At 58.0% G+C, this 52,730-nt stretch carries 66 protein-coding genes and 1 other RNA gene; 8 read left to right on the forward strand and 59 right to left on the reverse strand.

Annotated features, from left to right (window positions below; all coding sequences use genetic code 11):
• From EAY64_RS07180 to EAY64_RS07190, 4 genes are all read right to left on the reverse strand, one after another.
• Positions 1 to 370, reverse strand: a 370-nt coding sequence (locus EAY64_RS07180) for a hypothetical protein (RefSeq protein ID WP_199734405.1), incomplete at its 3' end; no start/stop codon positions are given.
• A 3-nt stretch (positions 371 to 373) separates the two neighbouring features.
• The gene (locus tag EAY64_RS07185) at positions 374 to 862 is read right to left on the reverse strand and encodes a hypothetical protein (protein WP_103524100.1); all 489 of its coding nucleotides are present in this window, start codon (positions 860 to 862) and stop codon (positions 374 to 376) included.
• 8 nt (positions 863 to 870) lie between these two features.
• Positions 871 to 1,041, reverse strand: coding sequence for a hypothetical protein (locus EAY64_RS20370; RefSeq protein WP_158604632.1), 171 nt, complete (start codon positions 1,039 to 1,041; stop codon positions 871 to 873).
• On the reverse strand, positions 1,038 to 1,394 hold the full coding sequence (locus tag EAY64_RS07190; protein WP_103524101.1) for a hypothetical protein: 357 nt from the start codon (positions 1,392 to 1,394) through the stop codon (positions 1,038 to 1,040). Before EAY64_RS07190 ends, EAY64_RS20370 begins: the two co-directional genes overlap by 4 nt.
• A 156-nt stretch (positions 1,395 to 1,550) precedes the next feature.
• On the opposite strand from EAY64_RS07190, the gene EAY64_RS07195 reads away from it, so the two are divergent.
• Positions 1,551 to 1,886, forward strand: a complete 336-nt coding sequence (locus EAY64_RS07195; RefSeq protein WP_103524102.1) for a hypothetical protein — start codon at positions 1,551 to 1,553, stop codon at positions 1,884 to 1,886.
• A gap of 100 nt (positions 1,887 to 1,986) precedes the next feature.
• Here the strand turns inward: EAY64_RS07195 and EAY64_RS07200 are convergent, their stop codons facing one another.
• The 47 genes from EAY64_RS07200 to EAY64_RS07440 form a co-directional block, all read right to left on the reverse strand.
• The gene (locus tag EAY64_RS07200; protein WP_103524103.1) at positions 1,987 to 3,408 is read right to left on the reverse strand and encodes a hypothetical protein; all 1,422 of its coding nucleotides are present in this window, start codon (positions 3,406 to 3,408) and stop codon (positions 1,987 to 1,989) included.
• Positions 3,405 to 4,127, reverse strand: a complete 723-nt coding sequence (locus EAY64_RS07205) for a hypothetical protein (protein WP_103524104.1) — start codon at positions 4,125 to 4,127, stop codon at positions 3,405 to 3,407. The genes EAY64_RS07200 and EAY64_RS07205 overlap by 4 nt, the downstream gene beginning before the upstream one ends.
• Complete coding sequence (locus EAY64_RS07210) at positions 4,124 to 4,444, reverse strand: hypothetical protein (RefSeq protein ID WP_103524105.1); 321 nt, start codon at positions 4,442 to 4,444, stop codon at positions 4,124 to 4,126. The genes EAY64_RS07205 and EAY64_RS07210 overlap by 4 nt, the downstream gene beginning before the upstream one ends.
• 5 nt (positions 4,445 to 4,449) lie before the next feature.
• Positions 4,450 to 4,839, reverse strand: a complete 390-nt coding sequence (locus tag EAY64_RS07215; RefSeq protein ID WP_103524106.1) for a hypothetical protein — start codon at positions 4,837 to 4,839, stop codon at positions 4,450 to 4,452.
• A 2-nt stretch (positions 4,840 to 4,841) separates the two neighbouring features.
• Positions 4,842 to 7,073 carry an Ig-like domain-containing protein gene (locus EAY64_RS07220; RefSeq protein ID WP_103524107.1) on the reverse strand — a complete coding sequence of 744 codons (2,232 nt, stop codon included), beginning with the start codon at positions 7,071 to 7,073 and terminating at the stop codon, positions 4,842 to 4,844.
• Position 7,074: 1 nt separating this feature from the next.
• Complete coding sequence (locus EAY64_RS07225) at positions 7,075 to 7,596, reverse strand: hypothetical protein (protein WP_103524108.1); 522 nt, start codon at positions 7,594 to 7,596, stop codon at positions 7,075 to 7,077.
• Between the two features lie 3 nt (positions 7,597 to 7,599).
• Entirely contained in the window at positions 7,600 to 11,811 is a 4,212-nt protein-coding gene (locus EAY64_RS07230) for a tape measure protein (RefSeq protein WP_103524109.1), read from the reverse strand.
• Positions 11,812 to 11,926: 115 nt separating this feature from the next.
• A complete protein-coding gene (locus tag EAY64_RS07235; protein WP_103524110.1) occupies positions 11,927 to 12,286 on the reverse strand; it encodes a hypothetical protein in 360 nt (119 codons plus the stop codon).
• A 49-nt stretch (positions 12,287 to 12,335) separates the two neighbouring features.
• A complete protein-coding gene (locus EAY64_RS07240; RefSeq protein WP_103524111.1) occupies positions 12,336 to 13,088 on the reverse strand; it encodes a phage tail tube protein in 753 nt (250 codons plus the stop codon).
• Complete coding sequence (locus EAY64_RS07245) at positions 13,085 to 13,270, reverse strand: DUF7210 family protein (protein WP_103524112.1); 186 nt, start codon at positions 13,268 to 13,270, stop codon at positions 13,085 to 13,087. The genes EAY64_RS07240 and EAY64_RS07245 overlap by 4 nt, the downstream gene beginning before the upstream one ends.
• An 11-nt stretch (positions 13,271 to 13,281) precedes the next feature.
• A complete protein-coding gene (locus tag EAY64_RS07250) occupies positions 13,282 to 13,701 on the reverse strand; it encodes a phage tail terminator protein (RefSeq protein ID WP_103524113.1) in 420 nt (139 codons plus the stop codon).
• Positions 13,701 to 14,132: a gp436 family protein gene (locus EAY64_RS07255; RefSeq protein ID WP_103524114.1), complete on the reverse strand. Its 432-nt coding sequence runs from the start codon at positions 14,130 to 14,132 to the stop codon at positions 13,701 to 13,703. Before EAY64_RS07255 ends, EAY64_RS07250 begins: the two co-directional genes overlap by 1 nt.
• Before the next feature lie 58 nt (positions 14,133 to 14,190).
• On the reverse strand, positions 14,191 to 14,424 hold the full coding sequence (locus tag EAY64_RS07260; RefSeq protein ID WP_103524115.1) for a hypothetical protein: 234 nt from the start codon (positions 14,422 to 14,424) through the stop codon (positions 14,191 to 14,193).
• A gap of 133 nt (positions 14,425 to 14,557) precedes the next feature.
• Positions 14,558 to 15,055, reverse strand: a complete 498-nt coding sequence (locus EAY64_RS20260; protein ID WP_147456194.1) for a hypothetical protein — start codon at positions 15,053 to 15,055, stop codon at positions 14,558 to 14,560.
• Positions 15,052 to 16,290, reverse strand: coding sequence for a PAAR domain-containing protein (locus EAY64_RS07265; RefSeq protein WP_103524160.1), 1,239 nt, complete (start codon positions 16,288 to 16,290; stop codon positions 15,052 to 15,054). Before EAY64_RS07265 ends, EAY64_RS20260 begins: the two co-directional genes overlap by 4 nt.
• Before the next feature lie 82 nt (positions 16,291 to 16,372).
• Positions 16,373 to 17,140 (reverse strand): DNA adenine methylase, encoded by a 768-nt coding sequence (locus EAY64_RS07270; protein WP_103524116.1) that lies wholly within the window; start codon positions 17,138 to 17,140, stop codon positions 16,373 to 16,375.
• Complete coding sequence (locus EAY64_RS07275; RefSeq protein WP_103524117.1) at positions 17,103 to 17,300, reverse strand: Com family DNA-binding transcriptional regulator; 198 nt, start codon at positions 17,298 to 17,300, stop codon at positions 17,103 to 17,105. Before EAY64_RS07275 ends, EAY64_RS07270 begins: the two co-directional genes overlap by 38 nt.
• A gap of 159 nt (positions 17,301 to 17,459) precedes the next feature.
• Positions 17,460 to 18,488, reverse strand: a complete 1,029-nt coding sequence (locus EAY64_RS07280) for a major capsid protein (protein WP_103524118.1) — start codon at positions 18,486 to 18,488, stop codon at positions 17,460 to 17,462.
• A gap of 43 nt (positions 18,489 to 18,531) precedes the next feature.
• On the reverse strand, positions 18,532 to 18,927 hold the full coding sequence (locus EAY64_RS07285) for a hypothetical protein (RefSeq protein ID WP_103524119.1): 396 nt from the start codon (positions 18,925 to 18,927) through the stop codon (positions 18,532 to 18,534).
• 33 nt (positions 18,928 to 18,960) lie between these two features.
• Positions 18,961 to 20,019, reverse strand: a complete 1,059-nt coding sequence (locus EAY64_RS07290) for a phage protease (protein WP_103524161.1) — start codon at positions 20,017 to 20,019, stop codon at positions 18,961 to 18,963.
• Positions 20,020 to 20,227: 208 nt separating this feature from the next.
• Positions 20,228 to 20,779, reverse strand: coding sequence for a phage virion morphogenesis protein (locus EAY64_RS07295; RefSeq protein ID WP_103524120.1), 552 nt, complete (start codon positions 20,777 to 20,779; stop codon positions 20,228 to 20,230).
• Positions 20,780 to 20,905: 126 nt separating this feature from the next.
• Positions 20,906 to 22,090: a phage head morphogenesis protein gene (locus EAY64_RS07300; RefSeq protein WP_233566473.1), complete on the reverse strand. Its 1,185-nt coding sequence runs from the start codon at positions 22,088 to 22,090 to the stop codon at positions 20,906 to 20,908.
• A gap of 100 nt (positions 22,091 to 22,190) precedes the next feature.
• Positions 22,191 to 23,735, reverse strand: coding sequence for a DUF935 domain-containing protein (locus tag EAY64_RS07305; protein WP_103524122.1), 1,545 nt, complete (start codon positions 23,733 to 23,735; stop codon positions 22,191 to 22,193).
• A gap of 18 nt (positions 23,736 to 23,753) precedes the next feature.
• Positions 23,754 to 25,388 carry a hypothetical protein gene (locus EAY64_RS07310; RefSeq protein ID WP_103524123.1) on the reverse strand — a complete coding sequence of 545 codons (1,635 nt, stop codon included), beginning with the start codon at positions 25,386 to 25,388 and terminating at the stop codon, positions 23,754 to 23,756.
• A complete protein-coding gene (locus EAY64_RS07315; RefSeq protein WP_103524124.1) occupies positions 25,388 to 25,957 on the reverse strand; it encodes a DUF3486 family protein in 570 nt (189 codons plus the stop codon). Before EAY64_RS07315 ends, EAY64_RS07310 begins: the two co-directional genes overlap by 1 nt.
• Before the next feature lies 1 nt (position 25,958).
• Positions 25,959 to 26,273 (reverse strand): hypothetical protein, encoded by a 315-nt coding sequence (locus tag EAY64_RS07320; RefSeq protein ID WP_089084331.1) that lies wholly within the window; start codon positions 26,271 to 26,273, stop codon positions 25,959 to 25,961.
• Positions 26,270 to 26,698: a hypothetical protein gene (locus EAY64_RS07325; protein WP_103524125.1), complete on the reverse strand. Its 429-nt coding sequence runs from the start codon at positions 26,696 to 26,698 to the stop codon at positions 26,270 to 26,272. Before EAY64_RS07325 ends, EAY64_RS07320 begins: the two co-directional genes overlap by 4 nt.
• A 192-nt stretch (positions 26,699 to 26,890) precedes the next feature.
• Positions 26,891 to 27,091: a hypothetical protein gene (locus EAY64_RS07335; protein WP_103524127.1), complete on the reverse strand. Its 201-nt coding sequence runs from the start codon at positions 27,089 to 27,091 to the stop codon at positions 26,891 to 26,893.
• Positions 27,091 to 27,249, reverse strand: coding sequence for a hypothetical protein (locus EAY64_RS20515; RefSeq protein ID WP_199052400.1), 159 nt, complete (start codon positions 27,247 to 27,249; stop codon positions 27,091 to 27,093). The genes EAY64_RS07335 and EAY64_RS20515 overlap by 1 nt, the downstream gene beginning before the upstream one ends.
• A complete protein-coding gene (locus tag EAY64_RS07340) occupies positions 27,246 to 27,854 on the reverse strand; it encodes a hypothetical protein (RefSeq protein WP_103524128.1) in 609 nt (202 codons plus the stop codon). Before EAY64_RS07340 ends, EAY64_RS20515 begins: the two co-directional genes overlap by 4 nt.
• Positions 27,851 to 28,093 (reverse strand): DUF2644 domain-containing protein, encoded by a 243-nt coding sequence (locus EAY64_RS07345; RefSeq protein WP_103524129.1) that lies wholly within the window; start codon positions 28,091 to 28,093, stop codon positions 27,851 to 27,853. The genes EAY64_RS07340 and EAY64_RS07345 overlap by 4 nt, the downstream gene beginning before the upstream one ends.
• 165 nt (positions 28,094 to 28,258) lie before the next feature.
• On the reverse strand, positions 28,259 to 28,780 hold the full coding sequence (locus EAY64_RS07350; protein WP_103524130.1) for an N-acetylmuramoyl-L-alanine amidase: 522 nt from the start codon (positions 28,778 to 28,780) through the stop codon (positions 28,259 to 28,261).
• Positions 28,781 to 29,237: 457 nt separating this feature from the next.
• On the reverse strand, positions 29,238 to 29,744 hold the full coding sequence (locus tag EAY64_RS07360; RefSeq protein WP_103524132.1) for an ImmA/IrrE family metallo-endopeptidase: 507 nt from the start codon (positions 29,742 to 29,744) through the stop codon (positions 29,238 to 29,240).
• Between the two features lie 12 nt (positions 29,745 to 29,756).
• Complete coding sequence (locus tag EAY64_RS07365) at positions 29,757 to 30,113, reverse strand: helix-turn-helix domain-containing protein (RefSeq protein ID WP_103524162.1); 357 nt, start codon at positions 30,111 to 30,113, stop codon at positions 29,757 to 29,759.
• A 273-nt stretch (positions 30,114 to 30,386) separates the two neighbouring features.
• Positions 30,387 to 30,842, reverse strand: a complete 456-nt coding sequence (locus tag EAY64_RS07370) for a Mor transcription activator family protein (RefSeq protein ID WP_103524133.1) — start codon at positions 30,840 to 30,842, stop codon at positions 30,387 to 30,389.
• Positions 30,839 to 31,255, reverse strand: coding sequence for a gp16 family protein (locus EAY64_RS07375; protein ID WP_103524134.1), 417 nt, complete (start codon positions 31,253 to 31,255; stop codon positions 30,839 to 30,841). The genes EAY64_RS07370 and EAY64_RS07375 overlap by 4 nt, the downstream gene beginning before the upstream one ends.
• A gap of 156 nt (positions 31,256 to 31,411) precedes the next feature.
• Positions 31,412 to 31,858, reverse strand: a complete 447-nt coding sequence (locus EAY64_RS07380) for a hypothetical protein (protein WP_103524135.1) — start codon at positions 31,856 to 31,858, stop codon at positions 31,412 to 31,414.
• The gene (locus tag EAY64_RS07385; protein WP_103524136.1) at positions 31,858 to 32,106 is read right to left on the reverse strand and encodes a hypothetical protein; all 249 of its coding nucleotides are present in this window, start codon (positions 32,104 to 32,106) and stop codon (positions 31,858 to 31,860) included. Before EAY64_RS07385 ends, EAY64_RS07380 begins: the two co-directional genes overlap by 1 nt.
• A gap of 7 nt (positions 32,107 to 32,113) precedes the next feature.
• An RNA gene (locus EAY64_RS07390) (hammerhead ribozyme type II) lies at positions 32,114 to 32,178 on the reverse strand.
• Between the two features lie 205 nt (positions 32,179 to 32,383).
• Positions 32,384 to 33,007: a DUF3164 family protein gene (locus tag EAY64_RS07400; RefSeq protein WP_103524138.1), complete on the reverse strand. Its 624-nt coding sequence runs from the start codon at positions 33,005 to 33,007 to the stop codon at positions 32,384 to 32,386.
• Positions 33,008 to 33,368: 361 nt separating this feature from the next.
• Positions 33,369 to 34,106 (reverse strand): hypothetical protein, encoded by a 738-nt coding sequence (locus EAY64_RS07410; protein WP_103524140.1) that lies wholly within the window; start codon positions 34,104 to 34,106, stop codon positions 33,369 to 33,371.
• On the reverse strand, positions 34,093 to 34,482 hold the full coding sequence (locus EAY64_RS20520; protein ID WP_199734406.1) for a helix-turn-helix domain-containing protein: 390 nt from the start codon (positions 34,480 to 34,482) through the stop codon (positions 34,093 to 34,095). The genes EAY64_RS07410 and EAY64_RS20520 overlap by 14 nt, the downstream gene beginning before the upstream one ends.
• Positions 34,483 to 34,502: 20 nt before the next feature.
• Positions 34,503 to 34,817, reverse strand: coding sequence for an HI_1482 family protein (locus EAY64_RS07420; protein WP_103524141.1), 315 nt, complete (start codon positions 34,815 to 34,817; stop codon positions 34,503 to 34,505).
• Between the two features lies 1 nt (position 34,818).
• Positions 34,819 to 35,133: a helix-turn-helix domain-containing protein gene (locus EAY64_RS07425; protein WP_103524142.1), complete on the reverse strand. Its 315-nt coding sequence runs from the start codon at positions 35,131 to 35,133 to the stop codon at positions 34,819 to 34,821.
• Positions 35,126 to 35,788: a hypothetical protein gene (locus tag EAY64_RS07430; protein ID WP_103524143.1), complete on the reverse strand. Its 663-nt coding sequence runs from the start codon at positions 35,786 to 35,788 to the stop codon at positions 35,126 to 35,128. Before EAY64_RS07430 ends, EAY64_RS07425 begins: the two co-directional genes overlap by 8 nt.
• The gene (locus EAY64_RS07435) at positions 35,788 to 36,522 is read right to left on the reverse strand and encodes an AAA family ATPase (RefSeq protein ID WP_103524144.1); all 735 of its coding nucleotides are present in this window, start codon (positions 36,520 to 36,522) and stop codon (positions 35,788 to 35,790) included. The genes EAY64_RS07430 and EAY64_RS07435 overlap by 1 nt, the downstream gene beginning before the upstream one ends.
• A gap of 15 nt (positions 36,523 to 36,537) precedes the next feature.
• On the reverse strand, positions 36,538 to 38,778 hold the full coding sequence (locus EAY64_RS07440) for a Mu transposase C-terminal domain-containing protein (RefSeq protein ID WP_158604633.1): 2,241 nt from the start codon (positions 38,776 to 38,778) through the stop codon (positions 36,538 to 36,540).
• A gap of 98 nt (positions 38,779 to 38,876) precedes the next feature.
• Between EAY64_RS07440 and EAY64_RS07445 the strand changes: the two genes are divergently transcribed.
• Positions 38,877 to 39,092 carry a hypothetical protein gene (locus EAY64_RS07445; protein ID WP_103524146.1) on the forward strand — a complete coding sequence of 72 codons (216 nt, stop codon included), beginning with the start codon at positions 38,877 to 38,879 and terminating at the stop codon, positions 39,090 to 39,092.
• A gap of 229 nt (positions 39,093 to 39,321) precedes the next feature.
• Here the strand turns inward: EAY64_RS07445 and EAY64_RS07450 are convergent, their stop codons facing one another.
• Both EAY64_RS07450 and EAY64_RS07455 read right to left on the reverse strand, forming a co-directional pair.
• On the reverse strand, positions 39,322 to 39,795 hold the full coding sequence (locus tag EAY64_RS07450; RefSeq protein ID WP_103524147.1) for a hypothetical protein: 474 nt from the start codon (positions 39,793 to 39,795) through the stop codon (positions 39,322 to 39,324).
• Between the two features lie 61 nt (positions 39,796 to 39,856).
• A complete protein-coding gene (locus EAY64_RS07455) occupies positions 39,857 to 40,174 on the reverse strand; it encodes a helix-turn-helix domain-containing protein (protein ID WP_103524148.1) in 318 nt (105 codons plus the stop codon).
• 226 nt (positions 40,175 to 40,400) lie between these two features.
• Between EAY64_RS07455 and EAY64_RS07460 the strand changes: the two genes are divergently transcribed.
• Positions 40,401 to 41,072, forward strand: a complete 672-nt coding sequence (locus EAY64_RS07460) for a S24 family peptidase (RefSeq protein WP_411267230.1) — start codon at positions 40,401 to 40,403, stop codon at positions 41,070 to 41,072.
• A 392-nt stretch (positions 41,073 to 41,464) separates the two neighbouring features.
• Here the strand turns inward: EAY64_RS07460 and EAY64_RS07465 are convergent, their stop codons facing one another.
• Positions 41,465 to 42,409: an AraC family transcriptional regulator gene (locus EAY64_RS07465; RefSeq protein ID WP_103524150.1), complete on the reverse strand. Its 945-nt coding sequence runs from the start codon at positions 42,407 to 42,409 to the stop codon at positions 41,465 to 41,467.
• 273 nt (positions 42,410 to 42,682) lie between these two features.
• Between EAY64_RS07465 and EAY64_RS07470 the strand changes: the two genes are divergently transcribed.
• Positions 42,683 to 43,792 carry an alpha/beta hydrolase gene (locus EAY64_RS07470; protein ID WP_103524151.1) on the forward strand — a complete coding sequence of 370 codons (1,110 nt, stop codon included), beginning with the start codon at positions 42,683 to 42,685 and terminating at the stop codon, positions 43,790 to 43,792.
• Positions 43,793 to 43,990: 198 nt separating this feature from the next.
• A complete protein-coding gene (locus tag EAY64_RS07475) occupies positions 43,991 to 45,205 on the forward strand; it encodes an MFS transporter (RefSeq protein ID WP_103524152.1) in 1,215 nt (404 codons plus the stop codon).
• 239 nt (positions 45,206 to 45,444) lie between these two features.
• On the opposite strand, the gene EAY64_RS07480 is transcribed toward EAY64_RS07475, so the two are convergent.
• From EAY64_RS07480 to EAY64_RS07495, 4 genes are all read right to left on the reverse strand, one after another.
• Positions 45,445 to 46,227 (reverse strand): bestrophin-like domain, encoded by a 783-nt coding sequence (locus EAY64_RS07480; protein WP_103524153.1) that lies wholly within the window; start codon positions 46,225 to 46,227, stop codon positions 45,445 to 45,447.
• A 330-nt stretch (positions 46,228 to 46,557) separates the two neighbouring features.
• Positions 46,558 to 47,064 carry a DinB family protein gene (locus tag EAY64_RS07485; RefSeq protein ID WP_103524163.1) on the reverse strand — a complete coding sequence of 169 codons (507 nt, stop codon included), beginning with the start codon at positions 47,062 to 47,064 and terminating at the stop codon, positions 46,558 to 46,560.
• 123 nt (positions 47,065 to 47,187) lie between these two features.
• Positions 47,188 to 47,820, reverse strand: a complete 633-nt coding sequence (locus EAY64_RS07490; protein ID WP_103524154.1) for a LysE family translocator — start codon at positions 47,818 to 47,820, stop codon at positions 47,188 to 47,190.
• Positions 47,821 to 47,973: 153 nt separating this feature from the next.
• Positions 47,974 to 48,723 carry a class I SAM-dependent methyltransferase gene (locus EAY64_RS07495; protein ID WP_103524155.1) on the reverse strand — a complete coding sequence of 250 codons (750 nt, stop codon included), beginning with the start codon at positions 48,721 to 48,723 and terminating at the stop codon, positions 47,974 to 47,976.
• Between the two features lie 602 nt (positions 48,724 to 49,325).
• On the opposite strand from EAY64_RS07495, the gene EAY64_RS07500 reads away from it, so the two are divergent.
• Complete coding sequence (locus tag EAY64_RS07500; protein ID WP_103524156.1) at positions 49,326 to 50,159, forward strand: shikimate dehydrogenase family protein; 834 nt, start codon at positions 49,326 to 49,328, stop codon at positions 50,157 to 50,159.
• A gap of 10 nt (positions 50,160 to 50,169) precedes the next feature.
• The gene (aroQ, locus tag EAY64_RS07505) at positions 50,170 to 50,613 is read left to right on the forward strand and encodes a type II 3-dehydroquinate dehydratase (RefSeq protein ID WP_103524157.1); all 444 of its coding nucleotides are present in this window, start codon (positions 50,170 to 50,172) and stop codon (positions 50,611 to 50,613) included.
• 68 nt (positions 50,614 to 50,681) lie between these two features.
• On the opposite strand, the gene EAY64_RS07510 is transcribed toward aroQ, so the two are convergent.
• A complete protein-coding gene (locus tag EAY64_RS07510) occupies positions 50,682 to 51,335 on the reverse strand; it encodes an HAD family hydrolase (RefSeq protein ID WP_158604634.1) in 654 nt (217 codons plus the stop codon).
• Positions 51,336 to 51,510: 175 nt separating this feature from the next.
• On the opposite strand from EAY64_RS07510, the gene EAY64_RS07515 reads away from it, so the two are divergent.
• The coding region (locus EAY64_RS07515) for a methyl-accepting chemotaxis protein (protein WP_103524159.1) at positions 51,511 to 52,730 on the forward strand (1,220 nt) is incomplete at its 3' end.

Consider the following 52,730-nt stretch of genomic DNA (forward strand, 5'->3'; position numbering starts at 1 on the left):
TCATCACGCTGATGGTGTCGTAGTCGGATAGTGAAGTTACGCCGCCAGGGCCAGTAACAATCTCCACATAGTCCACAGTCATCCCCCCTCCACGTGCCCGCACGATGCCGTTGGCGTCGGTCAACCCGGCACTCGTCGGTGAGCCAGCCACCACATAGTTTATATTGGCCATCTGGGTCGTAAAATTAACCCGGTAACGTCCAGTGGAGACTTTGGTAATGCTGGCAACGTTATACCCCCAGCGGATAGTCGGGGTACTGCCAGAGCCGTTGAAGTTGACCAGGCAGGTTGGCGCTATCTGGCGCAATGACTTGATATCGGCGGCGACGGACTGAAACGCCGCAATGATTCTGCCGACCACACTAGACATCGATCAGCTCTTCGCCGCAGTGTACGCAGCCAAGAAGTCGGTGGTCGGATCACCGATCCCCAGATTAGTGCACGCCTGCAGCTGCTGCGCCGCCGTCAACGACTGGGCATCGGCAAAGCTGATCCGGTTACCGACCGCCGTCAGCAGGTTGGCCAGGGCTGTATCGTCACTCCCCAGCTTGGCCTCAATTTCCTGCAGCGTGTCATAGGCGGCCGAAGCACCACCCAGGATCTGGTTCTTTAGCTCCGCGAGTAAAGTGGTGATCTTGCTGGATGAGAACGTCGAACCTGCACTGGTTTCCGCATCATTGATCGTTGCGCCAGACGAAGAGCCTGCCGCCTGAGCCAACTGCAGTACCTCGTTGATCGCTGCAACTAGGCTAGCTTTTGCCGTGGTATTGAGAGCATTCAGATTGCCCTGGGCAGCCTTCAGCGACTTGATGTCTGCTGCGATGCCTTGGGCCAGTTCGGTAATACGTGTTTGCAGAGACATTTGCACTCCTAGAGTTTAGCGATCTGATAGATCAGGTCGAGGTCTACATCGAATCCAGCATCACCAGGTGGCCCTGGTGGTCCCTGCCGGGCAATCTCGACGATGGTTTCACGCTCGGTAACAACCACCTCCAGCACCTCTCTTGCCGGGGATGGAATCAGTTCAATCACCTCGTTCATGCCAGCACTCCGGGGCGTACTTCGAAGCGGCCAGTCATGAACGGATCAACCCGGCGCGGCTCTGCGCCTGGCCACTTCACCCGCAGATCAAAAACGGCATTACGCCAGATATAGGCGCGGGTAATGTCCTCCTCGATACGGAGGCTAATGGCATTGCCGCTCACCGTGATGCCGGCATTGGAGGTCGTGAGATGGATCAGGGGGGCGCTACTATCTGCACTAGCCTTGGCGACCAGCTCGAATTCAGCCCCAGTCAGATCGACAGGCTGGCCACCCGCAATCCATTCCCAGGTATGGATGAAGGTGCAGCCCTGGACGATGGTAAGCGGGTCTTTACGGACATAGGGGAGCAAGGTGGCCTCTCAAAACAAAACACCGGACATTGAGTGCCAAGTGTCCGGTGTTTTGCTGTAAGTGAAAGGGAGGAAGGGATTCGTCAGAATGTATTAATATTGAATTGGCATCTTTGAAGTGAGCAGTCCTACATCAGACCATATGGGGGTCACCAAATGTATCAACGCATTGTTCACACTATCCACTCCGTGATGCCTGAAGGGGCTGACATTACTGAATACGGGGAGGGCCATCGAGACTGGATATTTTCTGTCTTCTGGCTGTTGGGTAATGATCCCATCAGACCGAATAAACGATCCAGAACAATCCTCATCCAGATTGACCATGCGGTAATTGACGATATTAGAGAGGCCGATCCCGATCACATCACTCTACATCTAGAGCATTACCTCAGGCAGAAACTTGCCCAATTTAATCCAGATCATGCAGCACTGCGGCATCAGATTCCGCCTGTTGATGAATGGACTTTGCTGACGGAACACTTGATGTGACAGAAAGGGTCCACGGTTTTCCAGGAGTTGGATGTTGTCGAAGTCTATTCCAGCAACCCCGCGCCACTTTGCGCGGGGTTTTGTATTGTGAGGCGGCAGCCTACACCCATCGCAAGGCCTGGCCATTCTTGACCGCCACCTCACCACTGACGGGATGCACCGTGCCGGCCATCATAGGATGAAACAGCATGAACACCGTGCCCACATTCTCAAGGTAAGGCTGATAGGTGGCTGTCTGATGCATCACACCATCATCAATCGTGAAGAACTGGAACGCGGTGGTACCCCTGGTGGCGGCAGTCGGCAGGGTTTTAATTAGCGATATAACCCACAGCCTGTTAGAGCAACGCACATAACCAGGCCGGCACTTGAGCGCCTCTTGAGCATCCAGCTTGATAATCGTCCCGGAGTACATGCCCAACAGATCCTCACCCAGATTGACCCAGTCCCAGATCGTTTGCCGGATGTCTGAACGGGCAACCATGGCCCCTGCATACTCCAGCGCGGCCTTTGTGTGCCGTTGGTAGGTAATACGGCAGCCATCTCCCCACATGCTGCCATATGGCACCAGGTCGGTTACATCAACAATGGCGGTCGTGGCGGTAATGTCGTCATCAATACTGAGGTTGATTGGCTGGGCTATCCCAGCCTTATCGTATTTGTAGCCGATAGTTCGCTTGATGAGCCTGTGCTGGGGCGCGACATAGATACTGGCCTTGATCATGTCGATTTCGAACCGCGTAGCGTAAAGCGGATCGCCATCTGATCCGGTCAGAGTGACGCTTTCCCAAGTATGACTAGCACCATCTTCACTACCAACACGGTGACTCGGCGAAACAGTCCCCCATGTGCGGCTAAAGTCATCCGTTACCGCCAGTTTGCTCATGGCAAATGAAGGGGCGGCTTGTTCAACTGGCCAATCACATCGCAGCTCGTACCAGTACGGCTGCGGCTGCTCCAGGAACAGCCCGGTCTGGCTCACCGAGTTCACCCGATATTCAGCCTGCTGGTTTCCCGTCACCACGCCAGTGCGGATAATGGCCCGCTGCCCGTAGATGTCCTCAAAGTACATCACAGTGCCTGCTGGGCGATCTGGAAAAAACTGACTGACCACATGCACCGGCTTGTCCGCATAGCCCGCGTTTTCACACCACAGCAGGTCATTGCCCTGAATGGTGGCAATCACGTTGCGGTTGGTGCCAAAGCAAAATGCCACGCTGAAATCGTAGCCACCCCAGCCCGTTGGCAGTTTGCCGAAGTCTCGACCACTCGTGATGACATAGGGCAGGAAGTACCGGCCAGCAGCCTCATTGGCAGCGGTGACGGCGGCGGGATAACTGGGCGGTACAAAGCCTGGTACGTCCAGCCGGTAACATGAGCCATCCCCGACATAGACCGGATAAGGGCAGCTCACTGTCTTGCCATCGCTTGTCTGCAGGCTGGCTCCGGTGGCAAGTCCATGCAAATAGAACCCGCTAGGGGCATCCGAGGCAGGGGACTGCAGCAAGGTGCTGATGGTCATGCGGCAATCCGGGTATCACGGGTGATGGTTGCGGTCGTCGTGGCAAGGTCAACCACACCCTCGATTTCCCACAATTTGAGACCACCCGCACCGAAGGTCGGGAAGCTGACAGCAGCACCCGTGCCATCCACAAACTGGCCCGAGTTGATTAATTGGGTTGTACCATTCGGCGGAATGCCATCGGCTCGGAAACGGAAGGATGCCGGGCATGCCCCGTCACTGCGCAGGCTTACTGTTATTGAGGTCTCATCGCTACCAGACGAGACATCCAGTCGCATGGCAGGCAAATACAGATCAAAGGTGCCACCGTCACGATTCCGATGCACATAGCCATGGCTGGCCATTTCCAGCAACTCTGCGGGCATAGTGCTGAACACCCGGCAGGGAATCCCAGACCAATCAAAACGATCCGGCCAGGACAAGAGATCGCTCGTATTATTGACTGAGTCAAACAGCGGCACATCCTGAAACTCAAGTCGTTTGCGGCCCAGGTCAATATAAAAGATTTCCCGGTACATGCCATCTAGCGACTCGATACAAAAGGGAGCCAGCCCACGCGAATACAGCCCGGACCAACTGTCAAAGAGGTAGGCATCGTCATTGGGGAAATACAGCCCTAGCAGCGCTAATAGCGGGTTGGCATCGACTCGCGACAGGCTATCAATGCCGGTTAAACCGGACGCAAAAGTACGGGACAGGTTGTTGAACAGCTTGATCATGCTGCTGGCTCCTGGTAGTTAAAAATCACGGTACGGTTGGCCGCATCTTTCATCGTCAGCTGCTTGACTGCAGTGAAGGCGATGGAGAACAGACCGTCTGATGTCGTCACATAGGTGGTGCCGTAGTTGGTTCGGCTGGACTCTGTCAGCGGCGAGTCAATCCCGCTGCCTGTCGCGGTAATAGCCGGCTGAGCTGCATTGCCCTTTGCGGTGGAGCTGGGAATCCCACCCCGTGCCGGCAGTGCTGGCAACCGCTTGGCCAAGGACGCCGGCTGCTGCAGCGCCTTGCCGATAATGTCGGCATCCTGCTTGCTCATTCCGCTCATAGCGCGACCTCTTTCACTTCGCTACTGCTGATCGTCAAACCGGTATGCGCGCCTGTGCTGAGACCAGCACAATCCACCTGTAGCCAGATCGCGACCAGGTCATCCAGCTGTGCAGCCAATGCCAGGTCGGCACCTGGCACCACGCTGCCGAGATCCGCCTGGGTCAGTGCCAGCCGAAACGCGGCAGGCTGGACATCGCCAGTCGAGACAACGGACAAGCGGATCGGCTGGCCATCCGTGGACATCGTCCGCATGCCGGCAGCCGGGCCGGCATACAGCCGCTGCTGTATCGGGCTGACCAGGGCATCATTAATGCCGGCCAGCGCGAGCTGGGTCACCGGCTGGGTTCGGGCGGCGTCGTAATACAGTGCAAAAGTGATCGCCATGGCTACCTCAGTTCAAAGGGGTCTACCGGGATCGCCACGGTGACGGCGTAGGACATCGGGCGATCAATCGGGTCGGTCATATAGGGGTGGATGGCCTGGGTGGTCAGCGCCACCGAGCGCGGGTATTGCGAGGTGGTGTCACCAGTGGCTCCAGTCGTCCAGGACGTGCCATCCACCAGGTCGCCCAGGCCTTCCCAGGCACTAGGCACCGGCACGGTGGCCGACTGCGACAGATTGGCCGCACCGGTAATGACCGGACTCTGCAGCGGGTCATCCTGGGCCGTGCCGACCCCCACCAGCGCACTGATGGCCAGCTCAATGTCCGTCTCGGCCCTGCCGCTGTCGATGGCGTAGCGCTCGACAAACCGGGCGACTTTGCCGATAGCGTGCAGGTCGGCAGAGTCAACCTGCAGGCGCTGTGATAGATCCAGCGTTGCGCTGGCCACGGTGGTGAAGGTCACCCGACTGGCGCGGTGACTGGCCAGGATCTGGCGACGGGCCTTTGCCGCCAGGCAGACCAGGGCGGCGTCGATATCGGCGCGTGAAACCGTCGGCAGACTGGTGTAATCGGTGCTGGCTTTGATGACTGGCTCGACCTTCAAATCCTTTTCCCAGGCATCGGCATTAAAGCTGCTGGTGGCATCAATCGCTGCCGTCGCCCCCTGGGCCTTGCGGGTACCAAGTGCGCTCACCGAGTCAGGCGCGGACACCGTGACACGCCAGCGCTCGGTCACCGGCTGAGCGATGCGCCGATGCAGCCACAGCGTTGCCGTCTCGCAGCGCGGGTCCAGCGCGGCAGCACCGGTGTACTCGTTCTTGAAGATCAGCATTTCAATGACGTCGGCAGCCGGGCCTGGGGCACCGTTGATGATATTGCCGTTGCGGTCGATATAGCCGACGACAGAAGTACCTTGCTTGGGGGAGGTATAGGCCGTCTTGTCCACGATCCAGCCAGACTGGCTGGCGGCCGATTCGAACAGCGAGCGCTCCGGGAGAATAAAAGCATGGCCATTGCGGCCGAGCACCAGCTCCGGGTAGGAAATGCCCATCGTCCACTGGTAAACCGTTTCTGCCAGGTGCAAGCGCGGGTAGCGGTATTCCAGCGTGCAATCGGTGCTGGCCACTTTTTCGCTGGCGGCCGACGAGACTGCGCCTTCATTCGCCTCGGCCGCAGTGGCAACGGTGAATGAGGTGCCCCATGCTTCCCACGTCCAGCTGCTTGTCACCGTGATATGTGGGGTGTGGATGCCTGCTGCCAGGGCATAGGGCGGCCGTACCGCAAAATAGCCTGTACCGGATGCCGTGGTGACCACAGACTGCCCGCCGATAGTCAGGGTCACCGTTGCACCTGGTTCAACCGTGCCGCCAATCAGCGGGCGGGTATTCGCAGTCAGGTTATCGGTTACAGACTTGCCGGTATCGTTGGCGCTGTCGTGAATCAGGCCGCAAATGCTGGTCGTGGATACAGCCCCCAGGCCAACAGTGTCATTGGTGACCAGGTTGGTGACATCGCTCAGGGCCACCGGCCTGACCTCGAGCGAACCATCCTTGATATCGTCGTCAGTCACCGTCGCAGTCTGGCCAGCCATGGCCCAGTCTGTCAGGCGCGGATTGCCGTAGGCATCCAGATCAAAGCTGCCGGCAACGGTTTCTAGCCGGCCTTCGGCGTACTGCAGGCTGTTGGCAGCTTCACCGCCCACATGGTCGGACCAGTAGCCACCGAGCAGGGCAGCCAGCGCTGAGCGGCTGGATTGCGCCAGCAGTTCATGCCGGTTATCGGTGCCGTGCAGGGTAACGCGGCCGGCTTCAAGGTCAAACTGCGGCAGGGATACTTTGCCGGTAAAGCGGCGCACCCACGCACCACCGATCATCGGCTGGACATCAATCACCAGGCTTTGTCCACCAAAGCTGGCCAGGCTGTCGCCGGCAGCCAAGCTCAGCACTACCGATGCAATACGCGCAGCGCCTTCCTCGGCTTCAATCTCCAGCTCACCCTCGACCCTGTCTGACAGATCTGCACCACCCACCAGTACCCGGACATCCCAGCCGGTGGCCGGCAGTGATACCGGCAGCACGGCCAGGCTGATCGGGGTGGAAAGTGACCCGGTCGGCAGTGTCGAAACGTCCAGTGTCATTGGCACCGACAGCTGGTCCGCACTGGGTTGCGGCGCACCGCCGCTGCTGACGGAGTGTGTATTGATCGCCGTACTATTGATGGCAGAGCCGTTAATCATCTCAAGCCTCTTCCAGCGTCAGCGACCAGGTGTAATTCAGGCTGCGCGGGTCGCCCTGGTCGCTGACTGCGGTCAGATAGCCGGTCAGCCGGGGCCAGTACCAGCAGACATAGCTGTCCGCATTGGCGACTGGATTGAGCGTCAGCACCGTGCCGGCCAGCACGGCATGCGTCGGCACCAGTTCGCCACCCACCACGGCAAAGCCACGCGGCGGAATATCCTGGCGGATCGCCGGCAGGGTAAACAGCGGCAGATGGCCCTGTAAGGCACGGGCGGTCACGCAGTCCAGGGTATGCACGGCAGTCTGATCGATACCGGCAAACGGCATGACATGCCAGCCGCTGCCGGAGAGGACGGTTTTAACCTTGCTCCAGTGGCTCTGCAGCCGGGCCTTGCCGGTGCGGGCGCGGAACAACTGGCGACCGCCGAGCTGCTCATAGGTCTGATTCACCTTCAGACCGGCCCGGATCGGAATGACCTGGCCATCCAGTGCAAAAAACTGTGCATATCGATTTGCATTCATGGTTTATTTGCCGAATTTGAGGTTGTGTTTTAACGCGGCATCCCGCAGCTGTTTAACGGATGACTCCGGGGCCTGCACGGTGATGGGGTCGCTTGCCCCAGGTAGCCAGATATTGAGTGGGCTACCGGACTGGCCCATGGCAGCACTGCCGGTGCTGGCCTGCAGGGATGGCATGGCCGATATCGCCCGGCTCACTGCCGGCAGCTGGCCCACGACACCGCCCGTGGCAAAGCGCGGCAGGCGCATCTGGTTGATGGCATGCAGCAGATCCGGGCCGTAGTAGCTGGTCGCCGCTGCCCGGACCACGAATTCGCCATTACTCAAGCGGCTGAGGATGCTGTCCGAGGTGCCGGTGCCGGGGCCAGAAATGGCACCACCATCGGCGTGTGACTGGATGTCGGGCAGCCCGACTTGCCGACGGGCCGCTGCAAGATTGGTCGCGGCATCGCCGCCACCCACATAGTTCACCGGTACATTGATGGGGTTCGCTTTGGCAACTTGCTGGGCACTATTCAGGAACTGGTTCAGGTCAGCTGTCGCCGCTTTCTTATCGACTTCAGCCGGTACCGTTGTCGCCGCCGCTTTCTTATCACTGCTTCCGGCCGTGGATGGTCCTGGTGTCAGTTCCGAGGTAGGACGATCTGGCAGACCAATTGCCTGGCGCGCATCCTGCAGCTGCTTGCCATCGGGGCCAACTAGGCCAAGCGGAATCTTGACTGGATGAGCCTGGGCCGCCTGCTGGATGCGGTTGATCATGCTTTCCATGTCCTGGATGGCCTGCTTATCGTTGAAGCTCACCGATATATCCAGTTTCTGGATGGCTGCAGCAGCGGCTTTTAGCGCTTCCATCTTTTCCATTGCCGCTTGCAGGGAAGATTTGGCGGTTTTTTCTGCACCGGCATCCAGACTGTCCTGGGCGCGACCCGCCTGGTCATTGAACAGCTTGAATTCGCCTTCAGTGATCTTGCCGCCGCTGCGCAGTTGATTGATGACGTCCATCACGCGGCTGAATGCTGTTTCAGCAGCTGCGGCATCGCGGGTGGCTTTTTGGAAGTCACCATCAAGGCCAGTGGTATTCGCCGTCTTTTGACTGTCCTGCGCGGCCCGTGCGAGTGCCTGGGCTTTTTGCAGGCTTTCGTAGTAGTCGGTCACGCCTTGTGGTTCTGCGGCCTTGGCGGCAGGGTCTACCGCTTTATTATTGGCCCAGGCATCCTGATGTTTTTGGCGTGTGGCAACGGCAGCCTGCAACTGCTCATTGGCCTTGTCATACAGCTTCTGCTCTCTGGCCAGCGCGACAGCGAGGGTCTCTAGTTGGCCATTCTTGATAGCCTTGATCTGGCTGCTGTAGCTGGTTTCCAGCTTGAGGCGCTGCGCCTCATAATCATCTAGAGCTTTGAGAGCCTTTTTATAGGCAATCGCCTCAGCCAGGTATTTTTGGTATTCCGGATCTTGATCAGATACACCACCTGCACGGGTGACATCTCGCGCCCGTTGATTCGCCAGGTCAATCTGAATCTTGTGGGCACGGTCGAGGTTCTTCCGGTAATCCTCAAGCTGCTTTTTAGTCGAGCTGGCCAGGTCTTCCGCTGAATACACGCGAGTGACTGCACCGGTTCCCGTACCACGATCTTGCTGTGCCCCTTCGCGCTCGAGGCGATTAATTTCCTCCAGTGTTTGACGCTTCTGCTCAAGGGCGTCTACTTCCATCTTATAGAGATCAATGGTATTGCTGATTATTGGTTCAAGCGCCTTATAAGATGCATAGGCCACTGTTCCAAACACCGTAAAGCGGGCAATCAGAGCTGCTACCCCAGTCAGTGATACGGATGAGGTCAGCGCCACTTCTGCTGTCATACCTGTCCATGCCTTTTTTGCGACATTGGCAGCGGCACGCCAGGCCGCGCCGGACTGCATTGCTGCAGTCTCAGCGGCCTTTGCTCCTTCTACAGCAACACCGGTACCTGCGGCAGCTGGAACAGCTTTAGCCAAGCGATAGGTTTCTGTGACGCCTTGTGCATAGGTCGCCCCCTCCATCACGCCGGTGGCAACCTTTGTCAGCGTAGATGCCGGCTGAGCCGCTTTGGCTGCTGCCGTCGCCTTGCGGACACCACCTTTGCCGACCACGGTATCAATGATGTCGCCCACCGTCTGGGCTTCTTTCAGCGTCCGCAGTGCGGTAGCAGCCTTGCTGGCGGCCGTGGCAAAGGTCACCAGATCCGTGGCCAGGCCCGCAAACAGCTTCTTGGCAGCCAGGGCACCATAAACCGCAGCCACAGCAATGATGGCATCGTGATGTGCGGTGATGAATTTGGCCGTACCGATGGCAATCTTGCCCAGGGCCTGCAGCGCGTCTGCGATGTCGTGGGCGATCTGGGACAGTTCGCCGGTTTCCTTCATCTTCTGCAGTGCAGTCGTCAGCTGGGTGATGCTGTCTTTGGCGAACTGCAGCAGACCGGCCTGGCCGATGCTGTCCAGGAAGTCATTCCACAAGTCGGTGGCATTCGACACGATGCCATTCCAGGTCTGCATCTGCGAAGCCGCTACACCGGCTGCATCATTCTCCATCGCTTGCATCAGGGCGGTGATGGCATCCCGGCCGAGCTGACCATTCTCGGATAGCTTCATCAGCTCGGCAGCCGACTTGTTCATGGCCTTGGACAGCAGATCCCATACCGGTACCCCGGCCTCGTTGAGCTGCATGATCTCTTCGCCCTGCAGCTTCTGCTTGGTCCAGGCTTGGCCCAGTGCCAGCGTAATACGCTCCAGCATTTCCTGGCTGCCGCCCAGCTTTGCTGCCTGGTCGATGATGGCCTGCATGCTGCCGGCAGTCGGGTCCAACCCGTAATTGCGCAGCCGGATATAAGTCTGGGTCAGGTTGGTGACCTGGAACGGGGTATTGATTGCCTGTTGCTTGATATACGCGAAGGCTTCACCACCCTTGGTGGCGGATTTTTCAACGGCGTTTAACTGGGTACGCAGGGTTTCAAACTGGCCAGCCGTGGACAGGATGCTGCGGGTCAAAGCCAGCGCGGCATTCAGCGACACCACTGCCGAGGCCATGGCCACCAGTTTGCCGGCACCCGTCATCAGGAAGCTGCTGGCCGGCATCGTGCCCTGCAGCTCGGCACGCAGTTCAGCAATCCGGGCCTTGGTGGCCGTAGCCGCCCTGGACAGCTCGGCCATGCTGATGGCCGGGTTCTGCGTCAGGCGAGAGAAGGCCGCCGATACCTGCTGGATTTCACGTTGAATGTCGGTCTGGGAGCGTATGCCCAGGACATCGCGGGCAGCACTGGTGCGCTGTGCCTGATTGACCGATGCAGAGGGCGCGGTAAACAGCTTTACCTCGTCAGCGCCACCACGCAGTTCCTGGCGCAAGGCGGCAATCCGGGCCTTAGTCGCCGCCGCTGCCCGGTCCAGCTCATTGTGCGAGACGGTACCGGTAGCGGCGAGGCGGTCATATGCTGCTTGCACCTGGCTGATTTCGCGGGTGATATCCAGCTCGGAACGGATGCCCAGGACATCGCGGGCGGCACCAGTACGGCGCACCTGGTTGACGGCTGCTGATGGAGCGGTAAACAGTTTTACCTCCTCAGCACCGCCTCGCAGCTCCTGGCGCAGGGCGGCAATCCGGGCCTTGGTCGCAGCAGCCGCCCGGTCCAGCTCGTTATGCGAGACCGTACCGGTGGCGGCAAGGCGATCATAGGCAGCCTGCACCAGGTTAATTTCGCGGGTGACATCCAGCTCGGAACGGATGCCCAGCACATCGCGGGCAGCATTGGTGCGGCGGTTCTGGATGACGCTTGCAGATGCTTTTGCAATGGCCGTGGCCATTTTGTCCTGCTCTGCTGCCAGATTGCGGGTATCGACACCGGCCGCAGCCAGCGCCTGGCGCATGGAGACCACGGCAGCGACCTGGCCACGCATGGCCGCCTCGGTCTTGCTGATCGCAGCCTCAGCCTTCGCCAGTTGCTGGCTTTGCTGCAGGCTGCCACCACCATCCCCCAGCGCTTTGCGCACCTGTTCTGCCGTGGCCTTCAGCTTCACCAGGGCGGTGCCTGTGCTGTCGGCATCATCCTTGGCTTGCTTGAACAGGCTGATCTGCTTGGCCTTGTCCGCCATGCCCTTGAGTGCCTGGCCATAGATGGTTTCCGCCTTGGTCACCGCAGTGACAAAGTCGGAGCTGTTGGCCTTGATCAGGTATTCCAGGGTTTTCATGTGGCGTTTCGGCTATTCAGATCATCAATGACGGCGGCAAAGAAGCGCAGCGGGTACTGGGCAGCATTGGGGTGGCCCGCTTCAATCAGCCGGCCCAGATTGGTTTCCAGCTGGCTTAGCTGTTCAGTTGGGCCAGGGCGATCATCTCCGCCTGGGCCTTCGCCTGTTCCAGCCGCGCCTTCATGCCGAAAAAAAGCGGGTTCAACTCCCGGCACTGATCGCGCAGTGTCTGCAGCTCCGAGTCAGCCAGGCTATCCAGCATGTCCTGCGCCATCGGAGCCATGGCGCGCAGCTCGTCCAGGCGCAGATCCGGCAGCAGGGTGGCATTCATGATCAGATCAGCCTGGTCCGGGATCAGCCCGACATCGCCATGCTGCTGGATCGATGCCACCAGCAGTGCGCGAATATCCGCGACGGTCAGTTCGCGGATGGTGATGGTGTGGTCACCGATGGGAATGGGTTTTTCGATACGCATGACAAGCTCCAGGGCGCAGCCAGGCTGCGCCCATCGGTGGTGGGATGGCTTACTTCAGCAGGGTTTCACGTACCCACTGCGACAGGCCTTCACCGGTCTGCAGCGGGTCAGCCAGTACCTCAAACTTCAGGCCGGCACTGCGGAAATCCTTGCCCAGGATGGAGTACTTGTCGGCAAAGCCGAACTTGCCCCGGAATACTTGCATCACCACCTGCTTGCGGCTGGCCTTGTTCACGCCATGGAAAATCAGGCTGCGCTCTTTCTGGGAGCCGGCCAACCACTCGACCACATTGGCCTCCAGGGCCTTGTAGCTGACCTTGATCTTGGTGCCGTCCGCGATGCCGCCACTGGCAAGCGGAATGATGCCGGCAGCGGTCGGGAAGTAATCTTTGCCGGCAATAAAGGGCTGGCCACCTGCATCAGGGCTGACGACAAAGTCACCCGCGCCAAGATTCTCCAGCGGTACCAGGACGCCCTGGTATGCGGTCTGGACTTCATCGGTAATGGCTTGCTCTTCACGGGCATTGGCCACACCCATGGTCATTTCGGCAATGATCTCCGGCTGGAAGGTGGTCACCTTCAGATCCAGCGATACCGACTTCACCGAGTACAGCTTGTCGTAGTTGCCCTGGCCGGTGTAAGAGTCCGCCAACTCCTGGGTTTCCTGCTCAATGGTCAGGTCAGCGGTTTCGACCATGGCAAACGGGGCGTATTTGGCGACACCATACTCAGCCATCAGGATCTGGCCGGAGACTGAGTACGAATGTTTTTCAGTCGTGGGGATAAAGGGTGCAAAGCTCATGCTTCAGGCTCCGATAGAGTGGGAATGGATTGCCGTGCCTTAGCCGGCTTGGCAATGTTGTTGCGGTACAGCCAGGCTGCCGTACTGGGGGATACGTCCAGCTCATGGCCAACCGGGTAGAGGGTGCCGGCGTTCTTGTGCTCCACAATCAGCTCGACACGCTCCTTTTGGGTCGATGCCATGGGGTCTCCTTTCATGCGTAGAAATCAGCGGTAAATAGCAGCGGGAAATAGCCCCAGTCGCTCACGTAGACGGCAGCGGGCGGGGTGGTCGCCTGCAACGGGTCATACAGCGCGGCATCCGGCGTCCAGCCCAGCAGGGCAGCACGGGCCTTGGCCAGCAGCTCACCGGCTTTGGCTAGCATCTGGTCGGTACTGCCCTGGAGAGCGGCCACCACCATCCACTGCTGCAGGATGTGGTTCTGGGCTTCCATGGACTGACCATCACCCGGCAAGACATCCCGCACGTAGATCACATACAAGGACGGCGAGACCTGCTCGCCACTGGTCACATCGGTCAACTCGCCGCGCTGCACGATCTGACGGACATCACTGATCTGGGCTTTGAGCTGGGCGACGATGTGTTTGCCCAGGGCGAGGGGGTCGGGACGCATCAGTAGTCCCCCATGGTGCGGCGGGTAAATTTGCGGCGCGGGCCGGACATGACCACCTTGCCGGTGGAGCTGGTCGGGGTTTCCGGTACCGGCAAGCCCAGCGATACCACGCCATTGGCCACGTCCTTGAGCCACTTCACCCCGTCGTCGTAACGCTTGGTCACTTCTTCACCAGGCTGGCTGGAATACAGGAAGTAGCGCACCAGGTCAGCGGCTACACGCTCCAGTGCACCAGGTACAAACGGCACCGGCAGGGTGTAACGCTTTCCCAGGTAGGAATTGACTAGCTCGGAGGCATCGCTGATGGCGCGATTAACCTTGCCCTGGTCGACCTCCCCGGTATTGGTCGGGTCAGTGACGCGCAGCAGGAACTCCCGCCCGAAGCGGTCTTCCAGGCCTTGCTGGGTGATGTAGGGGGGTGAAGTAGTCATGCCCGCATTGTGCGGGCATGGGAAGTGCAAAAAAGGTAGGAAAGGGTTCGGTAGACAGCTATCTCTCAGGATCGCCAAACTGTTTCTGGAAGCGGCGATTTAGGCCCTCACGGAACAGGATGCCACCGACTGCAGTCAGGAGCGCCATGTCATCTACCGACAAGCGGTCTGCATTCAAATCCATCCAGATCGCCAGCTGTATCGTAGCTTCATCGATAGACTTGGTGCTTTGTGTTGCGTCCAGGATCTCGGCTTGGGCGCGGAATTGCTCAACGACGGGATGAAATTCCATGATGCCCCCAAGCGGCTATTTGGTACTGGTGACGGCCTCAATCACCGACTTGTACAGCATGCAGGTATTCGCCCTAGTTGACTGCATCTTGCAGTGCATTGTGTGACTCCTTGGTGAACATGGCTTGGAAGTTTTATTCTTCCGTGTTCCGTAATTGAGTCTCTGTGCATTCTGCAATGCCATCATGTCGTTTTACACCAGACAAGTAGCGCCGCCCCTTCTCATCCTTGCGGATACAGAACTCAACATTTTGACGTCCCCATTCGCCACCAAATGAGAATGATAGAGGTGCGTCGACGGGAAGAGTTTTTGCAGGTTGCTGGTTGTTATCAGGTGATTTAATACCATAGACCACGCACGTCGCTGCAGTTGTCGGAAGAGTCTTTTGCCACTTGCGGAACCAAACGCTCCACAAGGCTCCGGAGCCGTTGCCAGACTCGCTATACATGCGCATAGATACTCCGTGCCCCTGCAGATATGCTGGTACATCCAAAGGTGATAATGAAAAAAAGCATGGCATCCCATCCTTAATGACAGCACCCACAGTGGCGTCATACGGCTTAGACATCGCGATAGATAGTGTAGTCGCCAAGGATAGAGAAAATGCAATCGCGATTTTGGACAGACTCACGGTGTTGGCTCCACTTTGGTAGTCGTCGGCAGCAGAGCCCGATTCTTCGGATTCGCTATAAAGCCCCTTAAGGCCAGCCGAAGCGAGGAAAGGATGATCGTATATTCTCCCATCCCTAGCGTTATCGCGCCGAAGTAGTGTGATATCAGTTCTGCTTGCTGTTCCATATTGAAGTCTGGCAACGTCTTTCCTCTGTCTTCTCCGTCGAGGTTGTATCGATATGCTGGAGCTGGTTTGTGCTTTACGCCGTCATCGGAATATCCGCCTCTACTTCCAATTTTTACCCCCCCCCAGACAACCGAGTACCCGAGCTGATATTGCCAGACATGACCCAGCTCATGAATGAACCAGACCGCAATAGCAGCATCCAGGTCCGGACTAGAGAAGTCTGGTTTGAAGCTATCTGAAGGAAAGTGAATCTCTCCCTTGGGAGTCATGGCATTTCCAGATCGATCCGGCTGGCCAAAGAGACCGCCTTTATGGATTTTGACCAAGCTATAGTCGATGGCGTCTTTAAAGACTGTCTTCGCCATCGCGATCTCACCTGCCGTCATTGGCCGCACATCAGGCACGGGCAGGGTGTGATTGACCACCGATGACCCAATCGCTTGCGAGTTGGTCTTAATGCCTTTTAACTCGACCTTCATCGCGGGGGCTGGCGCACGCCCACCGGCCTCGCACATGTGGTCGGCTGCACAGTCACAGCCATAAAACATGTCCGGATAAAATTCGGCGCTGACAATATCTTGCTCACTGTCTGTTTCGATCCGCTGCGTTTTTCCCTCCGCATCAGTAGAGCCCTCGATGGTGGAGCCATCTGCCAGCGTCAATGTGTAAGCGGTATTCGCCAAAGCGCTATTATTGGGAAGGACGAATTTGATTTGTTCATCAAATGACGGTGTGGGGGTTGCGGCCTTCTGCAGTACGGATGCCATCAGAGAACCTGCCATCACCGCCTGCCCACCAGGAACAACATCGATAGTCGCCTGATGCTGGGTTGCAATCAGGATTGCACCACAAGATGTCTGCATACCTTCAACAGCAACGTTTTTGCCGAAGTAAGTCACATTCGCAGCGCCAGCTACAATGACAAAGTCCCGCTTGCATTGAGGACAATGGCCTTTGTGGCCGACACCGGCTGCATTTTTTCCATAGACGGATAGGTGAGGAAACGCTTCCAGCACCGTACCGCCGTGTGATGTTGGATCACCCTCCCGGATAATCGCTTTTCCCATCGCCTGCTCCAGCATGATTAATTGACATGAATAATCCTATCATGCCAAAGGCATGGCTGGAATTGACCATGGTTCAAGGCATCTACCAGTTACAGATGATCAGTTCTGCGCTGGTCTTCCCCTTCCCCTTGTTCTGGTTGACGCTGTACTGGATGGTCACCTGCTCCATTCTGAACCCGGCAAACACGTCACGAATATCCGGGTGGTCGTTGATGCTCAAGATCACCTTGCCTTTGCAGCTGCGCATTAACTCAGCCAGTGCTTGGTACTCTTCAAATTGGAATGGCACGCCATAGCCCTCCGTCTGCCAGTACGGCGGATCTGCATAGAACAGGGTGTGGGGGCGGTCGTACTTCTGGATGCAGGTTTTCCAGTCCAGGTGCTCAACGTAGGTCCGGGCCAGGCGCAAGTGTGCGGCCGACAGCTCCTCCTCGATGCGTAGCAGATTCATCCGGGGCGGACTGGTGGTGGCGGTACCGAAAGTCTGGCCACTGACCTTGCCGCCAAAGGCCATCTTCTGCAGGTAGTAAAAGCGGGCTGCCCGCTGGATATCCGTGAGGATGACCTCCGGCGTGATCTGCAGCCACTTGTACATTTCCCGCGAAATCAGTGCCCACTTGAACTGGCGTACAAACTCTTCCAGGTGGTGTTGCACCACCCGGTAGAGATTCACCAGCTCGCCCGAGATGTCGTTCAACACCTCGACCTTGGCGGGCTTCTTCATGAAGTACAGGGCCGCTGCCCCGCAGAATGGTTCCACGTAGCAGGTATGCTCCGGGAACAGCGGCAGAATGTGTTTGGCCAGGCGGCGTTTACCGCCTATCCAGGGAATGATCGGAAGGGTTTGCATCAGGCGATGTCCTGTTTGGCACGCCCTGGTGCGCTGGTGGGTGGCTCGTGGCCTTGAAGTGATTGAGTGTCCGGCAGCGCGGGCACTTGATACTGAGGGTAATGTACTGGCCTTCGGCCATTTTCCGGCCGCAATGGCCACAACGGATATCGGTGTTCATGTCTCTGCAAGGTCGTTAAAACCCGTTAGAATTGCCGGGCTTTCAGCGCTGAAAGTGGCAGCCTCGGGTTGGCCTGCAGCTCATACCTGCGGTCAGCTGTCCGGGCAGGTGTTAGTAGCACCCACCCGGTCGCTGTCTCTCTATCGCCTTATGGCGTTATCAGGTCAGTTTCAACTCCACCAGCACGCCCGGACGAGCGCACAGCGGCAGCGGATTGGACTGGGTATGGACATCCACACCACGGTCAAAATCGGTGTTCTTGATCTTGGCGTAGTAGGGCTGGCCCAGGGTACCGACGGCTTCCATGAAATCACCCGGCGCGTCATACATCAGGAAGGTCTGACGGGTACCCAGCGGAATGGCATGGCCAGCCCCTGCGCTAATCAGGGATACGGTGCTCTTGCCGTCCGCAGTCGGTACTTCTCCGGTGTACTCTTCAAAGGTCACGCCACCAAACTTGAAGCCGTTGCGCACATCACCGCCGATATTTTCCTGTGCAGCTGCCCAGCCCTGGAATGCCTTTTCTACGTTCGGGTGGACGGTCAGTGCATCCATGAAGTCGGCATCCACCCAAGACTTGACCCCGGTGGAAACATCACCCAGCAGGTTCTTTTCAATGTGACGGCACACGTTCATGCATGCCTGTTTCACATTGAAGGCCGGGTCAGATAGCTTGAATTCGATCACCTTCTTCTGGATGCCGAATTCCTTGTACAGGTCGTACATCAGCTCACCGTCACCATCCAGAATCTTGCCCTTGATGGCACCCAGCATCATCCATTCCTGGGTCAGGTCGTGGCGGACCTTCATGTCCTGCAGATGGTTGTTCACCACATTGGCCACATCGGCCACCGTCAGGGTGTCGTTGCTGCCAAAGGCACGGGAGCCGATTATCTCGGCCGCCAGAATGGTGTCATCGTGCGGGATGTGCGGCACCCCGAAGAACCGCACGTTCTTCTTGTCACGCTTGGTGCGCTGGCCCGGACTACCCACGTCCTGGTTGGACAGCAGGTGAAATCGGCCACCGGCATATTCCAGCGCGACGGTGCGGGCATTTACGCCCTTGCGTACAAAGATGCCGGACTGGCCGACCTTGGAATAGGTGTTCGGCAGCAGCTTGATCGATTCGGTCAGACTTGCGATGGAGAACGCGGGATCGTTCAACAGATCAGCGATAGATTGAGGCATGGCTCAGTTTTCCTTTGCTTGAGGTCGTGGCGGCTGGTGACGCTTAGTCGCCGGCACGCTCGGTGATGCGGATGCCACGGGCCGACAGCTGGCGGTAAACGTGGCGGTAGTGGGCGGCGGAAGAGGTTTGCGCGGCCTGCAGTTCAGGCAGCGTATCCAGCGCCACCAGGCAATCACCGGCCACCGTGGCCACCTCGCGGGAAGTGACACCGGCATCGGCTGCCGGCAGTGCGTGGCGGGTCACGCCCAGCACAAACGCTAGCGGGTCATCACCGGCATGCCAGGGCACGGCCAGCTCATCATCCAGCGTGGCCACACCGAGGATGGTGCCGGCCGGCAGTGCAGCCGGGCCGACTACAAGAGTTTCACCGCATTCGTCCGGCTCACCAACCAGCGGGATCTGGGGCGGCAGGGTCTGATTGATCGTCAGGGATTCCATGACTTTCCTTTTCTGGCCAGGGGCCGGGTTGGGTTACTTGGTGCCGGCGCGAGCCTTGGCGTTGGCAATCAGCGGGTTGTCACCAGCCTGCTGGTTGTCATGCTTGCTGTTGGCGGCTCGCGTGGTGGTTTCGGTACCGGCCTGCACCACAACCGGGGCGGATTTCACAAAGTCCTGGAAGGCCTTCATGTCGGTACTGCACATGGCTTGGTAGAAGTTGCGACTGGCCGGCGTGATCTTGCCGGCCGCAATCGCCTCATCCAGTACCTTGTCGACCTCGGCGGCGGCGGTGCCGGCCTGCAGCTGCTGCAGGGAATTGGCCACACGCTCGTACTCAGCCTTGGGGACAAAGCCGGTCATGATGCTGTTGGCCACCGTCTTGAGGTCCGCATCGGCAGCAGCACCGGTTGCCTGACGCAGGCTATTCATGACGGTCTGGGTCGAATTGCTGACGTCCTGCAGCGTCTTGATGGCATTCAGGGCGGCAGACAGTTTGCCGGCTGCATCCATGGCATCGCTGATGCTGATGCCAAGCTGCTGCAGCAGCTGGTCAATCGGGTCCATGCGGTTCTCCTGTGAGTTAAGGGCACGTAAAAACAGGTTGGGTTGGTTGGTTAGCCCCACGGCGACCAAGCGGACCACGCGGCCGCTGGCATCAAAATCGAAGACGGGTGACAGGTAGCGCCATTTCTTGGCCGTGATCACCTGGGCGGCATCGGCATTCCACTCAATGCGTGCCCAGGTCTCGCCATTCCTAATTTCCAGCTGCTTGATCCATCCGGCCGCCTCGGCCTTCTGGCCTGTCTGCAGGCACACCATGGTGAGGTGGTCGTAGTCGACCACCGGATCAATGCCCTTCGCTTGGTTTGCCGCAAAGTCAGCCAGTACGGCGGCGGTGTCGGTATGCCATGGTCCACGGCCATCACGGCCCTTGAACGTGCCGGCCGGAATGACCTGGCACCATTCGGGTGGCTCACCATTCGGACCCAGCGCCAAGGCGATGGAGAACGCGGCGGCGCAACTAGCCCGCAGCAGGCCATCAGGCTGCAAGCTGTTCAGGGCACGGATAACGTCTTCGGGGATGAGCTTCATGGGCTGCATTGTGCGCAGCCTGGTGGGGACAAAAACGGGGGAAAGGGTTCGGTAAATGCGCAGACTGACCAGATGCAACGGGCAGCAGGCAGTCTGAGTTAGGAATTAACACGCGTTAACGGGGGTAGACGGCGTTTTACCCCATTGCTACCGGCCCTTGGCGGTCTGCCTGCACTGCGCATGCGCCAAGGGCGGTTTATGGGGAAAGTCAGGTTTGCTGGAAATGGGTGGCCAGTATGTCCAGCAACTTGGCTTCTGCAGGATCGGCCAGGGTGCCGTCGACATCCACTGGCAGATACTGACGCATCGGAATGGTGACTTTCAGGCCACGGCCAGCCTGGCCGCCAAAGTTCTGGATGGCGGCATAGGCATCCAGGCCATTCCCCCAGGGGCCGAAGCGCAGGCTATCGCTTGTGGCGTCGTAGCTGAATGCAGCCCGGCGTAATGTCCCGTCCACCTGCAGGATGCGCTTGGCGGCCAGCCGCCTGGTGCCGGCAGCGCTCAGCTTGCCGTCCTTCTTGAAGTTCTTGCTGCCGCCATGGTTGCGCAGATAGTTGGCCAGCGTCAGCTCGGCATTGGGTGCCCAGGGCTGGCCATGCCAGTCGGCCTGATCAGCAAAGCGCTGGTCCGTCTCGGCTTTGGCCCACTCTGCAAAGTCCAGCAGTGCCGGCCGCAGGTTGTGGGCTTGGGCCAACAGTTGGCCCAGTGCCTGGCCGACACTGTCGTTGATGACTTGGATTTCGAAGCTGTTGTCACTCATAATGAATACTGGCCGTGCAGAAGTACGTGAAATATCGCATTACGTACTGCAACCCCCGTTGGCCTCTCCCAGCGGACGGGGCGTGCACACGCAGGGGGTGGCGTCCTGCCTGCACGGCTATTCTCCTCATATGATCCGCCGATACATGGCCGGGTTATTCAAATCCCGCAAATCCACATAGCCCAAAGTCGTCAGCGTATTGGTCTGCAGGGGTATCCGCTTTCCGGTCTGATCTTTGTCTTTCACGCGGTAATTTGCATTGATTACCGCCTTCATATAGCGCTGGCCATCCTGGGCTTTCCACACGACTAGGTAAACAGGCTCCGGCTGATCATTATTCACTTGCTGATAAACCCGCTCCGGCTCCCACATTCCGACGACAGTCTGCATAGCATCGTCTAGGGCAATCCGCTTGTCAGCCTTGGCCCCGGTATCACGCAGCGCATGCTTCACTTCACTGTCATCGACCGATACCACAGCCGTGGCCAGCGACTCACCCGTGGCCTGCTCAATGGAGTCGACCAGTTGCGGCGAGAGTGCACCGATATGGAAACGCTGTTTTGTCGGGCGGTAATTGGCCGGGTCCGGGTAGATCTGCTGCACCAACGGCTGCCAGCGCTCCTGAATGATCTTGTCCAGGGCGTCGATATTGTTGACAGCACTCTGGATGGCATCGGCACCGATCCGGGCCGAGGTGGTCGCGGCCTTGTCCAGGAGCAACTTGCCGACGTAGGCCTGGCCAGGGGCGTAGTCCCAGCCGAAGTCGATGCCATCGGGCACATAGACCACGCTGCCATCATCCTGCTCAACCCGTCTGGTCTGAATGACCGGCGCAGTATCCGCACCGTCCTTACCGTACTTGTCACGCAGCTCCTGCAGCGACACGGCCCGTACCGTGCACTGGCAGCCCCAGCCATTGGGCGGGTAATGGGTTTTCCACCAGGGATCGTCGGCGCGCAGGATCAGCCCGCTCCACGCCTGGTGCTGCGGCCGGGGGCGCAGTACCGAGTCGGAATGCACATAGCGCCAGTACGGCCGCACCTTCAGCATGTCCGGGTCGGTCAGTTGCTGGTAGCGTCCAGCGGCATAGCTGGTCTGCAGATTGGTCTGGTAGATGACGCGGGTACGCCAGTTGCGACCACCCTTGAAGTCCCAGCCGTGGGTAGCCACGATCTGGTCAAAGTCTCGCCGGAAATCGGCCAGCGTGCTGCCACCGGCGATGGCCTTGCCCACAGCCTGGCGCAGATCCTCCAGCAAGTCGCTGGCCATGGCCCCGGCCACTACAAAGGAGCGGTCATGCTGCGCCTTCATGATGTCGGTCCACTGCTCTGTGGAGAGGCTCAGTTTCTGCCGAAAGTAATCCAGCTGTGGTTGCCAAGGCTGTTTGAAGATCGCACTCAGCAGTGCCGCATTATCGGCCATTGCTCACCTCGTAGCGGCCCGCCAACTCAGCCAGGCTGAATGCAGTATTCATCACCCGCTGCAGCTCAGTGGTTGGCAGGTCACCAAACGCACCAGTCAGCCATGCCTGGAAGGACTCCAGATCCGGAGCGTCGGCCAGTGCCTGGCGAATCACCTGCAGCATGGCGTCCATCGGGTCAGTCGTCTTGCTGGTTAGCTGTTCCAGGAGCGGTGCCATCGGATCGGTCTGGCCCGGCTGCAAGGCATTCATTGCACGATAGCGATTCATCGCCTGCTGGGCCGGGGCATCGACCGGCACCAGAATCGCCTCGCCAGGCTTGGGGCGTTCCAGGCCGAAACGCTCATAGGTCGATTCCTGACCCAATGGCAGGCCGGCACGTACCAGGGTGTCGACCACTCCAGCCAATGCGGCCAAGTCCTCTGCCTTGTTGATCCGCAGCTTGATGGTGGGATAAGCCGACTGCACGCCCATATTGAGGTCGACCACTGGTTTGACGTAATCGCGGGATAGCGTGGCCTCCAGCTGCTTGACGTCAGCGTCCAGGATGTCTTCCCGCACCTCGTTGTGAACCTTGCCCAGGGCATAGGCACCGCCACCATCCGCGCCACCGGTATTGGTCGACAAGGTTTGGCCCAATACGATTTTGCTGGTCTGCTTGTCGAAGTACTCCGTCAGCCGGGCATAGATATCGACCGAGGCCGTCTTGTTGCCGGCGTCGACAAAGTCGATCTCCATGTTCTTGGGGATGGCAGCTGCGGCATCCGTCCCCAGGCTGCGCAGGGCCATCAGCAGGGTTTCAATGTCCTGCGGGGTAGCGGATACATCGTACTTGCCTACCCGCAGCGGCTGGCCATATGCCTCTGCGAACGTGACCCAGTCCTTGATGGCGTAATTGCTGAACAGGAAAGCCCAGCAGGCCATGCGCGCCAGGCCGCCCCGGATCAGCACGCCCGACTTGGCCTTGACCTTGTGGGTGATGAATTTGTAAGGGGCCAGCGCCTCACCATAGATATTGGTATCCGAGCGCAGGTAGAGAGTTTCCGGCTCCTCGCGCCGGATCTGCAACCAGTAGGGCTGCAGGTAGGACAGACCGACCGGCATCCACTGCTTGGCGCTGGTTTCCCAGTCGATCTCATGGACGCTGAAACCCTTACCGATGGCGTCCAGGATATCGAACAGGTTTTCTTTGATCGGGGCCAGGGCCTGCTCCACCAGCTCGGCAGCCCGCTGGCTGACGGTATCATCGCCGGCCGGCTCCACGTACAGCTCCAGGCCAACCAGGGCGCGCTTACGGGTCGACAGTTCCGAGCCGTAATGCAGGTACTTCTCTTCCATGTCCTCGGCCAGGCGCAGGTAGGCACTGGCATCCCCATTCACTGCCTGGCGCAGCATGTGGCCCAGCAGCTCCGGGTCCAGCCCATGACTCGCTGAGGCGATGATTTGACGCACCCCGGTGGTGGTCGGGGTGGCGATAGTTGTTTTGAGCAGGCCGGTATTAATCGGCTGCCCGTTGTGATCCACAATTTGCAGCATGTTTTGCACTCCGTATCGTTACCAGGTACCGCGCCCGAATCGGGCCGACATGGCCATGCTCCCGCGTGGGATGGACTTGTAGCCCCTGGTGGCCAGCGGCGCTGCATCAATCACGCGGGACGCATAGACGGCCAGCGCGACTCCGACCGCTACATCACCGTGGCGCTTGCCCTTGTCTTCACCGGTAGTGCGGGTGTCCGGGATGCGCGGTACCCCCTTGATGATCTGCACGGCGCGCATGTCGGCCAGCACATCCTTGTCCTTCGGCAGTCCCTCCAGGTCACCGTCTTCCAAGGCGGCTTTGACCGGGGGCATGTGTTCGCGGTACCAGCTTTCCGACAGCATCACCTGGTGGATGCGATCCGCCCCGTAGCGCTGCATGGCCACCTCGGCCAGATACTGGCCATTACCCCGTGCATCGAATGCACCACCGGCAAAGCCCGGCAGGTTATCCAGCAGGTGGAAGGTGATTTGCTCTTGCTGGCGGAAAGGCACATTGCGCATCTCCAGGATGAAGGGCACGCGCTTGACCAGGTTCTGCATTTCAATCAGCGGGACGTGGACCGACAAGTCACCGCTACGGGCAAAGTCCTCGCCGTCAAAGCTGCGGACACCACGTGGCAGCTTATCCAGCTCCGGCTGCAGCACCGAGTCAATCCAGTCCTGGCAGTGGCTGGCGCGGACATGGTCCGGTTCCAGTTCAAAGCCCAGCGGGCACTCATAGCGCAGCACCGGGGTGTCGGCAGACATCCGCTTTTCAATCAGCATACTGCTGAGCCAGTTGCCGCCACTGTTCTTGGGGACGCAGCCGTACTCTTCGTCGGCCGACTCGGGGTTCGGGGCATTCTTGTACAGATCGGCACGCCACTTTGCCTCGGCCTCGGCCGACCATTCTTTATTGGTGACGTAGCAGATGCGCTGGTACAGGCCATCGGCAATGGCATCGTCCAGCGTGATGCGGTGGATGCTGTAGTCACGCTTGCCGGCGCGGGCTTCCAGGATCAACTCATTGAACAGGTTCTCGACCCCGTTATGGGTGCTGATCAGCCGCACCTTGTTTCCCCACATGGTCAGGGCCAGCGCGGCCTTGAGCAGCTCCTCGAGGGACTCATGGAATGCCGCCTCATCAATCACCACGTCACCCTGCAGGCCCCGCAGGTTGGACGGCCGGCTGGACAGTGCCTGGATTTTGAAACCCGACTTGGGGAAGCGGATCATGTAGGAAAGGATTTCCTCCTGCTTACCCTCATCCCAGAATGTCTGCTCGTACACATCAGCCTTGGCCAGCTCATTGAAGGCCTTGGCGAACAGCGCGCAGGCAGCGATGTACTCCAGCGCCATTTCCTTTTTGCTGCCCACATAGAAGGTATTGCAGCCCTGACGGCGGCGCGGCCGAGCAGCCTTTACCACGTTGCGGCCAGCTTCTGCCCAGGTCAGACCCGTCCGGCGTGACTTCTCCGCGATCATGATCTGGGACTCGTCCTCAAACCAGCGCTGCTGGTAGGGCAGAAATACCGGCTGCTCGGCCGGGATGGCCTCGGCCACTTCCTGCGGCACCACCACCCCGGCCAGCTCCAACTCCTCGGCCAGGTTAATTTTGCGCGGGCTGCCCATGGCTTTTAATGGGGCTTGCTGCTGTACGGTTTCAGTCATCACTCTTTACCCAGCAGGATGCGGCGGATGCTGCTTTCCATTTGTTCGCTCATGCCATCCGACCCGCGCAGTTCTTCCAGCTTCTGCTCCTGCTCGGCCAGCAGGGACTCGCGTGCTTTCTCCTCGATGCGCGCTTGCTCTTCCAAGCGGAATTTCTTCTGGCTGTTGCTGGCCCGGCTCAAGGTGGCGATGTTCTTGGCCACCTTGGAAAGCAGGCTGATTCGGTCTTCATTAGAGACACCCTCATCACCCGCTTCCTGCAGATCAACAATGGACTCGAACAACTGAGTTTGTACTAGGGCGAGCAAGGCTTCAGAGCGGGTGTCCGTGTCATCCGATGCGCCCTGGGTCAGCAGCTTGGCCTCTTCGGTACTGGCGCGGATCGCAGCAAAGCGGCGTTCGATCTTCTGGCCATAGCGGTGGATTGCCGACTTGCTGATGCTGTAGCCCTTGTCGCGCAGCAGCTCCTCCAGTGCCTGGTAGCCACTGAAGTTGCCGTCGACCAGAGACTGGTCCAGCCAGGTACGCACCTCGGCTGGCAACATGGAAACGCTGTTGCGTGCGGCCATCTTATTTATCCCAGTACTTTTCGGGACGGGCGATACCTGGCTGGCAGTCGATGGTGTACTCAGCCAGGTCTACGCCATAGCGGGTGATGTCCGCCCACCAGCGGCCGGATGGTTCCTTGCGCAGTTTCACCATGGCGCGGTCTTCCAGATAGTCCAGCTCCTTGCGGACCTCCAGCGGAGACACATCCGGAATGATGGCGCGCATGGTCTGCTGGATCACATCCTCAGTGATCTCATTGGGCCGAGCGTTATAGGTGGCCAGCACCAGATACCAGCGGATGCTCTCGCGGCGTACTTTGGCGGTATCAATATTCATTGCTGCTGTCCTTTCAATTGGACGTTTTCGATTTTGAGGGCGAGGCTATCCAGCTTGGCCTCGATCACGGTCTGGTTGCGGACGTAGTCTTCCCGGCGCACGTACTGCAACGGCAGTTCAGCCTGGAAGCGCAGGAAGTCTTTTTCGATGCGCTGCCAGCCATCGGCCTCGCGCCGGTTCTGATCCATCAGCTCGGCAAAGCGGGTGTCCCAGTGTTTGCTAGCATCTTTGTTGGCTTCATCAATCGCCTGGAAGCGCTGATCCAGGCGCAGCTCTGCGGCCTTGTTAGCGGCATCAATGGTCTGAAAGCGCTGGTCTAGGCGCTTTTCAATCTCGCCCAGCAGCAACTTACCGAAGGTGAACACCACACCCAGGAAGCCCAACAGCAGGCCGACCAGGTACCAAAATTCAACAGTGACCGTCACCGGCTTCCCCCTCGGCGCTCAACGGCGCTCTGACAACGCGTGCAACGTAGGCCTGGTGCCGCAGCCTGGCGTTCTTGAGGAATTTCGCCCCCACAGTCGATGCAATGACTGGCTGGCGGGCCATGCGGCACCAGTGCCTGGCGTGCAGCAATGTGGCCTTCGCGCTCGTCCAGCTCTAGCTTCTGGGCACGATCAAACGGATCCATCAAAGACCCCCATCGCTCGATCTGCCCAGTACAGTGCTTCAGACAGCCGTTTTGCAGCCTCTTTTGCACACTCCGCATCACCACCAAGGCGGGCGATCTGGCCGACAACAGCCGCCAGTGCTGCGCCCTTTATTTCCAGCGACTCCATCAACTGGCCTTGCTCGTTTTGGATGGTCAGATCGGTCATTACTCACCCCACGCGTCAAACCAGGCCTGTTCAACAGACTTTCCGGCTTCATAGTCTTCACGCCAGGCATCCACATCGGCCGCGCTACCGCCTTTTTTCCGGGCATAAGACTTCAGTGCCTCATACCAGTCGTGAAAATTGCTGTTCTCTTTATTCATGGCGCGTCCTTGGTATGCAGAGTGATGAAGGCATCCAGCTGCTGCTCCAGCTTCTGGCACCACTGGCCGTAATCCGCCGAGTGCATCAGGAGGTCTGTGGGAGATAGCCCGGAGCTGGCGCTGCTGGCTTGATCGGCTTTTGCAGCATCTCCGGGGTTGGCTGCGGGCAGACCCGAATAACCTGCGCTGGCGGGGTAGCCGAGGTTTTGGGAATAGAGGCGCAGGCTTGCAGGGCCAATACCAGTCCAGCGAGGACCATCAGCTTGTACGACATGGGGAATCTCCTGTTTCAGTTGCTGCTGGGTGCGGGCGAGCTGGGCGCGGGTATCCAGCAGGGCAGCACCAACCTGGTTGGCCTGCTGCTCCAAGGCTTGCTTGTCGCGCAGGGCCGTGGCCAGCTCAGCGGCCCATTGGTCCTTGAACTTGCCCAGCTGCTTTTCGTAGTCAGCGACCAGGCCAAGACGGACTTTTTCATCCGTCTTGTTCTGGTCGGCGGCCCCGACCTCATAGCCGAGGTGATGCACCTGGTAGGTAATGAAAGCCAAGCCAGCCCCGATGGCTAGTGCCTTTGCCCATGCAGGGATAAGCGGGACAGACAGATTCATGGCGTGTCTCCTGCTGCCGGAGTGGGCAAGGCATCACGGGCAATGGCTGCCCGCTTGCTGGCCTGGGCATGCGTTACCCAAGCGGCCAGATAGAGGCCATACAGCCATTCCGTGGCGCGGCCATGCACCACCTCCCAGACCAAGGCAAAGGTGGTGGCCACCAGGGCGACCGCGATGCAGAATTTGCTCTGCGACAGACGCTGGGTAACCGGGTTGGTGAGGATGTCAGCGAGTTGCACGACGGAGGTTCCTTCTCTTGACTGCTGCGCGCCGGGCCTTGGCCACACCACTAGGACCACGATGGCCTACCGGTGCAGCCTGGTGCCCCAGCAACCGCCAGGAAAACGGCGGCTGATGGTGGGCTGCCAGTGCATGCAGCAACAGGTAAATGAGCGGCCGGTGCATTAGCTGGCAAGGACGTTCTTGGCCTGTGGCTTCATGCCGGCAGCCAGCCAGTCTGCAACGGTGAAGCCAGGGCAGGTCTTGGTCCATTCGCTGGGTTCAATCGTCCCGTCACCATTCAGGTCGGGAGACCGATCGCGGTGGCCAACCACGGGCACACCCGGATACTTGGCTAGCAGCGATTTCACCAGACTGGTCAGCGCACCCCACTGCGCGGTGCTGTACTGGTCAGTCCCCACCATGCAGATACCGATGGAGTTGGCATTGTGGCCAGCCACATGCGCGCCGATTTCATCCAGGGCGCGGCCGGTGGACTTGCTGCCATCCACGTCTAGGACGAAGTGGTAGCCGATGGCCTTGAGATCGGGGTTATAGGCGGCAATGGCAGCCGGCTGGCGGTGAAAACCGCGCTGGGCATGCCACTGGTCAATGACGGCTGCAGCCGACTTGGACGCGGAACCGAGTACTTTGCCGTTGGGGCTAGCGGCACAGTGAATGACAATCAGATTGATGGTACGGGACACGATTTTTCCTCATGCGAGACATGAGGCCAATCGTAGGGAAAGTCGGGAGGTAGACAGATTGGGAAGGGGTTCGGTAATCCACATCGGGTGCGGAACAAGGATAAGACAAGACCCCCATCCAGCTACTGTGGTGGGGGTCCGTGATTTACTTCTTACTGATGTAAATCTTGAACGGCTTGACCTTGGCTCGGATCAACTGACCATTCACATGGCGTGTCCAGCGCAAGATGAACGTTCCGCGTTCGTCTTCATAAGTCATGGCTTTTCTCCAATAGACTTGGGTTGCCATCACTTGTTTCTTGGACAATGCTGTGTTCTCTATGTATAATTCCAAGGCTACTTGTATTACACAACATTGCAGACTGCGGATGGAAAACAGTCTTGTCTAGCTGTACTTGGCGGTACTGCTAGCACCTAAAGGGGCTTGCCATGTTGGCGCATGGTAAGCCTCTGTTCTTTAGAACAAGTTCAACTGCTTCGGCAGCCCCTTCGGGAAAATTGCTTGCAAAGCTGCTGTTGCAAATACGTCTGCTTGCCATTCTGAATCTTCCTCCTGAACAGCTGCCGTATCACGTTTAAAGTGCAGTACTGGCTTGTGACTTAAGAAGATGTGCCCAAGCTCATGGAACAAAACGAACAAGGCTTCCGGATCGTTCTCTGCCATCCGCACATATAGTGTGTTCGGCATAACAATGGTCATTGTGGATGGCTCGCAAAGTGCCTCTGCAATTCCATACAACTCCCATTTTTCATCTTCGATTGGGTCTAAATCTAACGGAATGCCATGATGGGCACGTAGATTCTCAATCGCCTCAAGAACAGATATGTGCTTTTTGCTATTGAGCTGCAACAGTTTGCAGAGCCTCCTGGCATAGAACTCAATATCAGATTGGTTCACTGGGGCGACTCGCTGCCCGCGCAGAAAATACTGCTCAGAAAATTCACCACATTGCTCGCTTATCATCCATTTTTTTCCTTATCTGTTGGCGTACAAATTCTCGAAAAATTCACGAATCCTTTGCAGATCTTCCTGTGAAAAATCAGACTTTGCAAAGCCGGATACAAGTAACTGATGCTGTAAGGGCAAGCCACTGATAGATACATTCTCGTTGGCTGCATCTGCATACTTCGAGAGGTTTTCAATAGGCACACCCAAGTCTTTAAAGTATTTATCAATCTTCTCAACCCAGGGAGCGGGGATCTTGTTTCGCCCCGTTTCCATAGCACTGAGGAACGCCGGAGACGTACCCAGATCGTTCGCCATAGCCATGAGAGTCTTCTTGACCTGTCCCCGAGCTTGGCGAACCTCCTGTCCAAACTTGGTTATCTTCATAGTTGACACTCCAAACAATAAAACAACATTTTCCCCTGCAGCCATTCACGTCCGTACTGCGATGCTTCCATGAAAGGGCAGACCATTTAGATTTTTCAAATTTATGTGTTACTCAGCAACGATGGTTACATGGCAACAAATCGGATGATACATTGAAGTTTTCTACTTTTCAAGTTTTTAAGTAGAAAAGTGTTTGCATGCTCAGACTCTCAGCCTAACAGGAATGAAAAAGCCCCGCTCAGCGGGGCTTTTTCATTCACAGTGAGAGCGACTCTAAAAGAGACTTCCTTGAGTCGCGACTGGCAACAGGTCATCTGCCTTGGCCAAAATCTCTTCAATCCTGCGATCACACAGTTTGTATTTCGGCACCAACACATTATTGACAGTGGCATTATGCCCCAACTCACTGCACGACATGTCATAGTCAGCACGGATGCTGGCATCACGCAGGGCGCGCAGCGCAGCTGCGCACTTTGGCACATACAGCCTGGTATTGCCGTAGCGCTTGACCAACTTGGTCGCTGCATCGACCCCTACCGCTTCGGCCAGTGCAGCAAAATACTGTCCCTCCTGCCGAGCCGTCTTCGGGATCGGGAAGTGTGTACCACCGTAGGCATCTACCAGCTTCAGCGTTGTAGCCAGCGTCAGCATCTCAACGAGCTGGCGCGCATTGTCAGGCAGCAGGTGTGCAGCACGGGCCATTGCCATTTCGTGGTCATTGCGGTTCATGCAGGTCTCCCGTTGCGTTTTGCGTCATAGACAAGGGCGACCATCACCCCATGCAGCTGCTCGTAGTCCAGCCATTCCAGCTTTTCGATTCGATACATGCGCTTTGCCATTCCCTGGGCGTATTCCCACGACCTGCCAGCGGTGGCCAGCTGGGCCTCAATCTTGGCCATCAGGGTCTCGCGGGTATCCTTCGGCTGCGGCCGGCGGCCATGTTTTTGCGCGGGCTTTTGCATAAAGCCTAGGCGCTTCATTTCGGCCAGCACGTCATCCAGCTGCTGCAGGGTCAGCTTGGTGCTGCTGGTTTTGCCGTCGGCCAGGCGTGCCAGCATGGCGCGGTAGCTGTCATCAGCCATCTGCAGCTGCTGCTGGGCGATCTTGATCTTTGCGATCATCGCCTTGCGTCTGTCTGTCATTGTTCTTCTCCTGGTCAAACTCAATGCACGCGTGACCGGCCATGCCGGCTTTATCAGAGGACGGCACCCGCTAGTTGATCGGGGCTGGCCGGTCACGGCTGCATTGAGGGTTAAAACACGTTGCGGAGCCTGTTAATGCAGGCTCGACACCGGGTTCTAAGCAGTGGCCTCTGCGGGGGCGATCTGGATGGAGTCGCAGACCTTGCACAGATGGTTAATGGCGGTTCGGCCACTTGCCCAGGTAATGTCATAAAGCGTGATGGTCGCGGTCCAGTAGCGTTCTTCAGCACACATTTTTTTGAAGTAGCGCTTGCCTACTGCCTTCTCCATCGCTGCTTTATCTTTCTTTGGGCAAGCTGGACGGACTTGCTTGTTCAAGAATTTCTGCTCGGGATACGCCTCCTTACCTGATACCCACTTACCCTCCCAGCGACCATCCACATATGTAGCTATGCGATAGCGCATTCCCTTGCAAAGCTTCACGACCAGATCCACTTTGTGGCCATCACATAGGAGGCTTACCCGGCCCCACGGGCTAGTCAGCTTGTTAATCAATTCCTGCTTTTGTTCTTTGGTCAGTTTCATCGCGGTTTGCTGATCCATCAGTCTTCCTCCTCTTCATCCGTGCAGGGCGTAACGCTGAAGGGGAGTTTTCCCAGTTGATCCATGGCAATACGCACACCTGCCCGGATGCCCTTGGCGATATCACTGTCTCCCTTGATCTCAGCATCACCGAGCTTGAGAGTGGACTCCGGGTGATCCAGGATGAGCTGCAGATTGGCGACACGGGAGGCATGCCAGTCCTGAAGCTGTTTGGTGAACTCAATTACTGCGGGGTCGAAAGTTTGCATTGCTGTCCTTTGGCTGCTCATCAGTACCAGGCAACCACGCCTGGCAGACCGCCCTTGCGGGCGGTTTCGCATGGGTTATGGGTCCGGCTGTTCATTGATCGTCGTTACTGCTGCCTTCAGGTTCATCTGCGCCTGGATATGAAGCAGCTCACCAAGTCGCATAGTTCTCTTGTTTGTGTTGCCTGTTTCTTCCAGATAGGTTTTGCAACTCACAAGAGTCTTATTCGCTCGGCTTCCCGTTTCCTCTATCTCAATGACCACCCTGAGAATCCCCACATCACACTCCCGCCATATCAAGAGGGATGGGCTGGTACTGGTCGGTATCGCCAATGCGCTCGTACACGCGGATATAGGACTTGGAGCACTGGACCCGGACCGATTCGCTGAGGGCATTCATGGCCCGCTGCCACTTCTCGTCCTGGATTTCGAGGCGGCGCAGGCTGAGGATGCGGCCGGTGGAAATCTTTCCTTCCTTGTCCACATTGAATGCGTCATTGATCAGGGCGCGGATCTCGCTGCGGGCACCTTCGGTCCACTCATGCACGCACTCGTCAATCAGGGCCTTGGCGGCCTGCAGACCTTCATCGAAGGTGAGCGTATCGCTGACAGCGCGCTTGATCATGTAGCGGCCATCAAACGTGGTCAGCGACACATTGCCCTTTGCACCGCCGACCTTGGCCCCGTAGCGCTCACCGGACAGTTCAATGAATGCCTGGATGTCAGCAAAGACCGTGGCCTTGAACTGGGCCAGCATCTTGTTGACGTCCAGGGCCTTGTTGATGATTTCCATCACCAGGGAGTCCCTGGCCATGTCGATTTCCTTGATCGACTCAACCGGGATCAAACGGCCCTTGGCATCCTTGCGGTAGCCGTTCGGGGTGTTTTGCGTTGCGTTTTGCATTACCTGTTCCTCATTCCAACAATTCGTTTTACTTGCGCCAGCTGCTGCCGGTTTCGCTCAAGCCATTCCGGTGTCAGCCGGGGTTCTTCCTTTGCATCCCAAAACCGACTGTGTCTTGCCGGTGGCTCCGGGCCGGGAAGGACTGGAGCAGGGACTGGCGGTGCTGAGGGTGGTGTTTCATCCTCCGGGGCTGGTTCCGGCTCCGGTGGTGGGGCTACCGGCTGGGCGGCTGCATAAGCGGCCAACTCTTCCAGGTAGTCATCCCACACAATCCGCCGGGCCTTATCTGCCGCCATTCCCATACTCACCAGCCGTGCCGCTTCTGCCCGGAGCTTGGCCTTGGTTGCTTCATCCAGCTCAGTCATCGGGCTTGCATGGCCTGCGCTGTCTTGACCAAGAAAGACCCAAGCTCCAGGGCATTTGCTGGGTCGACCAGCATTTCCTGGCCATAGCCGATGATGGTGAACAAGCCGCCCATTTCCAGACGGGCCGAGACCGGCTCAATCAGGACCAGTCGCTTACGGGTCGCTTGCTCCACCGGGCTGTTGTCGGCATCGGCGGTTACCTTCAGCTTTTCTTGAGCCGGGGGGCGGATGCGGCCAACCACCTCTGCGCCGTCCTTCAGCTTTACCGGGATGTCGATTGGCGCGGTTTTGTCATCATCAGCAACCGACACCACTGGCTTTACCCAGTACCAGCGCTTGTCCTCCAGCCTGGCCAGGCCTTTTCTCTTCCAATACTGCAGAGCGGTGTATTTGGCGTTCCTGCTGCCTTGCACCTCAATCTCAGCGGGGCCAATACCTGCATCACCGGCCTTGATCAGCAGATCACGGACTTGGTCCGACACTGACTGGACTTCCTCCGAAGGGCTTGCATTGACCATCTCAACGGCCCGCTCGCGATTCACCTGGCTGCACAGGTGATACATCACCACGCTGCCAACCAAAGTGGAGTTCGACACCCCGATCTGTTCCAGGCGGTCCAGGCTTTCCTGGATGTCCTTACGCTCCAGCCCGGTTTTCTCGACCAGGGTGCCGAAAGAGGCGGCACCGGCTTCCAGGGCTTCGATCACCTTCTTCTTGGCCTCAAAGGGGAGCATGGGTGGTCTCCTGATGGCCGCTTACCAGGTTGGAAACCGAGTAGGCCAGCTCGGTCAGACCCACAGCGCCATTGCCCAGGTGGATCAGCAGCTCACGGCAGCGGTCAGCGCTTTGCAGCATCAGCTTGCTATCGAGCGTTCCGGCAAGGATGGCGCGGATCAGGTCGGCGTTTTCCGGGGTGATCAAGGCGGTATCAATCCCCAGTTCATGGCGCAGGCGCACCATTTCGTCGACGTTGGCCGGAGCCTGGCGGCCGCTTTCGTAGCGAGAGCCACCAGATTGGGTCACGCGGACGGCGGTCCAGAAATCGGCTTGACTCAAGCCCAGCTTGCGGCGCATTACACGGTAGTCACGGTTTACGGTTTTCTCGGTCATGTCGTTCTCCTGGTCATTCATCAGTTAGCGTTTTCGGTCCAAACCACACGGCAGCCATCCAGGCAGAATTGGCCTTCGCGAAAGTGGCCAATCTGGCCGAGGCCAAACCCGTAGTAAGCAGCTTGGCCCGACTCAATCAGCTGGGCGCAGCGGGCGCTGGTCTGGATCTGGACAGTGGGGCGTGACGGGGTGCTCATGTCGATGCCGACCACGGCAAAGCCGCGACGGCCCAGCTCCTGGATCACCACTTCCACTTTTTTCACGGCCTGCAGCATCAGGGCATTGATGGGCAGGAATGCAGGCACAGGGCGCTGCGGTGCGGCGGGTTGTTGCATGTCACTCTCCTTTGCTGCAGTTAACCGGGCACTGGCGGCAGGCCTGCCAATGCGCCATCTTCACGCGGTTGTGGGTGGGGGCCTTGCTGGTGGCCATCGTCTTGCACACCGTCAGCGCAATCGAATCCCCCGTGTACGGGCAGGTGACCTTGCCCAGTTCTTCCTTCACCTTTGCCAGGACCAGCTCAGTGCGGCCGGTGTATTTCCCGGCCAGCACCAGGCTGATGGTGCTGCGGGAGTAGCCAAGGGTTTTGGCTACGGCCGCCTGGCCTTGCTGCTCAACGGCCTGGCGCAAAACTTCAAGCAAATCACTCATCGTCGGCTTCCTCCTGGAACACCACTTCGGCCCAGTTCGGGTCAAAAACACGCTTCAGCCGCTGGATCATCGGCGCGCGCGGGCCGGGCTTTTTGCTGTTGATCCGGTTGTAGGGAAGCAAGCGCCAGCGGGCCGGGCTTTTCCCCCCTTTCATGGCCGGCTTGGGCTGTGGGGGCACAACCATGTCCAGGTATCCAGCAGCGTGCAGCGCCTTCAGGTAGCTGCGGGCGGTTTCCGGCTTGACCTGGTGTTCCGGGGTAGAGGCCGAGCGGGCAATCTCCAGATAGTCAAAATCCCCCTTGGCCAGGCGCATCACGCGCCACATATTGGTGGTGCCCATACCCTGGGTGACAGGCTTGCCCTCCTTGGTCAGGCGCGGGGCTTCCATCCCGATATCGCGGGCCAGCTGCCACCGCTTTTCATCGTGGCCACCACGCTTGCCAGACACGTCCTCAATAAAACCGGCACGTTCCAGCGTCTGCAGATAGGTCTTGGTGGTATCCATATCCACATCAGCCTTGTGTGCGCAGTCGATAAGGTTGAATTCCTGCAGCTTGCGGATGGCTTCCCAGACGCGTTGGCGCTTCGGCTTACCACCGGACATCTCCAGATGGGCCGGGCGGCGGCCAGGAACTTTGCGACGGGTTTCGGTCATTACGGCAGCCTCCGGGTCGGAGCTTTGCCGGTGTACAGGGCGCGGTTGCCCCAGTTGGCCAGGGTGGCAACATCCCAGCCCTCGGACAGGCCTTCTTCGCGGATCAGGTTGAGGTTGTTGCCGACACGGCGGACGGAGCCGCGTGCCTCGTCGACCAGCAGCTGCAGCAGGTCATCAGCCACCGGCATGTCCTCGCTGTAGATCGGCACCAGCTTGCGGGCATCGTCCAGGCTGACCGGCTGGGCAGGCACCCAGTCCAGCACGCGGGAGTGGAAGCGTTCCCACTTGGCCAGCTTTTGCGGCAAGGCTTCTTCGCCCACCAGGATGATGCTGGCCTTGTAGCTGTTGTCATGGATGTCGCGGATCAGCTGCACCAGGCGCGGCTTGTCGGCGGCATAGTCGGCTTCATCAATGATCAGCGGGCGGCTGCTGGCGGACAGTTGCTGGGCAACCTGGTCCAGCATGGCCGCGCCGGTCTTCTCCGGCTGGATGTCCATTTCAATCAGGATCTTCTGCAGGAAGGTCTTGCAGGTCCACTGATCCGACATGCGGACGAAATAGCCGTTGTGGCGGAGGTAAGCCTGGGTGGCTGCCTGGGTTTTGCCGAAGCCGGAAGGACCGTACAGCACAGCCATGCCATCGGAGCCGGCCGGGCGGCCCAGTAGGCGCAGGGTGGTGGCGTGCATCAAATCAACATTCGTGATGTCAGCGGTCTGGTTGGCGGGGCGACTCATGTTCTTCTCTCCTGTTTAGTGGTTGCCTGCGAGGGCAGCGTCTTGCGTATTGCGTTGCAGGTGCTTTTGCATCTGCACTTGGAAACGGGCGGTTTTCTGCCAGCCCTCGTAAAACTTGACCTTGTCTGCCGGTAGCGCCTGGCCACGCTTGGCCATCGCATCCAGTTCCAGCCATTGGCGGAACTTGGTTTCGTCGCTCTGCGGCAGGCTGATTACCGGTGCCGGAGTGGACTGGCCGAGGTGGCGCTGCACGGCGGCCGGGATCTGGGCATTCAGGCCGCGATCCACGGCATGGGTGGCAGCAGCTGCGGCACGGGTGCCTGCGGTGTTGACCGGTACAGCCGGCTTCGGCATGGCCACCAGCGTCCCGGCCTGGGCGGCGTTGTGGCGCAGAATCTCTTGCACCACGTCGTCGGTATTGACCTTGCGGGCCATGGCCTTGAGTTCGCGTTTCTGGCGGCTGACTTCGGCGGCCTGCATTTTCTTGGCCTTTTGGGCGACTTCCTGGCGATTCATGCCAGTACGCTCCGGGCACTCGGCCACGCAGATAAACTGGCCATCGTGGAAGACGTACACGCGGCCCAGATCCAGCGGATCCAGTCGCACCTGGACATCGCGGCCAACCAGGTTGATGGCCAGTTCTGGGGCAATAAACCAGGCGTCGTCGATCTTCAGACCCTTCTTCTGTACCGTGCGCTGGATGCGTTCGGCCAGCAGGACATCCAGCAAGCGCGGGTTGTCGATGCGTTCCACCGAACCCGTCCAGGACGCGGCTTTCTGGAACGGACTCATGTCCAGGGAGCCGTGGTCTCGGTTGTGGTAACGCACCAGCCAGTCATCACAAAAGGCCTGCAGTTCAGCGGCAGTCATCGTCATGTCCACCACCTCGTTCTTGGTGAACAGTCGCTCACTGAAAGCCTTGCGGGCTTCAATGGCCTTGCGGTCAGCGACGTTGTGGCCGATGTAACCCGGCAGCAGCTCCAGCAAGTCGTGGCTGAAGGTGTGGAAGAAATGCTCAATGTGCGGCTTGTGCCATGGCTGGAAGGGCGGGCACTTGGTCTGCTCGATGTCCAGGGCGCGGAACACGTCATCGACATAGACGCCCACGTATTCCTGGCCGTTGTCGGTCTTGGCCTCTTCGCACTTGCCCCAATCCAGCAGAGCAGCACGCACCAGGGCACCAACACCTACGGCGCGGGATGACTTGGCCACCAGCAGCTTGGCGCGGCGGGTCCAGACGTCGATCACGCCCAGCAGGCAGTGGCGACCATCGGCCAGCATCAGGTCAGCCGGTGTGGAGTCGAACTCCCAGCGCTGATTCAGGCGCAGCACGTCCTCAGAGGAGGAGCCTTGCGCTGCCATGTAGTTGTTCTTCCACTGGTCAGGGTTGGCAATGGCGGTGAACAGCTCGGCGTTCTGCTTCTTCCACTCATTCAGAAAGCGGCGGAAAGCGTGGTAACTCGGCACCTTGATGGAAGCATGGCCATCAAAGCGGGCTTGGGCCGCGTCTTCCAGGTGAACCGGCTTGATGTGCGGATTAGCCACCACCATGGCGACGGTGAAGTCATGCAAATCCTTCTGCACACTGATCGTGCATTTGCCTTTGCGGTGCGCGCCGTCATTGCCATCGACAAAGGCGGCCAGACCGGCTTTTTCATAGTCCGACACCCACAGTTGCAGGGTGCGCAGGGCAATGCTGTCGATCACCCCGGCTGTGGCCAGGGCCAGCTCCGGGTACTGGACCTTGTTGGCCTGCAGGTGGCCAGCATTAAAGTGGCTGACAAAAGCCTCATATAAGGCATTCGTCGGCTTCATGCCGCGCAGCTTCAGGAAGCCATACCAGGCCATCACAACGGCGCGGCGGGCTTCGAAGCGGGCTACCTGTTTAACGGTCAGGCTGGGCAGCTGCAGCAGCACAGCCTGGTCGGACTCGCGGCGGGCATCGGCATCCAGCAGGCCGATCTGGGTGCTGGGCACCTTGGAGTTCACCACCGGTGCGGCGACTGCTTTCGGATCCATCAGCTGGCTGATGCGGGCACCAGCAGCAGCGCGGGTCTTGATTGCGTTGATTGCCTCAAGCGGTAGGCTGGTGATAGCGTACTCTTGGCCACCACCAAACCCGGCGCGAGGACGTGACTCCCATTCCTCTTTCTTGGCGCGGGCCTTCACGTTCTGCTGCGTACCAGGCAATCCTGGTAACTTCATCGAAGCCAGTTCAGCTGCGCTGTAGTGTGTTTTAAGTTCGACCTGGCTCATGCCCGGCCTCCTTGTTGGGTGGGGTTTCTGCCAATTTGGGTAGAATGGCAATGCAGGCATCCAACTTGCATGTCATAAACCTTCATTGGAGAACCCCCATGGACTTTAAAAACCGTCGTCTTGAACAAGAAGCTCATAACGCTGCCTTCAACCTCTTGAAGCATGTGCTTGAGTCACAACCCGAACTGCTTCCCAAGGTTTCTGCTTCACAAAGTGGCGGTGAGGCTGTCGGCGTATTTATCAATGCGCTTTACGATGAATTGCTCATCCTTGCGAACAAGTCGCTTGAGCCGGTTTACCGTGATGTGCAGTGATCAGTTCGAAGGCTTGGATTAGTCCTTCAGTAGCCCAGCGGACTTCCATGGATGTTCCGCCTTGGCTTGCGACATAAGCCGCGACGAGTTCCGTCAGCAACTGCTGGCGGAACTTCGAATCTCTCAGCTCACCAGCTTCCAGTACGCTTTGCATGCTGCTCACCAGGGAGTTCACGAACTCAGCGGAAAAGGCAGACGCACCCATTTTTTTCTTTGCGGTTTTCATCACTTATTCCCCAAACAATTCAAGTTCCGGCTGCCCGGTTTTAATGACGTTCTCGCGGTGGTATGCCACCTGAGACAGCACCTCGTTCAACACCCCAAGGGTTTCCGGCAGATCAGACTGGCCTCGGTAAAACTGCTCCAGGAGCATCACAACCTTGCCGAAGTTGGCCTGCATTTCGCCCAGGTCACTGGCTTTGGCTTTCTTGCCAGTCGGGATGCTTACGACCAGCTTTCCGCATGCAATGGCCAGGTACTCAATGACATGGGCAGATCCGCAAAGCACCGAGAACTGCAGCAAGCGGCCGGCAGGCATCTCGCAGTCGGACACCCAGCGGGCATAAGTAGAGCGGTTGGTACCCATCAGCTCCTCCATCTGCTTGCGCGGGCGGCGGTGTGCTTTCAGGGCATTTGCTTCATCAAGATCGAAAGCCTCAGCAAGGCTTGTAGGTCTGCGGGTTTTACCGCCGTTGTTTCTCATGGCATCACTCCTTGCTCAGAGAATCTGTTTGGTGGCCATTAGGTCAGTTCGTCCCTACCATTCACTCAACAGCAACAGCCGTGCGAGATTCCGCAGGGGTATTTGCAGATGAATGGAGATGAGATGGAAAAACCGGCTTAAAATGGCGTTTTGCGTAGCGGCTAGGCCAAATTGACTTCGGATCAAGTCCAATCGCGGATGCGATAATCGCTTCTGCTTTTGGATAAGGTCTGTCCAGGGCAGATTTGAGCGTTCCAGCGCTCAGACCAGCTCCTTCCGACAGCTTGCGAAGAGACCAGCCAGCCTTGTGTAGTGCCGCTACGATGTCCGCCCGGTGCCAGTCCTCGGCGGTTTTTTTTGCGGCTTCGAATGCACTCATGAGCTACCCCAACTAGGTGAAATCATGGGTGCATTCTATCGCATTTGAGCTTGCTTGCAAGCTCATTCAAGTTTCATTCAAGTCTTTTTTGGGTTTGGTTGGAACTCAAAAGCGATACAACCCATAGAATTCAATGAGTTATGCACTTATGAGCGAAAACACAACACACGAAGAATCGCATTCAAGTTCAACAGTACAACTTGCATGTGCTGGATTTCATGATCGGATGCGCTTGATCCTGGCAAACCATCCTAGTGAGGCTGCGTTTGCGAAGGCGGCAGGGTTATCGCAATCAGGGTTTAACAGGCTTATGCGCCAGGGCGGCTTCCCAACGCTTGCCGTGCTTATTGCGATTGCCGAGGCAAGTGGCTGCAACATCCAATGGATTGCTACTGGTAAAGGCCCGATGAGGGATGGGGAGGAAAGAGCTGCAGATGCGTGTCCTTGCAATGACACTCTCGGTAACCCTGTAGACCTTAGCGAATTCGTCTTCATACCTCGCTACAACGTGAAGGCGGCTGCAGGGCATGGGTCGGCTATTGAAGGCGAAAAGCCTATGTTTTCTATGTCCTTCCGGCGCTACTGGATAGAAAACTACCTGCGCGTGGATCCGAAGGACTTGTCGGTACTGTCGGTGAAAGGTGACTCAATGGAGGGCGTCCTGAATGACAGGGATGTCATCCTGGTGAACCATGCGGACAGGCAGCCCACCAGTGGACTGTACGTTCTAAGGCTGGATGAGGATCTGATCGTCAAGCGAGTGCAGAAGCTGCCAGGGGGGAAGCTACGGATACTGAGTGCCAATGAGGCCTATGATCCGTTCGAGGTGGATGTGAATAGCCCGGAGGTGGACTTCGCGGTGATTGGACGTGTTGTGTGGTTCGGCCGTCAGATCTAAGCGTTAATTCTAAGATGATGTGTGCGTTCTTTAACGCAAAAGGCCGCGCAAATGTTGTGTGTTTGTCGCGGCCTCAATGCAACGGCGGGCGCAGCGTGCATTTCGATGGGGTGATCTGGGCTGAAAGCTAAGCCTGGCGCGGATCATCCCGCATCATCCCAGGTCTTCCCGCCCAGTTCTCCCCACTGCAATACTTCCTGCACAACCACATCATGGCCTGGTTTTACAAAGTTTCGCGCACGCTTTTGCACTGCTGATTGGCAAGGTTTTGTTACTGTTTGAGTTTTTTGTTACCGGTGCGCAAAAATCCATGGCGATCTAGCGCTTCATTCCCTCTACCTTTTCCTGTGATGGAAGAGGGTAGTCTAGCCTCACTGCTCAGTGCTCCATCTTCACCTGAAAATGAAAACTGCCCTGTCGCGCATGCCGTCGATGTCGCGCTTGGGTGGCACACCAAAGAGACGGCTGTATTCCCGGCTGAATTGGGATGGACTTTCATAGCCTACCTGGAAGGCGGCGGTGGAGGCGTCTAGGCCTTCATTCAGCATCAGGCGTCTGGCCTCATTCAAGCGTAGCCATTTCTGGTATTGCAGAGGGCTCTTCGCAGTGAGCAAGCGGAAATGGTGATGCAGTGTTGATGCACTCATTTGTACATGGGCGGCCAGTTCTTCAATGCTCATGGGCTGGGCGTAATGCCTTCTCAACCAGTGGACTGCCCTGGCGATGCGGTAGCTCTGACTGCCCACGGATGTGATTTGCCACAGGCGTGAGGCCAGGTCGCTGCTGAGCAGGCGGTAGTGGATTTCCCGCTCGATGAGCGGTGCGAGCACGCCGATGGCCTCTGGCTCATCCAGCAGGCCAAGCAGGCGGGTGAATGGTTCCAGCAACACGGGCGTCATGCTACCCAGCGTCGTGCTGCTCTCCATTGTGCGATCACGAGCAGGTGGCAAGCTGCTCTGCGAGATGATTTCTGCCATGACACGCATATTCAGCTTGAATACCAGGCCCAGACAGGGGCGCTGCGGACTCGCCTCGAGAACTTGCGAGCTTGCTGGAACATCAAGTGAGTTGAGCAAGAAGCGTTCGGTGTTGTAGGCATACGATTGCTCGCCAACCAGCAATTGCTTGGCGCCCTGCACGACAAAAACGACACTGGGTTCGACCATGCAGGCGCAGGCGTCACTGGGCGCTTCTCGCCGGAAAAACTGCAGGCTTTCGATGGATGTCCCGCAGTCGCCTTCGCTATCGATCCATCTCCCGATAGTTTCAGCCAAGCCTGCATGCATGGCATTGAGTGACCCGTATGGATTGTGCTCCCGCTGATTTCCAACAGACATCGGCATCTCCCGAAATTTCCCACCGATGCATGATACGCCGCAGCTGGTCCAGGCGTCGCCTGCTGCCGGGCAGTGCCGCAGGATCAGGCAAAGAACAGGGAGGATCTGGCTATCGATAATCCAGATGACACCCAGAAAATACCTCCAACAAAGCGTGCAGTTGAACGGTAGCCTCCAGGCAGATATCGCCAGGCGCCTACTGCCACCTTCATGCCAAGCAACTTTGATCGTAACGCTGGCCGGCTGACAACCGGCGCATCTGGAGAAAACACCATGCATACGCACCGTGAAACAAGCCATGAAGTCACTGAACTGGATACGCCAAATGTAGCGCGGCGCGATTTGCTGAAGTTGACTGGTAGCAGCATCGCCGCCTTGAGCGTTGGAATGCTTGGCACGGGGCAAGCCTTTGCCCAGTCGCCAATCACGCTGAGCGACAAATGGGACAAGACATTCGCCAAAAGTAATCTGGTCGACCACCAGAAGGTCAGCTTCAAGAACCGCTACGGGATCACCCTGGTGGCGGACTTGTACCAAGCGAAGAATGCCCGTGGCAAACAGGCGGCACTGGCGGTAGGTGGCCCCTTTGGTGCGGTAAAAGAGCAGTCTTCCGGTCTGTATGCCCAAACCATGGCCGAACGCGGCTTCATCACCCTGGCATTTGATCCGTCTTTTACCGGGGAAAGCAGCGGTGAGCCGCGTAATGTCGCTTCGCCGGATATCAGCACCGAGGATTTCAGCGCAGCAGTGGACTTTCTGGGCCTGCTACCCAATGTGGACCGGGAGCGCATCGGCATCATCGGCATTTGTGGCTGGGGTGGCATGGCCTTGAATGCCGCCGCAGTGGATAAGCGGGTGAAAGCTGTCGTGGCAAGCACCATGTACGATATGACGCGCCTCATGTCCAAAGGCTACAACGATAGTGTGACGCCTGCTCAGCGTACGCAAACGCTGACACAGCTGAGTCTGCAACGCTGGAAAGATGCCGAGCAGGGCACACCGGCTTACCAGCCACCTTACAATCAGGCAGTGCACGGTGGTGAGCCGCAGTTTGTGATTGACTATCACGATTACTACATGACGCCGCGTGGCTATCATCCGCGTGCGGTGAACTCCGGCAATGCCTGGACGCAGACGACACCCCTGTCTTTCATGAACATGCCGATTCTGAGCTATATCGCGGAAATCTCACCGCGTCCGGTTCTGTTCATCCATGGCGAAAAGGCGCACTCGCGCTACTTCAGCGAAACAGCCTATGCGGCTGCGGCGCAACCGAAGGAGCTCATGATCATTCCTGGAGCGGTCCACACGGATTTGTACGACCGCACCGAGGTGATTCCTTTCGACAAGCTCACGGCCTTTTTTACCCAGCACCTGGCTTGAGTCCCCCGCGCCCTGAGGCAGCGCCTGGCCGGACGGAGCGCCTCTCTCCCGGCCAGGCTTTGCCTGCCTATGCAACAGCCATTCCGGGATCGGGCGGTGCTCGGCTCAGCACCGCCGGTAACGGAAGCCGGCTGGTTCTGCCTGCGGCTATGAACCAGCGCAGGGCTGCCGTAAACCATGGAAATAACGAATATCTGCATGACCACCACTAGCTCTGATTCTCCGGCAGCCATTGCCGGCCGCACGGATGAACAAACTGCATGCTGGGGTGGCGTCTTTGCCATATCGCTGTGTGTGTTTGTACTGGTTTCCTCGGAATTCATGCCGGTCAGTCTGCTGACGCCCATTGCTGGTGAACTGCGAGTGAGCGAGGGAATGGTTGGCCAGGGTATCTCGATCTCCGGTGTGTTGGCCGTGCTCACCAGCCTCTCCATTGCCTCTCTGAGCAAAGGCATGGATCGCAAGACGCTGCTACTGATTCTGACCTTGCTGATGGGCATCTCGGGTGCTGTTGTCGGGCTGGGACAGACCTACCTGACCTTCATGTTCGGCCGTGCGCTGATCGGGGTAGTGATTGGCGGATTCTGGTCAATGTCTGCTGCCATGGCAATGCGGCTGGTGCCCGCCGATCAAGTATCAAAAGCACTGGCGATCTTTAATGGTGGCAATGCCCTGGCCACCGTGCTTGCCGCCCCGCTGGGCAGCCTTCTGGGGGCTACCATCGGCTGGCGCGCGGCCTTCTTGTCACTGCTTCCTGTCGCAGTGATTGCCTTGGTCTGGCAATGGATGGCCTTGCCATCCATGCCGGCGGAAGCAAGCCCCTCAAGCTCCCGCAAGGTATTCAACCTGCTCAAAAGCCGCAGGGTTGCCTATGGCATGGCCGGATGCGGTGCTTTCTTCATGGGCCAATTCACGCTGTTTACTTATCTGCGCCCTTTCCTTGAAGCAGTGACGCAGGTCAGCGCGTCCACTCTTTCCGTCCTGCTATTGGCGATGGGGCTAGCGGGCTTCCTTGGCACGGCCATCATCAGCGTGCTGCTCAAGCGGGGTTTGTACCCGCCACTCATTGCCATCCCGGTGTTGATGTCAGTCATTGCGATCGCTTTGATTCCGCTTGGCTGCTGGCTTGCTCCAGTGAGCGTGCTGCTTTGCCTGTGGGGGCTAATGGCAACCGCGACGCCCGTGGGCTGGTGGAGCTGGCTTGCACAAGCCGTGCCGAATGATGCCGAGAAGGGCGGCGGCCTGATGGTGGCGGTCATCCAGTTTGCCATTGCCTGCGGCTCAACCATTGGCGGGCTGATGCTGGATAGTAGTGGGTATCAGCTCACCTGGATGACCAGTGCCATTTTGTTATGGCTGAGTGCATGGCTGACGTTTTTGGCTTATCGCGCGCAAGCCAGCTCGTGCGTCTGACCCATGGCCAGCGTAGTGTGCGTCTGGCTGCCGGGTGCAAACCATTCGTCAATTTCGGCCCGTTCTCGCCGCCAGATTCAAAAAAAGCCCGCGTTTGCGGGCTTTTTGCGTGAAATCCGGCCACTTGCAGTTGTGCTTGTTGGCGTAGTTTGGCAGCTTGTTGGCACGGATTCAGTGTCGATACAAGCACAACATAATGCAGCGCTCCTGTGAACGGCAAGTCGCATTCTGCAAATTCTTCATGATTGGAATATTTTCTCATCTTCAAGGCTGATTGACTGCTTGAGGAGGTCCAGGGCAGCGCTGGAGATTTTGAACAATCCTTGATAGGGATGTGTGAGCTCCAGAATTAAGAAGTTAGTACTGGCAATAGCAATCGAGCCAAGAAATAGAAATGAAAATTCAAAAGCAGTTCCATTGCCAAATATGCCATACAGGAAGAATAACAAACATGCCCAGCCAAACACGACATAAAGCAGGAGGGAAGGAACTTGGCTGGAGAGGTTTCTAATAATATTGGCCTGTATGGAAATGAAATTATTTGAGTGATTTCTCATGGCATTGATATCATCTTGCTTTACATTGCTTATATTGTGGAATGAGCTGTTTATCAGTAAGATTTTATTAATATCATTTTCAAGAAAGCGATAATCAACATCGTGATTATGCATGACGGTATGTTTGGGCCAGTAGCGATTCAGCACCTCGTCCACGACTAGCATCAGCGAGTGGCGCATGTTTTTGGTTGATGCGGGATAGTATTTTAAAATTAGATCGATATTGGCTATGGCTGTTGCCATGGCATTAAAATCGGCTTGGTGTGTATTGAATGCCGTGTATGATGAGGAGATGAGCAGGCCGAGCACAATGGCAAATAATGTACCAATAAGAGAGGATACAAGTTTGATTAGCTCGCCGGAGTGAGCAACATACTCTGGAAATTGTTGGTGAATGACCTCTCCGGCAATGGCAAAAATGAAGGTGGCAAATACAACAATACCGCAGCGGATGAATATTTTCATTACACCCTCCCTGTTATGTTTTTTAAGAACGGCTCGTGATAGTCAGTCAGATATGGGTAGTGAAACTTGCCGGACGAGCATTCAATGCCAACTTGTCAGGCAAATTTGTGGAAATCATTACAACCATTGCTGACCGTCCTGATAAGGCCCCAATGCCATCCACATTGGCAAAGCGCGCAGACGCCTCGAAACGCCGCAGCATATCCGCCGAACGGTAAATTACACCATGGTGAACTGCGTGGGGCCTGAGCCTGCTGAAATAGTGCAGCGCCAGGAAGAGCGATCTGCCCGCCACCGCTCACCACAGGCGGAAGCTCGACCGCCTGCTGGTTAGCAGCTCTCCCTGCGTGCTGGCTCGGCGGCGTGAATAAAGACCGTATACGTGTCGGCCGGGCGCAGCCCTCCGGCCATATCCAGGGCGCGACCGATAGCCCCACGGTGATAGCTGCCATGGTTGACCAGGTGAAACAGAATCTCGGTACGTGTCAACGAGCCAGTTTTCCCATCCAGAAAGCGGAAGTGGATTATTTCGCCCAGCTTTGCTGGTGATAGTGCTTCGGTATAAGGCTGCAGCCAGTTATTTGAATCTGCCAGGCGCTTGTCCAGCTCTTCCAGCGTGGGAACGATTTCCGAGTTGGTGCTGCTATGCGGCTCGGGTGTCCCTGCCAGCCTGGCGCGGAATACTTCTTCCACCCGCACCATGTGATTCAATTGCTGGAGTGCAAATGCCCGCTCTACGGGAAAGGCCTGGGCATCAATCAGGGCGATGGCAGCCAGCGTGCGCTGGTCGGCCCATTGCTTGTAGCGCAGCTGATTGAGGATTTGTGTTACAGGCATGGCAAAGGTCTCGTCAATTTTTGCTTGTGTCTTGATCATGCAGTCAGCCCGGTGGACTGCTGCGCTGGCGGCAAACTGCCACTATCCAGCATGGCAGCGCGACCGCTTAGCACCCAGCCGGATTCAGCGTCCCGCCGTTGTGGCCAGTTTCAGCCCCAGGGCAATCATCACCCCGCCTGCCATGCGATCCATCACCGTCTTGTAGCGCAAGTATTGCTTGCGTGGCGCAGTGGATGACAGCGCCAGCGCCACCAGTGCATACCAGCCGGCTTCAATGCAGAAAACCAGCAGGACAATGGCGCTGCTGAAGGCGATGGAGGGGAGTGGTGGCAGAAATGCAGCAAAAACACTGGCATACACAATGGCAGTTTTGGGATTGCTCAGCTGGGTAGTTGCGCCGGTCATGGCACTATTCAGGTAGCCGCCAGTTGTGGATGTCGTGTCATCGGCAGGCATGGCCAGGCTTTGTTTGGCGCCATGCCAGATTTTCCATCCCAGGTAGGCCAGATATAAACCGCCAGCTATCTTGAGAATGACATACAGCGCGGGCACGGCCAGCAGCAAGCCGTTAAGGCCCAGCAGTGACAGGGCGGCAAAGACAAAACCACCAGCACCCATGCCAAGCGCAGTACACAGGCCATTGATGCGGCCTGATGTCACGGCAGTTTTCGCCACCATCACAAAACTTGGCCCTGGGCTGATTGCACCAATAAAAAGGGCCGACCCGATGCTGAGCAATGCTGTTGTTTCTTGCATTTTCCTCTCCTGTATGTGGCTGAAGCGGCATTTTTGCTAATCATGAGCCCTTTCTGCAAACCCTGAGCACCTTGGCTGCGCTGGTATTGATAGGCACTGCTTCAGGACGAGCATGCTGGTATGGGTGTTTGTAAGCGACTCAGTTAGGACAGTTCAGGCATGTGCAATTGCTATAATCTCCTTGCTCGCAGGCATAAATACGCCCCCCTCCCAATCACCAAACCAGTCAACTCGACCAAATCCAGCTTGATGCAAGTGTTGTGCAATGCGCTCATGCGACATGAAACGGAGTACGCTCTTGCTCTGCCTTTGCAATCCTGATTTCAAAAAATTGAAATGGGTCATGAAGCTCAACAACTCCCCATTGATGCCTTTGGTTTCGTGATAAATTTCAACCAGATCATCATTCAATGGGATTATCTTTCGAGAGTGTTCCGGTACCCATCGCAGCCATGGCTCACTTTCAGGATTACGGCTTTCGAACATCATTCGCCCCCCCGGATACAAGCGGTCGTGTAAGGCCCGCAGGGTTTCTTGGACATCCTCATCGGTCAGAAGACATTGAAATGCATGACCGGTCATTACTGCCACATCAAGATGGATATCAATGGGCAGCTGCTTTGCTACACCTTGTAGCCATTGAACATTGTGATTGCAACTGCCTTGACGAGTAAGAGCCACCTTCAGCATCTCTGACGCAGGTTCTATGGCAGTAACCATATGCCCAAGATTTGCGAGTCGAATAGCAAACACACCAGTTCCACAGCCAATATCCGCAATTCTCATGGGCTCAATGCCAATACATTGCTCATAAAAATAGTAATCATCCACTCCAGTGTTTTGCAAATCATACAAATCAATCAGCAGTGGGTCTGTGTATTGGGCATTTTCAACACTACTCATCAAGGCGCTCTATCAATATGGAATTTCAATATGAGTGGCTCTTTAATCCTCAAGCGGCAAAGTCAAAATGACTCGAGGATCTCCAATTGGCCATCCCCTGTCACCTTACACTTAATCCACAATGCATAACAGGGAGACCGCCCCCTGGCTCTGTCCATCATCCGGCCGTGGTCTGCGGGCCTGCTGTTCGCGTGATGCATGCTGCAACTGCTCTGCACTGGGTATTGAGGGCGCGGAGCAGCCTGCTTGTCCTGTTGCTGCCCTGGCCGCGTTATTGGAAGGGGGAGGCCGGTGGTACAAGCCGTGTGCGGATGCGATGGCTATGGCTTATCAGTTGTGCTGCAGCCGGCATGTCCTGATCCAACAGGATTGATATATCAGCTAGAGCGGATTTGGGATTGGTCCGGGGGTGCAAACAGCTGATGATGCTGCAAGCTTAAGGATGTATCTGGCTGAAGCGGGACGACATGCGGCGGGGAGCCTGCTGCGGTCGCTGCCGCCGGCTTGGTACAGCAGCAGGGGGGCGCAATGGGCGCGAATCATCCTCATGCTCAAGGGACGCCAGTGCAGCGTACCCATTCCCATGATTTCTGGAGACACGCGTGATCAGTGGCAAGACAAGGCTTATCGCCCATCTGGGTTATCCCACCGAGAGCTTCAAGGCTCCGATGATTTACAACCCCTGGTTTGACAGCAAGGGTATTGATGCGGTGGTGGTGCCGATGGGCGTCAAGCCGGAAGACTATGTAGCGGCACTGGCCAGCATCCGCAAGTTCACCAATCTGCGTGGTGCGCTGGTCACCATGCCGCACAAGGTGACCACCCTGGGCCTGATGGATGAAATCACCCCGACGGCGGCCATTGCCGGTGCCTGCAATGCGATTCTGCTGCGGCCGGACGGCACGCTGCTGGGTGATCAGTTTGACGGCGCCGGCTTTGTGCGCGGGGTGGAGCGCAAGGGTTTTGCCCTCAAGGGGCGCAAGGTGCTGGTGTCGGGCAATGGTGGTGTGGGCTGTGCCATTGCTGCCTCGCTGGCAGCGGCCGGCGTGGCCGAAATGGCTTTGTTCGACAGCCATACCGCTTCGTCCGAGGCGCTGGCCAGCCGCCTGTGCCAGCACTATCCGCAGCTGAAGGTGTCGGTGGGCAGCAATGACCCGGCCGGTTTCGAGCTGATCGTCAACGCCACCCCGCTGGGCATGAAGGAAGACGACCCGCTGCCCTTTGACATGGACCGCGTCAGCCCGGACACCTTTGTCGGCGAAGTGGTGATGAAAAAGGAAATCACCCCGCTACTGGCGGCGGCACAGGCCAAGGGCTGCCGGATACAGCTGGGTACCGACATGCTGTTTGAAATGATTCCGGCCTATCTGGAGTTTTTCGGTTTTGGCAGCGCCACGCCGGAAGAGCTGCGTGCCGTGGCCCAGCTGGATTATTGAGGAGCGGGCAATGAAGAAAATGCTGATGTTGCACGGCATCAACCACAATATGTTTGGCAAGCGCGATCCCAAGCAGTACGGCACGGTAACCCTGGCTGAGATTGATGCCCGCCTGCAGGCGCTGGGCCGCGAGCTGGACGTGGAAGTGGAAAGCTTCCAGACCAACCACGAAGGTGAAATGTGCGAACGCATTCACCAGGCCTATGCCGATGGTGTGGATGCGGTGCTGATCAATGCCGGTGCCTGGACCCACTACAGCTATGGCATCCGCGATGCACTGGCCATCCTCACCGTGCCCATCGTGGAAATCCACATGTCCAACATCCACGCGCGGGAACCGTTCCGCCACCATTCGGTATTTGCCGAGATTGCCAAAGGGCAGATCTGCGGCTTTGGCAGCGAAAGCTATCTCCTGGGCCTGCGCGCCGCGCTAGCTGCGCTGGCCGACCACTAGTTTCTCTGTAGCAATCCGAAACTGACTCAGTCAGTGTTATGCGGGGGAGCCTGGCTCCTCCGCTTTTTTTATGTGCGGCGGGGAGCCAGCAATGCCGCCGCCAGCTGCGGCAGGCCGGGAAAAATGGCGATTTGCCCGGCAAAGCGGGCGGCGGTGGCGGGGTCCAGATGCACCCCGGCCACGGTTACGCCTGCGGCCAGCCCGGCGGCAATGCCGGAGGCGCTGTCTTCCACCAGCAGGCAGTCGGCGGGGGCTGCGTCAAGCAGGCGCAGTGCGTGCTGAATCAGCGCCGGATCGGGTTTCCAGGCATTCACCTCGTAGGCACTGATGATGGCCTCGCCAAAATAAGGCTTCAGCCCGGTGCTGTTAAGGCTGGTTTCTATCTTCTCGCGCGGGCCGTTGGAGGCAATGCAGCGCGGCAGTTGCAGCGCCGCCAGCAAATCATGTGCGCCGGGCATGCTGTCCAGCTCGCTGGCCAGCAGCTGCAGGCTTTGCTGGCGGAACTGCTGGCTGAATAGATCACGGTCCAGCGCAGGGAAGTACTGGCCGATGTCGTGCAGAAAGCCGGCATAGGGCCGGCCACGGAAGTGCTGCAGGATGGTTTCTTCGTCCAGCAGGTAGCCATGCTGCTGCAGGATGCGGCCGAGCAGCCGTGCCGACAGGCTTTCGCTGTCCACCAGCGTGCCATCGCAATCAAATATCACGGCCTTGATCTTAAACACTTGTCGGTCTCCTGTCGCGGGCAGTCATAGCAGCTTGTTATAACTGCTAGTGCCTGTGTCGACTACTCCTCATGGCAGCAAATCACCAGAATGGTGCGCCACCTCATGTCCTGCACAGGGCAATGATGATGGCACAGCCCGAGCGGCACTGCATATAACAAGGAGGAGACAGAACATGAAACTTTCCACACGGCTGGGGCTGATTGTCGCGCTGGCGGCACTGGGCGGGCTGTTGCTGGCGGTGATGGGCCTGGTGTCCTTGCGCAGCAGCATGCTGGAACAGCGCGAGGAGTCCATCCGCACCGTGCTGACGCTGGCCGCACAGCAGGTGCAGCATTTCCAGCAGCTGGAGCAGAGTGGGCAATTGAGCCACGCCGAGGCGCAGCGCCGTGCCATCGATGCCCTGCACAGCATGCGCTACCAGAAAAGCCTGTATCTGTGGGCGCGTACCACCGGCGCGCTAGGCCTGGTGCTGCCGGGTGACAAGGGCGTGGGGCAGGTGGATTTCGGCAAGGCCTTGCCGGATGGACGCCATGACTTCAATCGCTATCTGGATGTGCTGGCCACGCAGGAGATCGGCTTTGTCGAACTGATGGTGGTGAAGCCCGGTGGCAGTGACGAAGTGCTGAAAATCAACGGCGTCACCCGTATTGACGGCTGGGACTGGGTGATTGGTTTTGGAGCCTGGACGGATGACATCCAGGCGGCCTTCTGGCAGGCCGCGCTGCGTTACATGCTGACCGGCCTGTTGCTGTTTGTCGCCATTGGCCTGGTGGCCGCGTGGATGGCGCGGAAAATATACCGCGCTTTGGGCGGAGAGCCGGAACTGGCCGCCCGGCTGGCCGGGGAGATAGCCGAGGGCAAGCTGAACCGGGTGCTGGATGGCAGCGCCCCGGGCGGTAGCCTGCTGGCCTCCATCGCGGTGATGCAGGCCAATTTGCGCGGCCTGATTAGTGGCATCCAGGACAATGCCCGTCAGGTAGGGCAGCTGTCGCATCATCTGGCCACGCAAATGACGCAGATTGACGATGCCTCGCGCCTGAGCGCTGCGGCTATCTCCTCCAGTGCCGCCGCCATCGAGCAACTGGCGGTCAGCGTCGACCATATCTCGCAGGGAGCCCGCGAGACCGAGGCCAATTCCGGCCGGGCTGCCGCGCTGGCCGAGCGTGGCTCGGCCCTGGTACTGCATGCCGGTGCGGAAATCAGCCGGGCCGCCAGCCAGGTGAACGATGCCTCGCGGCTGATCGGCTCGCTGGAACAGCGCACCGACCAGATCGGCGATATTGCCAGTGTGATTCGTGATATCGCCGACCAGACCAATCTGTTGGCGCTGAATGCGGCGATCGAGGCCGCCCGTGCCGGCGAGCAGGGCCGTGGCTTTGCCGTGGTGGCCGA

This window comes from Aquitalea palustris (genome assembly GCF_003693445.1).
In the GTDB taxonomy this organism is placed as follows: domain Bacteria; phylum Pseudomonadota; class Gammaproteobacteria; order Burkholderiales; family Chromobacteriaceae; genus Aquitalea; species Aquitalea palustris.

Bases quoted from the DNA above. Each gene is read 5' to 3' on its own strand.
- EAY64_RS07385 (WP_103524136.1), bottom strand. From the start codon at position 32,106: ATGCAAACTTTCGACCCCGCAGTAATTGAGTTCACCAAACAGCTTCAG.
- EAY64_RS07235 (WP_103524110.1), bottom strand. From the start codon at position 12,286: ATGCGTATCGAAAAACCCATTCCCATCGGTGACCACACCATCACCATC.
- EAY64_RS07450 (WP_103524147.1), bottom strand. From the start codon at position 39,795: ATGAGAAACAACGGCGGTAAAACCCGCAGACCTACAAGCCTTGCTGAG.
- EAY64_RS07185 (WP_103524100.1), bottom strand. From the start codon at position 862: ATGTCTCTGCAAACACGTATTACCGAACTGGCCCAAGGCATCGCAGCA.
- EAY64_RS07410 (WP_103524140.1), bottom strand. From the start codon at position 34,106: ATGCTCCCCTTTGAGGCCAAGAAGAAGGTGATCGAAGCCCTGGAAGCC.
- EAY64_RS07210 (WP_103524105.1), bottom strand. From the start codon at position 4,444: ATGAGCAAGCAGGATGCCGACATTATCGGCAAGGCGCTGCAGCAGCCG.
- aroQ (WP_103524157.1), top strand. From the start codon at position 50,170: ATGAAGAAAATGCTGATGTTGCACGGCATCAACCACAATATGTTTGGC.
- EAY64_RS07400 (WP_103524138.1), bottom strand. From the start codon at position 33,007: ATGCAAAACGCAACGCAAAACACCCCGAACGGCTACCGCAAGGATGCC.
- EAY64_RS07375 (WP_103524134.1), bottom strand. From the start codon at position 31,255: ATGACAGACAGACGCAAGGCGATGATCGCAAAGATCAAGATCGCCCAG.
- EAY64_RS07380 (WP_103524135.1), bottom strand. From the start codon at position 31,858: ATGGATCAGCAAACCGCGATGAAACTGACCAAAGAACAAAAGCAGGAA.
- EAY64_RS07365 (WP_103524162.1), bottom strand. From the start codon at position 30,113: ATGAAGATAACCAAGTTTGGACAGGAGGTTCGCCAAGCTCGGGGACAG.
- EAY64_RS07200 (WP_103524103.1), bottom strand. From the start codon at position 3,408: ATGACCATCAGCACCTTGCTGCAGTCCCCTGCCTCGGATGCCCCTAGC.
- EAY64_RS07230 (WP_103524109.1), bottom strand. From the start codon at position 11,811: ATGAAAACCCTGGAATACCTGATCAAGGCCAACAGCTCCGACTTTGTC.
- EAY64_RS07195 (WP_103524102.1), top strand. From the start codon at position 1,551: ATGTATCAACGCATTGTTCACACTATCCACTCCGTGATGCCTGAAGGG.
- EAY64_RS07255 (WP_103524114.1), bottom strand. From the start codon at position 14,132: ATGACTACTTCACCCCCCTACATCACCCAGCAAGGCCTGGAAGACCGC.
- EAY64_RS07340 (WP_103524128.1), bottom strand. From the start codon at position 27,854: ATGAATCTGTCTGTCCCGCTTATCCCTGCATGGGCAAAGGCACTAGCC.
- EAY64_RS07425 (WP_103524142.1), bottom strand. From the start codon at position 35,133: ATGAGTGATTTGCTTGAAGTTTTGCGCCAGGCCGTTGAGCAGCAAGGC.
- EAY64_RS07305 (WP_103524122.1), bottom strand. From the start codon at position 23,735: ATGCTGCAAATTGTGGATCACAACGGGCAGCCGATTAATACCGGCCTG.
- EAY64_RS07495 (WP_103524155.1), bottom strand. From the start codon at position 48,723: ATGAGTAGTGTTGAAAATGCCCAATACACAGACCCACTGCTGATTGAT.
- EAY64_RS07430 (WP_103524143.1), bottom strand. From the start codon at position 35,788: ATGACCGAAACCCGTCGCAAAGTTCCTGGCCGCCGCCCGGCCCATCTG.
- EAY64_RS07475 (WP_103524152.1), top strand. From the start codon at position 43,991: ATGACCACCACTAGCTCTGATTCTCCGGCAGCCATTGCCGGCCGCACG.
- EAY64_RS07420 (WP_103524141.1), bottom strand. From the start codon at position 34,817: ATGCAACAACCCGCCGCACCGCAGCGCCCTGTGCCTGCATTCCTGCCC.
- EAY64_RS07455 (WP_103524148.1), bottom strand. From the start codon at position 40,174: ATGAGTGCATTCGAAGCCGCAAAAAAAACCGCCGAGGACTGGCACCGG.
- EAY64_RS07320 (WP_089084331.1), bottom strand. From the start codon at position 26,273: ATGAATATTGATACCGCCAAAGTACGCCGCGAGAGCATCCGCTGGTAT.
- EAY64_RS07205 (WP_103524104.1), bottom strand. From the start codon at position 4,127: ATGATCAAGCTGTTCAACAACCTGTCCCGTACTTTTGCGTCCGGTTTA.
- EAY64_RS07260 (WP_103524115.1), bottom strand. From the start codon at position 14,424: ATGGAATTTCATCCCGTCGTTGAGCAATTCCGCGCCCAAGCCGAGATC.
- EAY64_RS07460 (WP_411267230.1), top strand. From the start codon at position 40,401: ATGCGCTTGATCCTGGCAAACCATCCTAGTGAGGCTGCGTTTGCGAAG.
- EAY64_RS07480 (WP_103524153.1), bottom strand. From the start codon at position 46,227: ATGAAAATATTCATCCGCTGCGGTATTGTTGTATTTGCCACCTTCATT.
- EAY64_RS07490 (WP_103524154.1), bottom strand. From the start codon at position 47,820: ATGCAAGAAACAACAGCATTGCTCAGCATCGGGTCGGCCCTTTTTATT.
- EAY64_RS07245 (WP_103524112.1), bottom strand. From the start codon at position 13,270: ATGGCATCGACCCAAAAGGAGCGTGTCGAGCTGATTGTGGAGCACAAG.
- EAY64_RS07290 (WP_103524161.1), bottom strand. From the start codon at position 20,019: ATGAAGCTCATCCCCGAAGACGTTATCCGTGCCCTGAACAGCTTGCAG.
- EAY64_RS07315 (WP_103524124.1), bottom strand. From the start codon at position 25,957: ATGGCCGCACGCAACAGCGTTTCCATGTTGCCAGCCGAGGTGCGTACC.
- EAY64_RS07250 (WP_103524113.1), bottom strand. From the start codon at position 13,701: ATGCGTCCCGACCCCCTCGCCCTGGGCAAACACATCGTCGCCCAGCTC.
- EAY64_RS07465 (WP_103524150.1), bottom strand. From the start codon at position 42,409: ATGTCTGTTGGAAATCAGCGGGAGCACAATCCATACGGGTCACTCAAT.
- EAY64_RS07310 (WP_103524123.1), bottom strand. From the start codon at position 25,388: ATGACTGAAACCGTACAGCAGCAAGCCCCATTAAAAGCCATGGGCAGC.
- EAY64_RS07220 (WP_103524107.1), bottom strand. From the start codon at position 7,073: ATGATTAACGGCTCTGCCATCAATAGTACGGCGATCAATACACACTCC.
- EAY64_RS07280 (WP_103524118.1), bottom strand. From the start codon at position 18,488: ATGCCTCAATCTATCGCTGATCTGTTGAACGATCCCGCGTTCTCCATC.
- EAY64_RS07215 (WP_103524106.1), bottom strand. From the start codon at position 4,839: ATGGCGATCACTTTTGCACTGTATTACGACGCCGCCCGAACCCAGCCG.
- EAY64_RS07445 (WP_103524146.1), top strand. From the start codon at position 38,877: ATGGACTTTAAAAACCGTCGTCTTGAACAAGAAGCTCATAACGCTGCC.
- EAY64_RS07270 (WP_103524116.1), bottom strand. From the start codon at position 17,140: ATGCAAACCCTTCCGATCATTCCCTGGATAGGCGGTAAACGCCGCCTG.
- EAY64_RS07265 (WP_103524160.1), bottom strand. From the start codon at position 16,290: ATGGGAAAAGCGATTATCCGGGAGGGTGATCCAACATCACACGGCGGT.
- EAY64_RS07335 (WP_103524127.1), bottom strand. From the start codon at position 27,091: ATGACCGATCTGACCATCCAAAACGAGCAAGGCCAGTTGATGGAGTCG.
- EAY64_RS20370 (WP_158604632.1), bottom strand. From the start codon at position 1,041: ATGAACGAGGTGATTGAACTGATTCCATCCCCGGCAAGAGAGGTGCTG.
- EAY64_RS07435 (WP_103524144.1), bottom strand. From the start codon at position 36,522: ATGAGTCGCCCCGCCAACCAGACCGCTGACATCACGAATGTTGATTTG.
- EAY64_RS07275 (WP_103524117.1), bottom strand. From the start codon at position 17,300: ATGAACACCGATATCCGTTGTGGCCATTGCGGCCGGAAAATGGCCGAA.
- EAY64_RS07470 (WP_103524151.1), top strand. From the start codon at position 42,683: ATGCATACGCACCGTGAAACAAGCCATGAAGTCACTGAACTGGATACG.
- EAY64_RS07240 (WP_103524111.1), bottom strand. From the start codon at position 13,088: ATGAGCTTTGCACCCTTTATCCCCACGACTGAAAAACATTCGTACTCA.
- EAY64_RS20515 (WP_199052400.1), bottom strand. From the start codon at position 27,249: ATGAATAAAGAGAACAGCAATTTTCACGACTGGTATGAGGCACTGAAG.
- EAY64_RS07285 (WP_103524119.1), bottom strand. From the start codon at position 18,927: ATGGAATCCCTGACGATCAATCAGACCCTGCCGCCCCAGATCCCGCTG.
- EAY64_RS07225 (WP_103524108.1), bottom strand. From the start codon at position 7,596: ATGAATGCAAATCGATATGCACAGTTTTTTGCACTGGATGGCCAGGTC.
- EAY64_RS07295 (WP_103524120.1), bottom strand. From the start codon at position 20,779: ATGAGTGACAACAGCTTCGAAATCCAAGTCATCAACGACAGTGTCGGC.
- EAY64_RS07440 (WP_158604633.1), bottom strand. From the start codon at position 38,778: ATGAGCCAGGTCGAACTTAAAACACACTACAGCGCAGCTGAACTGGCT.
- EAY64_RS07300 (WP_233566473.1), bottom strand. From the start codon at position 22,090: ATGAAGGCGCAGCATGACCGCTCCTTTGTAGTGGCCGGGGCCATGGCC.
- EAY64_RS07360 (WP_103524132.1), bottom strand. From the start codon at position 29,744: ATGATAAGCGAGCAATGTGGTGAATTTTCTGAGCAGTATTTTCTGCGC.
- EAY64_RS20520 (WP_199734406.1), bottom strand. From the start codon at position 34,482: ATGACCGAGAAAACCGTAAACCGTGACTACCGTGTAATGCGCCGCAAG.
- EAY64_RS07370 (WP_103524133.1), bottom strand. From the start codon at position 30,842: ATGAACCGCAATGACCACGAAATGGCAATGGCCCGTGCTGCACACCTG.
- EAY64_RS07485 (WP_103524163.1), bottom strand. From the start codon at position 47,064: ATGCCTGTAACACAAATCCTCAATCAGCTGCGCTACAAGCAATGGGCC.